At 34.7% G+C, this 57,671-nt stretch carries 58 protein-coding genes, 4 pseudogenes and 1 other annotated feature (2 of these 63 running past the window's edge); of the genes and pseudogenes, 53 read left to right on the plus strand and 9 right to left on the minus strand.

The window, feature by feature from the left end; genetic code table 11:
• Both AB3H93_RS01185 and AB3H93_RS01190 read right to left on the minus strand, forming a co-directional pair.
• On the minus strand, window positions 1–16 hold the beginning of the coding sequence (locus AB3H93_RS01185; RefSeq protein ID WP_034699623.1) for a YeiH family protein. 1,025 nt of this gene lie to the left of the window's left edge; 16 of the gene's 1,041 nt are visible here — the first part of the coding sequence; its start codon is at window positions 14–16; its stop codon lies beyond the left edge, outside the window.
• A 200-nt stretch (window positions 17–216) separates the two neighbouring features.
• Window positions 217–1,179: a TDT family transporter gene (locus AB3H93_RS01190; protein ID WP_034699625.1), complete on the minus strand. Its 963-nt coding sequence runs from the start codon at window positions 1,177–1,179 to the stop codon at window positions 217–219.
• Window positions 1,180–1,497: 318 nt separating this feature from the next.
• Between AB3H93_RS01190 and AB3H93_RS01195 the strand changes: the two genes are divergently transcribed.
• The 12 genes from AB3H93_RS01195 (at window position 1,498) to sufB (ending at window position 13,027) form a co-directional block, all read left to right on the plus strand.
• Window positions 1,498–2,316 carry a LysR family transcriptional regulator gene (locus AB3H93_RS01195; protein WP_368019990.1) on the plus strand — a complete coding sequence of 273 codons (819 nt, stop codon included), beginning with the start codon at window positions 1,498–1,500 and terminating at the stop codon, window positions 2,314–2,316.
• A 174-nt stretch (window positions 2,317–2,490) separates the two neighbouring features.
• A complete protein-coding gene (locus tag AB3H93_RS01200; RefSeq protein WP_010719984.1) occupies window positions 2,491–3,687 on the plus strand; it encodes an FtsW/RodA/SpoVE family cell cycle protein in 1,197 nt (398 codons plus the stop codon).
• A 5-nt stretch (window positions 3,688–3,692) separates the two neighbouring features.
• Window positions 3,693–4,049, plus strand: coding sequence for an arsenate reductase family protein (locus tag AB3H93_RS01205; protein ID WP_010719983.1), 357 nt, complete (start codon window positions 3,693–3,695; stop codon window positions 4,047–4,049).
• Window position 4,050: 1 nt separating this feature from the next.
• Window positions 4,051–4,389: a glycine cleavage system protein H gene (locus tag AB3H93_RS01210; RefSeq protein ID WP_034699629.1), complete on the plus strand. Its 339-nt coding sequence runs from the start codon at window positions 4,051–4,053 to the stop codon at window positions 4,387–4,389.
• 88 nt (window positions 4,390–4,477) lie between these two features.
• Window positions 4,478–4,747 (plus strand) — a binding site (T-box leader).
• Between the two features lie 76 nt (window positions 4,748–4,823).
• Window positions 4,824–5,858: a methionine ABC transporter ATP-binding protein gene (locus AB3H93_RS01215; protein ID WP_368019991.1), complete on the plus strand. Its 1,035-nt coding sequence runs from the start codon at window positions 4,824–4,826 to the stop codon at window positions 5,856–5,858.
• A complete protein-coding gene (locus AB3H93_RS01220) occupies window positions 5,851–6,537 on the plus strand; it encodes a methionine ABC transporter permease (protein ID WP_010719980.1) in 687 nt (228 codons plus the stop codon). The genes AB3H93_RS01215 and AB3H93_RS01220 overlap by 8 nt, the downstream gene beginning before the upstream one ends.
• A 23-nt stretch (window positions 6,538–6,560) precedes the next feature.
• The gene (locus AB3H93_RS01225) at window positions 6,561–7,409 is read left to right on the plus strand and encodes a MetQ/NlpA family ABC transporter substrate-binding protein (protein WP_010738388.1); all 849 of its coding nucleotides are present in this window, start codon (window positions 6,561–6,563) and stop codon (window positions 7,407–7,409) included.
• A gap of 456 nt (window positions 7,410–7,865) precedes the next feature.
• Complete coding sequence (gene sufC / locus AB3H93_RS01230; protein ID WP_010738387.1) at window positions 7,866–8,639, plus strand: Fe-S cluster assembly ATPase SufC; 774 nt, start codon at window positions 7,866–7,868, stop codon at window positions 8,637–8,639.
• A gap of 13 nt (window positions 8,640–8,652) precedes the next feature.
• The gene (gene sufD, locus AB3H93_RS01235) at window positions 8,653–9,942 is read left to right on the plus strand and encodes a Fe-S cluster assembly protein SufD (RefSeq protein ID WP_161652270.1); all 1,290 of its coding nucleotides are present in this window, start codon (window positions 8,653–8,655) and stop codon (window positions 9,940–9,942) included.
• On the plus strand, window positions 9,939–11,174 hold the full coding sequence (locus tag AB3H93_RS01240; protein WP_088745003.1) for a cysteine desulfurase: 1,236 nt from the start codon (window positions 9,939–9,941) through the stop codon (window positions 11,172–11,174). Before sufD ends, AB3H93_RS01240 begins: the two co-directional genes overlap by 4 nt.
• Window positions 11,161–11,631 carry a Fe-S cluster assembly sulfur transfer protein SufU gene (gene sufU, locus AB3H93_RS01245; protein WP_368019992.1) on the plus strand — a complete coding sequence of 157 codons (471 nt, stop codon included), beginning with the start codon at window positions 11,161–11,163 and terminating at the stop codon, window positions 11,629–11,631. Before AB3H93_RS01240 ends, sufU begins: the two co-directional genes overlap by 14 nt.
• Before the next feature lie 4 nt (window positions 11,632–11,635).
• Entirely contained in the window at window positions 11,636–13,027 is a 1,392-nt protein-coding gene (gene sufB, locus AB3H93_RS01250; protein WP_010719974.1) for a Fe-S cluster assembly protein SufB, read from the plus strand.
• 97 nt (window positions 13,028–13,124) lie between these two features.
• On the opposite strand, the gene AB3H93_RS01255 is transcribed toward sufB, so the two are convergent.
• A complete protein-coding gene (locus tag AB3H93_RS01255) occupies window positions 13,125–14,267 on the minus strand; it encodes a tyrosine-type recombinase/integrase (RefSeq protein ID WP_368019993.1) in 1,143 nt (380 codons plus the stop codon).
• Window positions 14,268–14,344: 77 nt separating this feature from the next.
• Window positions 14,345–15,046: a helix-turn-helix transcriptional regulator gene (locus AB3H93_RS01260; protein ID WP_071856337.1), complete on the minus strand. Its 702-nt coding sequence runs from the start codon at window positions 15,044–15,046 to the stop codon at window positions 14,345–14,347.
• A gap of 165 nt (window positions 15,047–15,211) precedes the next feature.
• Here AB3H93_RS01260 and AB3H93_RS01265 point away from each other — a divergent pair, with 165 nt between their 5' ends.
• From AB3H93_RS01265 to AB3H93_RS01330, 14 genes and pseudogenes are all read left to right on the plus strand, one after another.
• Complete coding sequence (locus tag AB3H93_RS01265) at window positions 15,212–15,403, plus strand: hypothetical protein (RefSeq protein ID WP_257007684.1); 192 nt, start codon at window positions 15,212–15,214, stop codon at window positions 15,401–15,403.
• Between the two features lie 211 nt (window positions 15,404–15,614).
• Window positions 15,615–15,926 (plus strand): hypothetical protein, encoded by a 312-nt coding sequence (locus AB3H93_RS01270; protein WP_071856338.1) that lies wholly within the window; start codon window positions 15,615–15,617, stop codon window positions 15,924–15,926.
• A 94-nt stretch (window positions 15,927–16,020) separates the two neighbouring features.
• Window positions 16,021–16,641 (plus strand): Bro-N domain-containing protein, encoded by a 621-nt coding sequence (locus AB3H93_RS01275; RefSeq protein WP_368019994.1) that lies wholly within the window; start codon window positions 16,021–16,023, stop codon window positions 16,639–16,641.
• A gap of 227 nt (window positions 16,642–16,868) precedes the next feature.
• On the plus strand, window positions 16,869–17,051 hold the full coding sequence (locus AB3H93_RS01280; protein ID WP_240187876.1) for a ribbon-helix-helix domain-containing protein: 183 nt from the start codon (window positions 16,869–16,871) through the stop codon (window positions 17,049–17,051).
• A 203-nt stretch (window positions 17,052–17,254) separates the two neighbouring features.
• Window positions 17,255–17,524: a hypothetical protein gene (locus tag AB3H93_RS01285; RefSeq protein ID WP_113846653.1), complete on the plus strand. Its 270-nt coding sequence runs from the start codon at window positions 17,255–17,257 to the stop codon at window positions 17,522–17,524.
• A gap of 150 nt (window positions 17,525–17,674) precedes the next feature.
• On the plus strand, window positions 17,675–17,938 hold the full coding sequence (locus tag AB3H93_RS01290; RefSeq protein ID WP_368019995.1) for a hypothetical protein: 264 nt from the start codon (window positions 17,675–17,677) through the stop codon (window positions 17,936–17,938).
• Window positions 17,935–18,233 (plus strand): annotated as a pseudogene (locus AB3H93_RS01295) (Rha family transcriptional regulator); the annotation flags it as partial. The gene AB3H93_RS01290 and the pseudogene AB3H93_RS01295, both read left to right, overlap by 4 nt.
• Before the next feature lie 483 nt (window positions 18,234–18,716).
• Window positions 18,717–19,241 carry a phage replisome organizer N-terminal domain-containing protein gene (locus AB3H93_RS01300; RefSeq protein ID WP_368019996.1) on the plus strand — a complete coding sequence of 175 codons (525 nt, stop codon included), beginning with the start codon at window positions 18,717–18,719 and terminating at the stop codon, window positions 19,239–19,241.
• The gene (locus AB3H93_RS01305) at window positions 19,231–20,046 is read left to right on the plus strand and encodes a DnaD domain protein (RefSeq protein WP_368019997.1); all 816 of its coding nucleotides are present in this window, start codon (window positions 19,231–19,233) and stop codon (window positions 20,044–20,046) included. The genes AB3H93_RS01300 and AB3H93_RS01305 overlap by 11 nt, the downstream gene beginning before the upstream one ends.
• Before the next feature lie 1,560 nt (window positions 20,047–21,606).
• Entirely contained in the window at window positions 21,607–21,939 is a 333-nt protein-coding gene (locus AB3H93_RS01310) for an HTH domain-containing protein (RefSeq protein ID WP_368019998.1), read from the plus strand.
• Complete coding sequence (locus tag AB3H93_RS01315; RefSeq protein ID WP_368019999.1) at window positions 21,936–22,289, plus strand: hypothetical protein; 354 nt, start codon at window positions 21,936–21,938, stop codon at window positions 22,287–22,289. Before AB3H93_RS01310 ends, AB3H93_RS01315 begins: the two co-directional genes overlap by 4 nt.
• Before the next feature lie 143 nt (window positions 22,290–22,432).
• Window positions 22,433–22,636 (plus strand): cold-shock protein, encoded by a 204-nt coding sequence (locus AB3H93_RS01320; protein WP_105223775.1) that lies wholly within the window; start codon window positions 22,433–22,435, stop codon window positions 22,634–22,636.
• Between the two features lie 317 nt (window positions 22,637–22,953).
• Complete coding sequence (locus AB3H93_RS01325; RefSeq protein ID WP_219336905.1) at window positions 22,954–23,037, plus strand: putative holin-like toxin; 84 nt, start codon at window positions 22,954–22,956, stop codon at window positions 23,035–23,037.
• A gap of 634 nt (window positions 23,038–23,671) precedes the next feature.
• On the plus strand, window positions 23,672–24,073 hold the full coding sequence (locus AB3H93_RS01330; RefSeq protein WP_368020000.1) for an ArpU family phage packaging/lysis transcriptional regulator: 402 nt from the start codon (window positions 23,672–23,674) through the stop codon (window positions 24,071–24,073).
• Window positions 24,074–24,230: 157 nt separating this feature from the next.
• Here the strand turns inward: AB3H93_RS01330 and AB3H93_RS01335 are convergent, their stop codons facing one another.
• Window positions 24,231–24,389 carry a hypothetical protein gene (locus tag AB3H93_RS01335; protein ID WP_368020001.1) on the minus strand — a complete coding sequence of 53 codons (159 nt, stop codon included), beginning with the start codon at window positions 24,387–24,389 and terminating at the stop codon, window positions 24,231–24,233.
• Between the two features lie 148 nt (window positions 24,390–24,537).
• On the opposite strand from AB3H93_RS01335, the gene AB3H93_RS01340 reads away from it, so the two are divergent.
• On the plus strand, window positions 24,538–25,233 hold the full coding sequence (locus AB3H93_RS01340) for a DUF3800 domain-containing protein (protein ID WP_368020002.1): 696 nt from the start codon (window positions 24,538–24,540) through the stop codon (window positions 25,231–25,233).
• 495 nt (window positions 25,234–25,728) lie between these two features.
• Here the strand turns inward: AB3H93_RS01340 and AB3H93_RS01345 are convergent.
• Window positions 25,729–25,986: pseudogene (locus AB3H93_RS01345) on the minus strand (tyrosine-type recombinase/integrase); the annotation flags it as partial.
• A gap of 42 nt (window positions 25,987–26,028) precedes the next feature.
• Between AB3H93_RS01345 and AB3H93_RS01350 the strand changes: the two are divergent.
• The 9 genes and pseudogenes from AB3H93_RS01350 to AB3H93_RS01390 all read left to right on the plus strand — a co-directional run bounded on the left by AB3H93_RS01350 (window position 26,029) and on the right by AB3H93_RS01390 (window position 35,165).
• Window positions 26,029–26,298: pseudogene (locus tag AB3H93_RS01350) on the plus strand (helix-turn-helix domain-containing protein).
• On the plus strand, window positions 26,291–27,181 hold the full coding sequence (locus AB3H93_RS01355) for a dsDNA nuclease domain-containing protein (protein ID WP_368020003.1): 891 nt from the start codon (window positions 26,291–26,293) through the stop codon (window positions 27,179–27,181). The pseudogene AB3H93_RS01350 and the gene AB3H93_RS01355 overlap by 8 nt, the downstream one beginning before the upstream one ends.
• A gap of 33 nt (window positions 27,182–27,214) precedes the next feature.
• Window positions 27,215–27,964 (plus strand): hypothetical protein, encoded by a 750-nt coding sequence (locus tag AB3H93_RS01360; RefSeq protein ID WP_368020004.1) that lies wholly within the window; start codon window positions 27,215–27,217, stop codon window positions 27,962–27,964.
• A complete protein-coding gene (locus AB3H93_RS01365) occupies window positions 27,961–28,524 on the plus strand; it encodes an ABC-three component system middle component 1 (RefSeq protein ID WP_368020005.1) in 564 nt (187 codons plus the stop codon). The genes AB3H93_RS01360 and AB3H93_RS01365 overlap by 4 nt, the downstream gene beginning before the upstream one ends.
• The gene (locus AB3H93_RS01370) at window positions 28,521–31,202 is read left to right on the plus strand and encodes an AAA family ATPase (protein WP_368020006.1); all 2,682 of its coding nucleotides are present in this window, start codon (window positions 28,521–28,523) and stop codon (window positions 31,200–31,202) included. The genes AB3H93_RS01365 and AB3H93_RS01370 overlap by 4 nt, the downstream gene beginning before the upstream one ends.
• A gap of 597 nt (window positions 31,203–31,799) precedes the next feature.
• Window positions 31,800–32,039 (plus strand): hypothetical protein, encoded by a 240-nt coding sequence (locus AB3H93_RS01375; protein WP_284613393.1) that lies wholly within the window; start codon window positions 31,800–31,802, stop codon window positions 32,037–32,039.
• Between the two features lie 100 nt (window positions 32,040–32,139).
• Window positions 32,140–32,559, plus strand: a complete 420-nt coding sequence (locus tag AB3H93_RS01380; protein WP_368020007.1) for a hypothetical protein — start codon at window positions 32,140–32,142, stop codon at window positions 32,557–32,559.
• Entirely contained in the window at window positions 32,560–34,815 is a 2,256-nt protein-coding gene (locus AB3H93_RS01385) for an AAA domain-containing protein (protein WP_368020008.1), read from the plus strand. It abuts the gene before it with no gap.
• Window positions 34,816–34,850: 35 nt separating this feature from the next.
• Window positions 34,851–35,165: a hypothetical protein gene (locus AB3H93_RS01390; protein ID WP_161652277.1), complete on the plus strand. Its 315-nt coding sequence runs from the start codon at window positions 34,851–34,853 to the stop codon at window positions 35,163–35,165.
• Between the two features lie 316 nt (window positions 35,166–35,481).
• On the opposite strand, the gene AB3H93_RS01395 is transcribed toward AB3H93_RS01390, so the two are convergent.
• Window positions 35,482–36,171: a hypothetical protein gene (locus tag AB3H93_RS01395; protein WP_228011830.1), complete on the minus strand. Its 690-nt coding sequence runs from the start codon at window positions 36,169–36,171 to the stop codon at window positions 35,482–35,484.
• 408 nt (window positions 36,172–36,579) lie between these two features.
• Window positions 36,580–37,275, minus strand: a complete 696-nt coding sequence (locus AB3H93_RS01400) for a hypothetical protein (protein ID WP_010719970.1) — start codon at window positions 37,273–37,275, stop codon at window positions 36,580–36,582.
• Window positions 37,276–37,798: 523 nt separating this feature from the next.
• On the opposite strand from AB3H93_RS01400, the gene arsC reads away from it, so the two are divergent.
• From arsC to AB3H93_RS01475, 15 genes and pseudogenes are all read left to right on the plus strand, one after another.
• A complete protein-coding gene (gene arsC / locus AB3H93_RS01405; protein ID WP_010719969.1) occupies window positions 37,799–38,209 on the plus strand; it encodes an arsenate reductase (thioredoxin) in 411 nt (136 codons plus the stop codon).
• Window positions 38,210–38,657: 448 nt separating this feature from the next.
• The gene (locus AB3H93_RS01410; RefSeq protein WP_096708409.1) at window positions 38,658–39,722 is read left to right on the plus strand and encodes a ComEC/Rec2 family competence protein; all 1,065 of its coding nucleotides are present in this window, start codon (window positions 38,658–38,660) and stop codon (window positions 39,720–39,722) included.
• 20 nt (window positions 39,723–39,742) lie between these two features.
• Window positions 39,743–41,014, plus strand: coding sequence for an ABC-three component system protein (locus AB3H93_RS01415; RefSeq protein ID WP_231105534.1), 1,272 nt, complete (start codon window positions 39,743–39,745; stop codon window positions 41,012–41,014).
• 15 nt (window positions 41,015–41,029) lie between these two features.
• Window positions 41,030–41,620, plus strand: a complete 591-nt coding sequence (locus tag AB3H93_RS01420) for an ABC-three component system middle component 1 (RefSeq protein WP_096708408.1) — start codon at window positions 41,030–41,032, stop codon at window positions 41,618–41,620.
• Window positions 41,610–44,723 (plus strand): AAA family ATPase, encoded by a 3,114-nt coding sequence (locus tag AB3H93_RS01425; protein ID WP_368020009.1) that lies wholly within the window; start codon window positions 41,610–41,612, stop codon window positions 44,721–44,723. The genes AB3H93_RS01420 and AB3H93_RS01425 overlap by 11 nt, the downstream gene beginning before the upstream one ends.
• 353 nt (window positions 44,724–45,076) lie before the next feature.
• A pseudogene (locus AB3H93_RS01430) lies at window positions 45,077–45,265 on the plus strand (transposase); the annotation flags it as partial.
• A gap of 254 nt (window positions 45,266–45,519) precedes the next feature.
• Window positions 45,520–46,251 carry a GntR family transcriptional regulator gene (locus tag AB3H93_RS01435; RefSeq protein ID WP_010719963.1) on the plus strand — a complete coding sequence of 244 codons (732 nt, stop codon included), beginning with the start codon at window positions 45,520–45,522 and terminating at the stop codon, window positions 46,249–46,251.
• A 12-nt stretch (window positions 46,252–46,263) separates the two neighbouring features.
• Window positions 46,264–47,436, plus strand: coding sequence for an SIS domain-containing protein (locus AB3H93_RS01440; RefSeq protein ID WP_010738369.1), 1,173 nt, complete (start codon window positions 46,264–46,266; stop codon window positions 47,434–47,436).
• A 22-nt stretch (window positions 47,437–47,458) separates the two neighbouring features.
• Window positions 47,459–48,466 (plus strand): tagatose-bisphosphate aldolase, encoded by a 1,008-nt coding sequence (gene lacD / locus AB3H93_RS01445; RefSeq protein ID WP_368020010.1) that lies wholly within the window; start codon window positions 47,459–47,461, stop codon window positions 48,464–48,466.
• 11 nt (window positions 48,467–48,477) lie between these two features.
• Window positions 48,478–49,416 (plus strand): hexose kinase, encoded by a 939-nt coding sequence (locus AB3H93_RS01450; RefSeq protein WP_368020011.1) that lies wholly within the window; start codon window positions 48,478–48,480, stop codon window positions 49,414–49,416.
• A gap of 834 nt (window positions 49,417–50,250) precedes the next feature.
• Window positions 50,251–52,029: a beta-galactosidase family protein gene (locus AB3H93_RS01455; RefSeq protein ID WP_368020012.1), complete on the plus strand. Its 1,779-nt coding sequence runs from the start codon at window positions 50,251–50,253 to the stop codon at window positions 52,027–52,029.
• Between the two features lie 3 nt (window positions 52,030–52,032).
• The gene (locus AB3H93_RS01460; RefSeq protein WP_010719958.1) at window positions 52,033–52,512 is read left to right on the plus strand and encodes a PTS system mannose/fructose/N-acetylgalactosamine-transporter subunit IIB; all 480 of its coding nucleotides are present in this window, start codon (window positions 52,033–52,035) and stop codon (window positions 52,510–52,512) included.
• A 12-nt stretch (window positions 52,513–52,524) separates the two neighbouring features.
• Window positions 52,525–53,421, plus strand: coding sequence for a PTS sugar transporter subunit IIC (locus tag AB3H93_RS01465; protein ID WP_010719957.1), 897 nt, complete (start codon window positions 52,525–52,527; stop codon window positions 53,419–53,421).
• Window positions 53,408–54,217 (plus strand): PTS system mannose/fructose/sorbose family transporter subunit IID, encoded by an 810-nt coding sequence (locus AB3H93_RS01470; RefSeq protein WP_010719956.1) that lies wholly within the window; start codon window positions 53,408–53,410, stop codon window positions 54,215–54,217. The genes AB3H93_RS01465 and AB3H93_RS01470 overlap by 14 nt, the downstream gene beginning before the upstream one ends.
• 37 nt (window positions 54,218–54,254) lie before the next feature.
• Window positions 54,255–54,659 carry a PTS sugar transporter subunit IIA gene (locus AB3H93_RS01475; protein WP_010719955.1) on the plus strand — a complete coding sequence of 135 codons (405 nt, stop codon included), beginning with the start codon at window positions 54,255–54,257 and terminating at the stop codon, window positions 54,657–54,659.
• A gap of 368 nt (window positions 54,660–55,027) precedes the next feature.
• Here AB3H93_RS01475 and AB3H93_RS01480 read toward each other — a convergent pair whose 3' ends face one another.
• Window positions 55,028–55,963, minus strand: a complete 936-nt coding sequence (locus tag AB3H93_RS01480) for a response regulator transcription factor (protein ID WP_368020013.1) — start codon at window positions 55,961–55,963, stop codon at window positions 55,028–55,030.
• A gap of 271 nt (window positions 55,964–56,234) precedes the next feature.
• Between AB3H93_RS01480 and ptcA the strand changes: the two genes are divergently transcribed.
• Both ptcA and AB3H93_RS01490 read left to right on the plus strand, forming a co-directional pair.
• Complete coding sequence (gene ptcA / locus AB3H93_RS01485; protein ID WP_034866258.1) at window positions 56,235–57,254, plus strand: putrescine carbamoyltransferase; 1,020 nt, start codon at window positions 56,235–56,237, stop codon at window positions 57,252–57,254.
• A gap of 236 nt (window positions 57,255–57,490) precedes the next feature.
• Window positions 57,491–57,671, plus strand: partial view of an APC family permease gene (locus AB3H93_RS01490; RefSeq protein ID WP_034866259.1) — the 5' end (the start) only. 1,238 nt of this gene lie beyond the right edge of the window; 181 of the gene's 1,419 nt are visible here — the first part of the coding sequence; its start codon is at window positions 57,491–57,493; its stop codon lies off the right edge, out of view.

A 57,671-nucleotide genomic window follows, 5' to 3' on the forward strand; every position in this document is an offset into this window, starting at 1 on the left:
TTACTTGTAGATTCATGTTCTAAAAATTCCTTTCATTATCTGTGCGCATGTTTCAGAGTTGAAAAACGGGTACTCGTATTTAGAGGACGACGACTCTGAACTCAAGAATATCCTTGATAATAGTAGCACTATTCGTTTTGATTGACAAAGTTTAAAAACGCAAAAAATCTTCTGCCTTTTTCTAAATTTGAAAAAGACAGAAGAATAACATCTTAATTAAATTTCTTTAGGGACATATTTATTTGTGTTTCCATGTTCTTTGAACAAGAAGCGGATATAATGACCTAATACATAAAGCACCATTCCAGTAGCGATTACTAATTCAACCAGTTTCAAGACCGTTAAAAAGCCAGTAGCGATCCCTAATGAATGAAAGTAATTTACAGCACAAAACATAGCAGTTGCAGAAATAACTAGTGGAAAGGTAAAAGCAGCGTAGCTTGGATAAAAATGTAGTTTAAGTAATCGTGGTAAAAGAGATAGCACGATAAAATATAAAGTTTGCGAAAGGATAAATAAGGCAACGACTAAATAAAAGGAAGGTTGCGCAAAATTTTTCAAATAGCCAGTTAAACAAAGCGATCCCGGAGCTGCAACAATCGTGATCAATGGTAGTGTAGGATGTGCCATGTTTTTCACGAAAAATACCCGATGGATGATGATTGGCAATAAGAAAACGTAACAAGCTAGAGATAGCCAAAAGAATAGTTGGCCAATGAATGGGAAAAAGTTTCCAGCAGTTACTGTAATTACCCCGAAACCAACATAAATAATGAACCAACTTGGATAAATGACTTCCAGTGATAAGTCCGCTTTGATTACATGATGGTAAGTAAAGTAAACAACTAAAATCACTTGTAGCAGGACAGCACCAAGCCAGATGATCCGAACGATTGGTAAGAGGTGCGTAAATGGTACAAAGTAAGTACAAATAACCATTAATGACATCGTAAAAGTCGGTGAAACCGAGGCAATGATTGGATCATGTAATGTTTGTCTCGTATGTTCAAATAATAGGAACAATTTGCTAAACATTAGGATCATGAGAATCATACTAATCCCACCAATGATATTCCCTAGATGAATCCAATGATATTCTTTAAACAGATTACCTAGCGAAGCTAAACCTAGAATGAGCCCACAAATCGGGACAGGAATAAGTTTTAAAAAATTCTTCATTAATTGAATTCTCCTTTTCATAAGATGAATGTGTTGTCTAAAGCTCAGAACAAAATGATCAGTCAGGTGGAAAGGTTGATAGTAGGTTGCATAAATAATTATGAATGACTATTTATTGGGAAATAAACAAATCGGTAGCCCTGACTGATCATTAAGAATACAAGTAACGATCTTTTTATGTCTGAGCGAGATCGAAACATTCGTTGCTTTTCAATCTCATATATTGTGCGTTACATTTACTATTATAGTCATTTCATGATATATTTAAATCAAATAGTTGATATAGTTACTATAATAAATAATTATGGAAGTGATCGCATGCTGAAATTGTTAACAACTTTTCGTGTCGTATATGAAACAAGAAATTTTTCTCGAACAGCCGAATTACTTTTCTTATCTCAACCTGCTGTCTCCAATCAAATCAAACAGCTGGAAAGAGAATTAGGAGTGATTCTCTTTGAGCGAAATGGTCGGAAAGAAATGAAGCCGACAAAACAAGCAGATTTACTCTACGAACGAGCGTTAGTTTTATTAGAGGAGTGGCAAGAAACACAACAACAATTACTAGATGAACAAAATGAAGAAGAAGTTTGCCGAATCGTTGCTTCTCACACTTTTGCCGTCTATCTGTTACCAAAATTGTTGAAAGATTTGCTTTTGAAATATCCTAAAATTAATTTTGTGATTGCCTATGCCAATTCTCATGATGCGTTGGAACAAGTAGCAAAACACGAGGCTGACTTTGGTTTTATCGAAAAACCTTTAGAAACTTCTGGTGTTCAAAGGTTTTCATTGATGGAGGATGAACTAGTGATTGCGGGGGATCCTGACAGTCAGTTATGGTTAGTTCGAGAAACAACTTCTGGAGTTTTTCATTATACGCAACGGTATTTTGAAGAAAAAAATATCCATGGGAAAAAATTGTTAGTAAAAAGCAACGAAGTCATTGCCGCTCTTTTAAAGGAAGGAGTGGGACGTTCGATTTTATCAAAACGTGCGGTGCCACCAGAAGTACCAACCGAGAAATTAGCGTATCATCGAAATTTTTATTTGATCCAGCGAACAAATTTAGTTTCAGAGAATTTACAAGCGATTGGTAAAGAGATCTTGAAATATAATGAACGCTATCAAAAATGATTCGTCAGAACTTTATCTGTTATCTCGATGATGGGTCTAACTGAAGAGCAGCAAGGCAGATGATTAGATAAGAATAATTTTAAGTTTTCCCAAATGTATTTGCTTTGGCTTTCAATTATGCCGTTAGACCGCTATAATATAGGACAGTATGGTTTTTAAGAAAAGGGATGAAACATGGAAAAAAAAATAAAAGCTTCTAATAATAATCGTGATAATCGCATTGATTATGGCGTCATATTACCAGTCTTCTTATTATGTTTGATTGGATTGCTTTCTTTATATGTCGCGCTGAGTCATGATCCTAACCACCCTTCAGTAGTAAGAGGTGTTGGGATGCAAGCGATTTGGTATATCGTGGGCTCAATTGCTATTGTCGTGATTATGCATTTGAATTCCAAATGGATCTGGAAATTAACACCTTATCTCTATGGTTTTGGTCTAATTGTAATGGGACTCTTGTTAAAGTTTTATGACCGCAACCTCGCCCAGTCGACCGGTTCCAAAAACTGGTTTAGTTTTGGTTCCTTGACGTTTCAGCCAGCAGAGTTAATGAAAATTGCTTATATTTTAATGATGGCGCTGATCGTGACAAAACATAATACTCAGATGAAGGAACGAACGCTCAAATCAGATTTTTGGTTGATCGCCAAGATGTTGATTGTGACGCTCCCGGTTTTAGCCTTGATTATGGCACAAGATGATTTTGGGACCATGCTGGTATTCTTAGCAATTTTTGGTGGAGTTTTCTTAATGTCTGGTATCTCTTGGCGCATTATCGTGCCCGTAATTGCTTTGGCAGTGATTGTCGGTGCTGGGACGATCTTTTTAGTTACCACAGAAGGCGGAAGAGATTTATTATATAAAATCGGGTTTAAATCTTACCAGTTTGCTCGTATCGATTCTTGGCTTGATCCATTCCATGACACGACTGGGATGAGCTATCAGCCAGCACAAGGGTTGCTTGCAATAGGAACTGGTGGATTATTAGGTAAAGGATTTAATGTAAGTAATATCTATGTACCTGTTCGTGAATCAGATATGATTTTCACCGTGATTGGTGAGAATTTTGGGTTTATCGGTGGCGCATTCGTCATCTTCTTGTATTTTATTTTGATTTATCGTATGATTCGTGTCTGCTTTGATACGAACAATGAATTTTATGCTTATATCGCCAGTGGCTTGATCATGATGCTCTTGTTCCATGTATTTGAAAATATTGGGGCTAATATTGGACTCTTACCATTAACAGGGATTCCCCTGCCATTCATTAGTCAAGGTGGGTCATCGATCCTTGGAAATATGATCGGTATCGGTTTGATATTATCCATGAGGTATCAAAATGAGGCGCCTGCGAAAACTTCTAGGAGGTAACACTGTTGTATCGTTTTTATTGGTATCCGAAATGTTCCACTTGCAAAAAAGCGAAAGCTTGGTTGGATGCGCATCATGTTGATTATCAAGTAATTGATATGATTGCTAGTCCACCATCGGAAGAAATGATCACAGACTGGTTGGAACATAATGAGATTCCATTACGTCGTCTGTTCAATACTAGTGGCATGAAGTATCGGGAAATGGGGCTAAAAGACCAAGTGGCTGATTTTTCGATCAATGAGGCTAGTCGCATTCTTTCAAGTGATGGGATGTTGATCAAACGTCCCCTGATCGTCAAAGGCAAACAACTCGTCGCAATCGGTTTTAATGAAAAAATATACGAAGGAGTATTGATATAAAATGGCTGGGAAACACTTGAAGAAAAAAGATAACCTTTGGATCTTATTTAATGGGAAAGAATATTGTGTCGGTTTAACTAATGAAGCACAAAAAGAATTAGGTGATATCACATTTGCCAATTTGCCAAAAGCTGGTCAGTCTTATCAAAGCGGGGAGCCTTTGATCGAAGTGGAAGCTGAAAAAGCGGTCAGTGAATTTGCTAGCCCATTAAGCGGTACGGTTTCTTCCGTGAATGAAAAAATCAATGAAGATATCAATGTCTTAAATGATCAAGATGAAATGAATGCTTGGCTTTTAAGCTTTAAAGAAGTCGATCCAACAGAATTTGAGAAATTATAAGAGTTAGCAATTTTCAGAAAATTTTAAAGAAGTAACCGGTAAAATGTTGACACGTTATTTTCCAACTGCTATAATCAGAACAATCATAAATAAAGCTTTGAAAAGAAGAGTACATGTCACAGACGTTCAAAGAGAGCCCTGATTGCTGAAAAAGGGTAACGGAAATGAGATGGAAGATGGTCTTAGAGCAGAGTAGGTGAGCCTTGCAAACTTACTACGGGGGTGCCCGTTACAGCACAACGGTATACGGGCATGATTATGATGAAAGAACGATGACCCAAGTACTGGTAAAGGTTGTTATTGTGAGATAGCAGCAAATCAAGGTGGTAACACGGAAGTTTCAGCTTTCGTCCTTTTGCTAAAGCAAGGGGGCGGAAGCTTTTTTGTTTCCCACTTGATCTCCATGTAAAAAATAAAAGAAAGATGTGAGCGATATGTCATTGATCCAATTAACCAATGTTGAGAAAACATTTGGTGGTAAAAATGGAACGATCCAAGCGGTAAATGATGTTTCATTAACTGTTGAAAAGGGTGATATTTACGGCATCGTTGGCTATTCTGGAGCAGGTAAAAGTACACTTGTCCGTTTATTGAACGGATTAGAGCTACCTACTAGCGGAACGGTTGTTGTGAATGACCAAGAGATTACCAAACTAAAAAATAAAGAACTGAGAACATTTCGTAAAAAAATCGGTATGATTTTCCAACATTTCAATTTGTTATGGTCACGGACGGTTTTAGAAAATATCCAACTACCATTAGAATTAGCAGGCGTACCTAAAGCCCAACGTAAAGAACGGGCAGAAGAATTGCTTGGATTAGTCGGATTAGAGGGTAGAGGAAATGCCTATCCTTCACAACTTTCAGGAGGACAAAAACAAAGAGTTGGGATAGCTCGAGCGTTGGCAAATGAACCTGAGATCTTACTTTGTGACGAAGCAACAAGTGCGCTAGATCCACAAACCACTGAAGAAGTATTGGATCTTTTATTAGCTATCAATAAGAAATTACATTTAACGATCGTATTGATCACGCACGAAATGAACGTGATTCGTAAAATCTGTAACAAGGTAGCTGTGATGGAACGAGGAAAAGTTGTGGAAGAAGGCGATGTTTTGACAGTCTTCAAAAATCCAAAACAAGAAGTAACAAAACGTTTCGTGCAACAAGATATCGAACCAGAAGCAGACTCAAAAGAATTATTAGCTGAATTGATCAAAGAAAATCCAAAAGGTCGATTAGTGACATTAGTGTTCAACGAAAAAAATGCTAACGAGCCAGTCATCTCTCAAGCCATTCGTCAGTATAACGTCGACATCAATGTCGTTTACGGTAAAATTAAACAAACAGCAGAAGGTTCTTTTGGTTCCTTAACGACACTGATGACTGGGTCAGAGAACGAATTGGATCAAGCAGAGCGGTTTATTAAAGAACAAGGTGTTGGAGTGGAGGTGATCCACCATGGATAAAAGCTTTGCAGAAACGTATTTAGATTTTAGTCAAATCAACATGGAGACGATGAAACAAGCATTCATCGATACGCTTTATATGACGTTGGTGTCCATGGTATTAGTGACCATCATTGGTTTAGTCCTAGGTTTGATCCTGTATTCGATTGGACGAAAAAATAAACCTTATGCACGAATCATTTATGGCATTGTTTCGATTATTAGTAATATCTTTCGATCTACACCATTTATGATCTTGATGGTCTTGATCATTCCTTTCACGAAAGCAATCGTCGGAACCATGTTGGGTGCGCAAGCTGCTATTCCTGCCTTGGTACTTTCAGCTGCCCCATTTTATGCTCGTCTAGTTGAAATTGCTTTTCGTGAAGTTAGTCCTGGAGTTTTAGAAGCGGCGGATGCGATGGGTGCCAGCTACTGGGAAATCATTTGGAAAGTCTTGATACCAGAAAGCGTGCCTGCACTGATCTCCGGATTGACAGTTACTACCATTTCAATGATCGGCTTTACTGCGATGGCGGGTGCGATCGGAGCTGGTGGTTTGGGAGGTCTTGCTTGGCAAGAAGGTTACCAACGTGGTAATCTGACCGTGACATTTGTGGCAACGTTAGTGATACTAGTCATTGTATTTATTGTTCAAGGAATCGGGGACTTTTTAACAAAGAAAACAGATAAAAGATAAGGAGAAATAGGAGGATAAAGGATATGAAAAAGAAAATTTTTGGATTTGCAGCAGCGGTCTTGCTGACTGTAGGGTTAGCAGCTTGTGGCAATAATAGCGATAGTAAAGGTGCTTCATCAAAAAGTGACGATACAACTTTAAAAGTAGGCGCATCACCAACACCTCATGCAGAAATCTTGGAACACGTCCAACCGCTATTGAAAGACGAAGGCATTAATTTAGAGATCGTGAAATTCGATGACTACATTTTACCAAATCAATCTTTAGCAGAAGGCGATATCGATGCCAATTATTTTCAACATATTCCTTATCTAAATAAAGAAATCAAAGAAAAAGGCTATGATTTTGTCAATGCGGGTGCTGTCCATATTGAACCAATGGGCTTGTACTCAAAGAAAATCAAAGACATTGCTGATTTAAAAGACGGCGCAACAGTGATTACTTCAAATTCAGAATCTGACTGGGGACGAATCATCACTATTTTACAAAATGCTGGCTTAGTTAAGGTAAAAGATGGCGTAGATCTAGAAACAGCTACGTTTGATGACATCGCTGAAAACCCTAAAAACTTAAAATTCAATCATTCGATTGATCCTTCTTTATTAGCTTCTACTTATCAAAATGATGAAGGTGACTTAGTAGCGATCAATGCAAACTTTGCTTATGGTGCTGGTTTGAATCCATTGAAAGATTCTGTCTTATTAGAAGAAGACAACTCACCATATGTGAATATCATTGCCACACGTAAAGGTGATGAAAATAGCGAAAAAATCAAAAAATTACTTGAAGTCTTACACCGTGAAGACGTTCAAAAATGGATCGAAGACAAATGGGGCGGTTCAGTCAAACCTGTCGCAGCTGATGCCAAATAAGCACTTCAAAAAATAGAGTTGAACAAAATCAAATGTTCATCTAAAAAATAATCAAGTCGTCAGAAACATCAAAGTTAGTTGATTTTACTAGCTTTGATGTTTTTTTGTAGAGTGAATAGTGAATAAATTAGCTATGTAACCAATAGAGAACTCTCTTTATTATGGCATTTTTCAAGAAGCATTTATTAAGAACAGGTAAGCGGTAATCAAGAGATGCGTACTGACATCATTCTGCAAGCCAACGTTTACCTATCGTTTTAGATAAAACAAATCAACATAACCAGTGATCTATGAATGCTAAAAACAGAAGTTTCTTTATAAATATTATTATCTAGTAATATTGATTTAATGATAACTCGTGAAAAAAGTTTTGATTTTAGTGGGTTATAACATTGCGCTCTATTCTCAATTAGTCTAAAATAAGTGAGAACGAAACAGAATCTGGAGGGAATTTGCATGTCTGTCTTAGAAATAAAAAATTTACACGTCTCAATTGAAGAGAAAGAAATTCTTAAAGGCGTAAACTTAACGATGAAAACAGGCGAGATCCATGCCATTATGGGACCAAATGGAACAGGGAAATCGACGCTGTCAGCCGCTATTATGGGGAATCCAAACTATGAAGTCACTGAAGGCGAGATCTTATTTGACGGAAAAAATATCTTAGATTTAGAGGTCGATGAACGGGCACGTCTAGGATTATTTTTAGCGATGCAATACCCAAGCGAAATTCCTGGGATCACGAATGCAGAATTTATGCGTGCAGCGATCAATGCCAAACGTGATGAAGACGATAAAATGTCTGTTTTGACTTTCTTAAAAAAATTAGATGAAAAAATGGCGCTGTTAAATATGCCAGAAGAAATGGCCGAACGTTACTTGAATGAAGGCTTTTCTGGTGGCGAAAAGAAACGAAATGAAATCTTACAATTATTGATGTTAGAACCAACTTTTGCCATTTTAGATGAAATTGATTCTGGATTAGATATCGATGCATTGAAAGTCGTAGCAAAAGGGGTCAATGAAATGCGTAGCGAAAACTTTGGCGCATTGATCATTACCCACTACCAACGATTATTGAATTATATCACTCCGGATGTCGTCCACATCATGATGGAAGGACGTGTCGTGATGACTGGGAATGCAGATCTAGCGAAACGACTTGAAGCAGAAGGGTATGCTGGTATCAGCAAAGAACTAGGAATCGACTATAAAGAAGAAGAAGCGTAAGGAGGAGCGGAAAATGAAAGAAACGAACTGGCTCGACCAACTTGACGCAGTTACCAATTTTTCTTTAAGCAAAGGGGAACCTGAATGGATGACCCAATTACGTCAAGCAGCGTTAGAAAAAGCCAATCAATTACCACTTCCTCAGATCGATCGTGTAAAATTCCATCGCTGGCCATTATTCGATATCCATGAGTTCACAGACCACTTTAGTGAGACAGGAAATGTAGCTGGGTTTGACGTAATGAAAGATAACCCCGTGTTGGTGCAAGAAGGAACAAGTACGATCTTTGAACAATTACCAGTGGAACTCATGGAAAAAGGCGTGATCTTTACAGATATCTTCACAGCGCTCCAAGAGCATCCAGATTTAATCAAACCATACTATATGGAAAAAGCAGTGAAAATGGATGAAGATCAATTGACCGCTTTACATGCTGCTTTCATGAACAGCGGAGTGTTTTTATATGTTCCTAAAAATGTTGTCATCAATGAGCCAATTGAGAGCTTATTCATCCAAGATGGCAAATTAGCACAGCATTTCTTTAAACATGTCTTGATCGTCGCAGAGGAACATAGTGAGTTCTCTTACTTGGAACGATTCCAAACGACTAAAGAGAAAATCCAAAAAGCTTCTGGTAATATCATTGTCGAAGTAATCGCTAAAGCTGGAGCAAAAATCAAATATTCAGCTGTCGATCAATTAGGAGAAAATATCACTTCTTATATCAACCGCCGAGGTCATATTTTACGTGATGCTTCTGTAGATTGGGCAATCGGCGTGATGAATGATGGACATGTAATTGCTGATTTTGATTCTGATTTAGTTGGCGAAGGTGCCCATGCAGAAGTGAAAATCGTTGCCATTAGCTCAGGAAAACAAATCCAAGGAATTGATACGCGTGTCACGAACAAAGCGCCTCATACGATCGGACATATCTTACAACATGGTGTGATCCGAGAAAAAGGGACGTTGACTTTCAACGGGATCGGACATATCTTAAAAGGCGCAAAAGGAGCCGATGCCCAACAAGAAAGTCGAGTATTGATGCTTTCAGATAAAGCAAGAGGAGATGCCAATCCGATCTTACTCATTGATGAAAATGAAGTCACTGCAGGACATGCTGCCAGTGTTGGTCGGGTCGATCCTGAAGAAATGTATTATTTGATGAGCCGTGGTCTTCATAAAGAAGAAGCAGAACGATTGGTTATTCGAGGATTCCTTGGCTCTGTGTTAACAGCAATTCCAGTAGAAGCAGTCCGAAAAGAGTTAGTGGAGGTTATTGAAGGGAAGTTGAATGTATGATTCTGAAAGAAACCATTCGCGAAGATTTTCCAATATTATTTCAAGAAGTCAATGATGAACCGCTCGTTTATTTAGACAATGCAGCCACTACGCAAAAGCCAACAGCAGTAATTGAAGCAATAAAAAAATACTACGAACAAGATAATGCCAATGTGCATCGAGGAGTCCACACCTTAGCCGAACGAGCAACATTTGCCTATGAAGGCGCTCGGGAAAAGGTCAGAAAGTTTATCCATGCAGCTGAAACTGCTGAAGTCCTATTTACTCGTGGCACCACCACGAGTTTGAACTGGGTCGCTCGCAGCTTTGGTGAACAGTTTCTGCAAGCAGGGGATGAAATCTTAATTTCTTACATGGAACACCATTCCAATGTCATTCCTTGGCAACAATTAGCCAAAAAGACAGGAGCAACATTAAAATATATTGACTTGACTACCGACGGATTTTTAGACATGGCACAAGCAAAACAACTGATCACTAACAAAACAAAAATTGTATCGATTGCTCATGTTTCAAATGTCTTAGGTGTGATCAATCCCGTCAAAGAACTAGGAAAACTTGTCCATGAGCAAGGTGGGGTACTAGTTGTAGATGGCGCACAATCCGCTCCCCATATGCCAATCAACGTCCAAGAATTAGACTGTGATTTCTTTGCGTTTAGCGGACACAAAATGTGTGGACCGACTGGGATCGGAGTCTTATATGGCAAACGAAAATGGTTAGAACAAATGGAACCAGTCGAATTTGGCGGCGAAATGATCGACTTTGTCGACTTGTACGATAGTACTTGGAAAGAACTTCCATGGAAATTCGAAGCCGGCACACCTAATATCGCTGGAGCCATCGCACTAGGTCAAGCGATTGACTATCTCGAAAACGTTGGGTTGGACAATATCCATGATCATGAAAAAGAATTAATTGCCTATGTCTTACCTAAACTACAACAAATTGATGGGTTGACCATTTATGGACCACAAGATCCCGCTACTCGTACAGGGGTCATCGCCTTTAATCTAGATGGCTTGCATCCTCATGATGTAGCCACTGCTTTAGATATGGAAGGTGTCGCTGTTCGTGCAGGTCATCATTGTGCCCAACCTTTATTGAACTATTTAGAAGTCTCAGCGACCGCACGAGCAAGCTTTTATTTTTATAATACGAAACAAGATGCAGATCGTTTAGTCGAAGCAATTCTTGCAACGAAGGAGTTTTTCCAACATGGCACTCTCTAAACTAGATAATCTCTATCGCCAGGTCATACTTGATCATTCTTCGCATCCTCATCATCGAGGTACATTGACTGAATCAACCAGTCGAATCGAATTGAATAATCCGACCTGTGGCGATGTCATCGAATTACAAGTCGAAGTCAAAGAAGGAATCATCAAGAATATCGCATTCAACGGTAACGGTTGTTCCATCAGTACAGCCAGTGCATCCATGATGACCGATGCTGTCATGGGAAAATCTGTTGAAGAAGCAAAACAATTGATCACTGATTTCTCGCAATTAGTCCAAGGAAAAGATGTCAAAGCCATCGACCAATTAGGCGATGCAGCAATGCTCAGTGGCGTAGCTAAATTTCCCGCAAGAATCAAATGTGCCACATTAGGCTGGAAAGCCTTAGAAAAAGCAATGGAAGAAAACGGCACTGCAACCTTCCATCATGTGCATCAGGAAGAGGAGTGAGAACATGGGTGTACCAGAATTAGAAGAATATAAATTTGGTTTTCACGATGATGTGGAACCAGTTTTCAGTACAGGAGAAGGCTTAACTGAAGAAGTCGTTCGAGAAATGTCTCGAATCAAAGGTGAACCTGAATGGATGTTAGAATTTCGTTTGAAATCCTTGGAAACATTCAATAAAATGCCCATGCAAAAGTGGGGACCAGACCTGTCAGACATCGACTTCAATGCCATAAAATATTACCAAAAACCAAGTGATAAACCCGCCCGAGATTGGGAAGATGTACCTGATAAAATCAAAGAAACCTTTGAAAAGATCGGGATTCCTGAAGCAGAACGTGCATACCTCGCAGGTGCTTCTGCTCAATATGAATCAGAAGTCGTTTACCACAACATGAAAGATGAATTTGAAAAATTAGGGATCGTCTTCACCGATACTGATTCTGCATTGAAAGAATATCCTGAATTATTCAAAGAATACTTTTCCAAATTAGTACCACCAACTGACAACAAACTTGCTGCATTAAATTCAGCTGTTTGGTCAGGAGGAACATTTATTTATGTACCTAAAGGAGTAAAAGTCGACGTTCCATTACAAACATACTTTAGGATCAATGCCGAAAATACCGGACAATTTGAACGAACATTGATCATCGTTGACGAAGGAGCCAGCATCCATTATGTCGAAGGCTGTACAGCACCAACGTATTCAAGTAACAGTCTTCATGCAGCGATCGTTGAAATCTTCACCCGAAAAGACGCCTATTGTCGCTATACCACGATCCAAAACTGGTCAGACAATGTCTATAACTTAGTAACCAAAAGAGCCAAAGCTTACGAAGGTGCCACAGTCGAATGGATCGACGGTAACCTAGGAGCCAAAACAACGATGAAATATCCAAGTGTTTACCTAGACGGCAAAGGTGCGCGTGGCACAATGCTTTCTATCGCATTTGCTGGCGCAAACCAAATCCAAGATACTGGGGCGAAAATGATCCATAATGCGCCAAACACTTCAAGCTCCATCGTCTCCAAATCCATCTCAAAAGACGGTGGCGAAGTCAACTATCGAGGACAAGTAACCTTCGCTAAAAACAGCGCCGGTTCTATCTCTCACATTGAATGCGACACGATCATCATGGACGAATACTCAAAATCCGATACGATCCCATTCAACGAGATCCACAACAGCCAAGTCTCTTTGGAACACGAAGCCAAAGTCTCAAAAATCTCAGAAGAACAACTCTATTATCTTATGAGCCGAGGCCTAACCGAATCCGAAGCCACCGAAATGATCGTCATGGGCTTCGTCGAACCATTCACCAAAGAACTCCCAATGGAATACGCAGTCGAACTCAACCGTTTGATCAGTTATGAGATGGAAGGCAGTGTTGGATAAGCCTATTATATGAGCTATAACCCTTGATATATAAGGGTTATAGCTTTTTTGTTTTAGTAAAAATATTAAAGATCTGTGCTTTTGTCAGTGCCTTGTTTTAAATTCCTATAAAGTTAGCAAACTTATTCGCTGTTTTTTCTGCTTCTTCGGGCATTACATGAGAATAAATTTCTAAGGTAATTTTTATATCCTTATGTCCTAGTCGTTCGCTGACCTCTTTGACAGGTACGCCAGCTTGTAATAATAGACTAGCGTGTGTATGCCTAAAGTGATGAGGTGTGATCTGTGGCAAATCATATTTTTTTATTAGGTATTTTAGCCAGTCATTCACAACTTGCGGATAATATAATTCATTGCGTTCGTTAGTAAAAAGATATTGTTCATCGCTCGAAGTGTTGAAACCAAGTGCTAAATAGTCTGTACGTTGCATTGTACGCCATTTAGATAATGTTTTGAGTGTTTCATCATCTAAACTGATTGTACGTTTACTAGTGGCTGTCTTGGGCGTCTGAATGAGTATCTGATTATTTTCATCGAGTGCTAGAGTTTTACCAATCATCACGCTTTTATTTGCAAAATCAATATCTTTCCACTGCAATGAAAGCAATTCGGATTTTCTAGCCCCACTGAAAGCTAGTAAGCGAAAAAAAGTCATTTGCTTATAATTTCCGAATTGCTTTAAACATTCAAAAAAATGAATGAGTTGTTCTTTCGTGTAGTACTGTAACTTTTTTTCTTCTTGTTGCGCTCTTGGTAAAATTGTCTTTGCCATAGGGTTGTTATTCATCAATTCCATTGCCTCGCCATATCGCATAATTTGAGCTGTTACTTTCCTAAAATATGGATATTGTTTGTAGCCTTGCTTAAACCACTTGTTAACGAGGGTTTGGCAGTAAACAACGGTAATATCATGCAATAGATAATTGCCTAAATAAGGCAAGACATGTTTTTCTACAAAACGTCTATTTAAAGCGATCGTAGAAGGTTTTACATTTAAGCGATGCTGAGCTAACCACATCTCATATAAGTCTTTAAATGTCTTTACTGATTCATCTCTCTCAACGCCGTTTTCCTCAACGTCTTTTAACAGGTTCGCTAGCGCTATTTGTGCTTGCTTCTTCGTTTTAAAGCCTTGCCGCTTGCGATAAACGTTTTTCCCTTTGCTATTCTTTCCTACGTAAACATTAAACATATAGGCGGTTGTACCGTCTTTTTTTGTATATTTTTTAATCTGTGCCATGTTTTTCTCCTATCTACCACCATGCCAATAGTGTAGATATGTATGAGGAGTGTTAGCCTCAATGATTAATTTGTTTATTATTTAATTGGTTTAATAGTTAGTTCTTTATCACCGAAAGGTGTTTCGAGAAATATTTTTAAAGGTTTATTTTTGCGATTTGCGCAATTTTGTAAATCTTCATTCACTATATTTTGTTCAATTAATTCAAAGCATGTGTTTTTTATTTGAGTTTGAAAAATTATAGACACATTTTCGTAAACGTCAGCTATGAAACTTTTTCCATTATAGTTATCCTCTAAAATAATTTCTATATCAAATCCTTCAGGCGCATTGCTTTCATCGATAGGTGAAATTTTATAGATATTTATACACATGGAATATTTAATTTGTTTCATTTTTTTATTTACGAAGATTTCAATGATATAACGAGCTTCTCCAAAGATGTCCAAATACTCATTTATCAGAAAATTAGCTCGCTCTTCGGTATTTCCTGAAGAGAGTATTTTCTCTTTCTCGCTATCTACATTCTTTATAACTCTTTTTCTGTATTCTGGAATATCAAAATTATATTTTAGAATAAATGGAGCATAATCAAAGAATTCACTTGGAGTAATTCCAAAATAATTACATAACTTATCGAGTGTTTTATATTGAACTCCGTCTCCTGTGTTGTTGACTAATGATGACAAAGTTGAACGAGCTATTCCAGTTTCTTCTGAAACTTTGGCTGCCGTTAACTCTCTCTCTGCTATTAATACAGCTAATTTATTTCTAAGCATTATCTTGTCTCCTTTTTTTGATAATTGTAGCATACTCGCATCAATAATATCAATAAGCACTAATTTTATTGTTGACAATCAAAAAAAACAGTTATAACATATAGCTACAAAATGTTTCGTTTTGGCTTCATTTTGTAGCTATATCGATTATTGGGGGGTAGGAATATGAAAATAAAAGCAAATACAAAAATCAGAGAAAGAATTGAAAAAAATCGTATTTTATATTGGGAGGTAGCGGATAAAGTAGGTATTGCGCAAAGTAATTTATCTGTATGGTTACGAACAGAAATGCGTGATGAACGCAAAGCACGAGTAGAGAAAGCGATTGATGAGTTGCTAGCTGAACGAAAAGCGTAGCAACCAACCATCACGACAGAATAACAAAGCGTAACAACACCGAAAATATCGGGGCTGTTAAAAGGGGTCGATTTGGTCGACACCTTAAGGTCAATTTGATTGACTTTACTTTTTAGGTCGCTAATATCCAGCCTAACAGGGAAGTTGTTAATTGTCCCCATAAGTGGGGATGATTATTTCCCAAAAAGTTGGGAAGAAAGGAGGTGTAGAGATGACTGTAGCCGAACCGCAGAAATTGCAACTAGAAGTAAGCCACACGCTGGCAAAAGAGCAATTGAATGGTATTTATCAGGGTATCTATCAAACGATGTTACAAGCGATTGAGGACGCTCGTAGAGATAGCGAGCTGGATCGTGACTTGATGATGAGTAAAGCGGAATGTCAGAGGTTTCTCAATGTTTCCAGTGATTATTTCGAGGAATTGCTGGCGATGGGATTGCCACAAGGCAGGACACTATCATCTCGTAAGGTTGTTTATAGTAAACGTCAAATACGAGCTTGGTTACTAGAAAATGATTTATAAAACCACCATGCCAGAGTGTAGCAGTAATCAGGCAAGCACATAGTTTCGGAAAACAAATAGTCGTGAGATGACATCTCACAGAAAGGATAATTTTATGAGTATGAAGATAGAGATATGGAACGGGCATAAAATTCGCTTTGTCTATGTAAATAATGAATGGTATGCAGTGGCAAAAGATGTAGCAGAGGCGCTGGGATATGCAGAAACAAGAAATATGATGAAATTAGTTCCTAGCCAGTATACCGTATCGTGCAAATTGGACGATTCGATAAATACAAGGATTCTCGTATCTGAGTTTGGAATTTATAAAGCAGTATTTGGCAGTCATAAGCCAGAAGCAGAAGTATTTCAAGAATGGGTTTTTGAGGTCATTAAAGAATTACGTCAATCATCAGGGCTTGAAGGTTTCCAAGTTTTTCGCATGTTAGATAAGGAACATCAAAAAGAAGAGATGAGACGGTTATCACAAGCGTTTATTGATGATGTACCTGTTAATCATATTGTAGCTAACACAATCGCCAATAAAGCTATAGCAAACAAATACGGACTTTCTAAGATGATTAGTAAAAGTGAGATGTCTTCGGAGATGTTAGCAGATCGTCAAGCGATTTTATCAGAGATTATCGATTTAATGATTATTAGAGAGAGGTATGGCTTGAAGTTTTCAGTGAGTGAAAAAATTTATAATCGCTTGTCTGGAATGCAAACCGCATAGGAGAAAACAAACATGTACAAGAGAAAAGAAAAAGCCTTTACTCGATTAGTCTTGGCGGACAGAGTAAAAGGCAAGAAAAGTAGGGAACATCCCTATAAACTTTTCTCTAGTATAGCACATTGACAATAGAATAAAAGCATGCAGTTTATATTTTTTTGAAAGTGCTTGACTTATGTAGCTACATACAATAATATGATTGTAGCAACATAGAAAGGGGTGAGTACTTTTTGATTGCTAAAAAGGAACGTTTGCCTGATAAACCAAAAGACTACATGTTGCGTGTACGATTAGATGATGAGTTAATGAAAAAACTTGATGAAATTGTACAAGCAGATAAGAGTAGTCGGTCTCACGTTGTCCGAAAAGGAATTGAGAAATTATATCAGGAAATGAACAAAAAAACTCTATAATCGTTCGCCCCTACCAAAGTTTGAACAATTATAGAGCAGTGTACCGTATAAACGGCATGCAAATATAATATCACTGTATGCCTTTATACGTCAATGGCATGGCTTGTTTGCTGTGCGTGAAAGTATAAGGGTATTTTTCTATACCCTTATTCAAACAAACGAATAAGGGCTTTTTTGCGCCCTCAAAACTGGAGGAAATGCAAATGAAAAAATTAAATGAAATTGCTTATGAAGTGGTAGATTTACAAGCTCCCATGAAAGTGATTGTCAATTATTTAGATTGTATCAAGTTCCAAACTACTAAAGCTAAAAATAGTGAGGATGTAGCGTTAATCTTTCACAGTTTGGTTAATAATCGTGGTTTAGAAAATGTAATAGGAACCCTAGAAATGCTTAGTGATCGAGCGGAAGAATTATCTGAACTCATCTTAGATTATTCTGATGAGGAGGGAGCAATCAATGAACAAGCGTAGAAATCTATTTTTGCTAGCCTTTCTTATTGGATCCCTTACAAAATGGTTACCGTTTGTTTTGTGGCTAGTATGTGTTGTTCCTGTAGGTGTTTGTTTATATATAGGCTATGACTTTTATGTGGTGGAGCATGAGAACGGAGGGCGTAAGCAATGGAACTAAGTGAAAAATTAATGGCTATTACACAAAAAAATGACGATGTATTAGAACGTTTAGAAGTTATTAACAAATATTTAGAGATGCTTCATTTTACAACGGTACTAGACAAAGAAGGCGTTGAAAGTTTATATGTTTCTTTCATGAACGAAGGTGGAGCAGATATTCTAATGGACAATATAAAAAGAGCAATCAATGCTTTAAGCGATAATTCTTTTGATTTAGTTGAAATTGCCGAATCAATGGAGGTAACAGAATGAATTTAGTCAAAGTAAAAAATAATCAAGTTGTAACAATTAGTTTGCATATTGCTGAAGTATTTGGAAAACAACATAAGCATGTTCTTAAAGCAATAGACGCTAAAATTCAATCGGTCGAAAATTCCGCCGATTACAAAAACATGTACGCTGAGGGCGAATCCAAAGATTCTCGAGGCAGAAAACAAAGATTGTACTACATGAATCGTGACGGTTTGCTTTTATCGCTTTCGGATTTACAGGCAAGAAAGCAGATGATTTCAAATTGAAGTATATCCAAGCATTCAACGAGATGGAAAACAGGCTAAGACAACGACAAATACAGCAACCAGCTAACAATTTCCCAAAGTCATACGCAGAAGCTTTACGAGTTATCGCGAATTTAACCGAGAGAATAAAAAAATCAGATGATGAGTACATTCAGTTAAGCATAATGTACAGCGAGCTGAAGCGTGAGAAAGAAGAACAAGCGATCAAACAAGAGATAAAAAAGCATCTTGAAGAGCATAAACAGACATATAGTTTACAAGAAATCATCTCGCCGTATGGTTTCAAAGGGGTTAAGGGAGCTAATCTAGTCAATCAAATACTAGAGAATGAAAATCTCTTGCGAAAAAAAACAATTAGCTAACGGTAAATATAAATGGTGTCTGAATGGTTGGGCTAAAAATAGGGGTTTTAAGGTCTATGTTAATGGTTTTCCTAAGTGGACAGAAAAGGGTAAGGAATACATCGAAAATAAGCTTGAGGAATTAGGATATACAAGAAAAGAGGTAGCAGAATGATAGAAGAAACAAAATATTTAAAATTAGTGGAAAATATCTCTTTCAATGATGAAAGAGTAGATAAGCTAGATAGTTTAAGCGAGAAACGTGTTTATACCGATATATGGTTGAAATTGCAAATCATAAGTATTTTATATTATGAATGTGAACCAATACCGCTACATTGGATTGAATTATCAGAAAAGATACGTCAGTCAATCAACGACATAAAAAGAACGGTAAGATTATTAGAAGAATTAGGAATGGCAGAAGTTCTAGTATCTAATAGAAAGGGCTATGCTTTTGATCCTGAGATAGCAGATACAAAAGAGTTTTTAAATATGCCATCTCAAGCACAGAGTTTATATTTTCAATTAGGTATCCATGCTGACGAGAATGGCTATAATAATAAGCCAAAAGCTGTTGCTAGAATGGCGAATATTTCAGAAGAGTATTTGCAAACGTTAGAGGAAAACAATTTTATTGTTTCAATAAGTAATGGTATCAAGATGAATGATAGAGGTGAGCGAAATGGCAAATAGACGGATGTTTTCCAATGATATTGCTGATACTGATAAATTTCTTGAAATGCCACCGACATCTCAAAGTTTGTATTTCCATCTAGGGTTGAAAGCAGATGATGATGGATTCGTAGCAAGTCCTAAGAAAATAGCTCGTGCTTGTTCATCGAGCGAAGAAGATTTAAAAATACTAGAAGATGCAAAATTCATCATCACGTTTCCTAGTGGAGTTATTGTGATAACTGACTGGCAATTAAACAATTATATACGTCAAGATAGATATAAACCGACTATATATGTTGAAGAGAAGAAGCATTTAATAACAACTGAGACAAAAGCATACCAATATCAAGAAAATGTTGGTATGTCATCTGGTATACCAATGGTCAACCAAATGGCAACCCAGTATAGCATAGAGCAGGATAGCAAAGAGCAGAATAGCATAGGGCAGGAGAGGTTAGGTCAGCATAGGCTAGCAAAGCATAGCAAAGAGCAGGTTAGCCTAGTGTCTGCTGATTGCACCACCAGCAACGAACCAACGTTTGATGTTTGCTGTGATCTTTACTGCGAAAAACATCTGCTAGGAAACATTGACCGTAGCACACTAGAAAGGCTGTATAAAGAGCATGGAGGTGCTAAGCTACACGAAGCAATATTTAAAACAATCAGCAATGACGAAGTACAATCGCCGTTAGCCTATATCACAGGCATTCTAAACGATTGGAAAGCGAAAGGATTAGAAACGCTTGAGGACATCAGGGACGAAGAAGAGGAACGTCAAGAAGAGATGTCTGAGTGGGAATTTGGAGATGATATGCCGTTTTAAGGGGGGGGGGTTAGCGATAAGAGTTTGTTTATCCTAGCCCTGTTTATTTATCTTTGGCATTGAATAAAGCTTTGCTAAGAGCCTTACAGGCGGTCAGGGAAGCCCTAACGACCCTTAGAGGTGTTTTGGAGGTTGATTTTATATTTTTACCTCGTTTTGAGATGTGTACGTTTATCTAAAATTAATTTTAAGGTGTCTAAAATCACTATGAAGATGTTTTAAAATATTTTGAGTATATTTATATACCTAGATGTTCAAAATGTCTTAAAACGAAATTTAGAGGGTTTAAAATTAAATCGGGTAAATTTGAGTAAATCATCTCTAGATTGGAAAGCAATGCTAATGGCAAAAAATAGCTAGCTATAAAATGCTAATGGCAATGCTATTTGTACTGGAGAAATTACTGGGAAATCTACTGGAGAATTTACAACAAACAGGAAAGTGAACATCAAGAATGGTTGATATACTGCCATCAAATAGCGGATTTCAACGGTGATTTGAACATCAACTGCACATCAAATAAACAGCAAATAGTTTACAAGAAAGTTTACAAGAAAGTGGCGCAGTAGTTTACAAGAGAGTTTATAACGTGAATGGCGCTGTATCAAGGGCTGATATTAGTGGATTAATTCCGTCAATTTCCATCGTTGACGGGGTTAATGTTTGCATTAATTCTGGTAGTCATTTGGTAGACCGTTGGTTGTCGTTTGGTATACCAAGTGACATACCAACTCTTAATAAATTCTTAATAAAATGAGAGACGTTTCGTGTATACCAATTTGTTTTTTGCTAGGTTTAAAATAACGTATACTTATGATTGCTAAGGTAAGCTGACGCATCGTGCATCAGGTTCTGATGGTGAACGATTCACTCTGTCAGGTCAAACTAGGGAAGTGCGAATATGTCATTTATAGGTTTATTACAAAAAAGCGAAAAAACTCAAAGCGGAAGACAGCAAACAGTTTATCGGGTTTTTCCGATAAAACGGATAAACCTGTTGGAGATGAAAAACATTGATTTTACCGTGTTGGGCAAAAATGCTCATGACGATACAGCATTCGGTAGGAATTTAAGAGCCATCTTACAATTTGTAATATAGCTTTCGGTAAGAATTTAACCAAAAACGCCAAAATGGTTAAATAGAAATGCAATTTTGTTTTATATTAAGCCAAGTCGAAATTTTCGACCTATTTGAAAGATAGAAAAGAGATGAAACATTAGTTAGGTGGGACAGCTAATTTCATTTGGTGGGACACCTAACGGAGGCAACACTCTAAAAAAGAAATTTTATTCCGTCATTAAAAAAGGAAAAAGAGAAAATCACTCACCACACTTTTGTGGGCGTTGCTTTCTATATAACAGATGAAAGCTAGGTCGCTATTTGCTACTCTGCTATGTAAGAAGAAAACAAGGTTACTATTTGTAACTCTGTTTTGAAATCAATAATCAAGTTGAAAATTTCGTCTTTGTTGAGGTTTTGCTAAATGCTAGTGGAGTGGTAGTTCGCCACAAGTGGCGAAAGGCGTTTTTATTTATCGAAATATAAGGAGTGATGATCGAATGGAACAATTAAATATATTAGAGAGTGATGTTCTTGATCTTATCCCGATTGGGCAAGAAAGAAAAATTTCAATCAAAGAAATCGGGCAATTGTTAAATGTAGATGAGCGAATCATTTATGAAGCTGTGAATAGCTTACGTAAAAAAGGCGTGCCAGTGTGTGCAAAGCGGAATGGGGATAATCGAGGTTATTTCATCGCTACAACGGAAAAAGAGCGTATAGAAGGTTTGTCAGCCTATAAAGCACAAGTAAAGGATATGACAAAGCTAATCGATCAAATTGAGGGAGCAGACTTGGAACATTGGCAAGAGAATATAGAAAGGGCAAAATGATCCATCAAAAAGAAGAGTCAAGAAGAATCAGTTGCTTGTTATACGCTCTATTCACTGGCGATTATCGTTTAGATCGTTCTAAGGGAGTTTTCTATATTCATATACCTAAGAAGAAAGGTGCGCCATATGGGAACAAGAATGCAATAGGAAATAAAGGTGGTGGCGCTCCTTTAGGCAATTTAAATGCTGAAAAGACAGGGCTATATACTGATTTGATGTATCGGTGGCAAATGGCAGAAATAGAGAAACGATTGATCGAAGCTGATTGCTGGAGCAAAGAAGCAGTAACCTATTATGCAAAAAAAGTAAAAAATGGAGAGATGAGAGTAAATATCTCAAAACAAACTTAATGAAAAATGTAGTATAATAAAGTTATTAGTTTGTTTTGGTTGCAACTATTGCAACCTTTTAAAGGTAACGTTGTGACCATCTGTTACCAAAAAATACTACAAAATACTACATCTAATGAATAATGAAAGCGAGATGTTCTAATATGAAAACAGGTACAGTGAAATGGTTTGATAATAAAAAAGGCTATGGCTTTATTGCTGGAGAAGATGGAAAAGACATCTTTGTTCATTATACTGCGATCTTAACTGAGGGTTTTAAAACCTTAGAAGAAGGTCAACCTGTACAATATGACGTAGTGGAAGGTAAACGAGGGTTACAAGCTTCAAATGTAACAGCATTTAAATAGATGATTATGCAGGCGTACAATGTACGTCTGTTTTTTTGTTTGAAATATCATTGAACAAATCGGTGGCGTGAAAAATCACGAGTCCTATTTTTCGTCAGATGTGTCGAATCAAAACAAAAGTAAACGCCTAAGAATACTCTCGGACGTTTACATTAGCAATATAGACCGCATTGAAAAAAATTCTGTGGATATTATAGCATATGAGCTTTGTTATCTGTATAATGATTGCTGTAGAAAAGTGAAAAGATGGTGGCTAATCTCTTAATAAAGGGGTGATGCCTATGGTTCATAGCTTTATCCCTAGAAGGGAGTAGCGCGTGTCAACGTTTGAAGCAATTCAACTGATGATCGCTTTTGCGACGTTAGTTTTGCTGATAATTGACCATAAGGACAAAAAATAACCATCTAACACTTTGACAGGTCAGTAGATGGTTAAAACACTATTGATGGTCACCGTCTTTTTAACGGTTCTACAGTGGAGGCGTGTTCCAGCACGTCTCTTTTCGTTTATTATAGCATGTATTAGAATAAAAACAATAATAAAAGACATCTCATGTAAAAATGTCTTATTGCAATCGACCACTGACTGCAGTACATAGAATATGGAATTGTAATCAAAGCTTCTTCTGGCGAGAGTATATCATATCCCCCATTAAGTAAAAGTAGCTGAAAGAGCATTTTTTGACCGGTGCGCCCCTTCCTTTACACAAATACCGCTTTTTGAGTTTTTTATGTCCCCCCTCCCTAACTATCAAGTAATGCTCTTTTGGGAAACGGATATGGGAACTTTTTCCAATAGCGAGGATTTTTTGAAAAAATTTTTTCCTTGAGATGAAATACCATAATAGCAATGAACAGAGCTATTTTTATCGTTCAAAACCGTGCAGAAAAAAGCCCTTTTTTTCGCAGTAATAAGAATACATAAAAAAAGACCAGCTAGACATCTAACTGGTCAATGTTTAAGAGTGCTTATATCACACCAACGAAAAAATCGAAAACTTTGATACATCAATTATAACATAAAAAGGTGATTTGATGATATCAGATAAAGAAATCAGAAAACGAGCGAAGAGCGTTTTAAGGACTTGCCCAAGGTTGCAACGATTATGCGGAGATGTTCATACGTTGAAGTCTGTTACGTTGTCAGATATGCCTAAAAATGTTTCTAAGACTAATCATACTGAAAACCTCACCGTTCGGCAGATTGATAGACTGATTGAAGCACAGAACCAATTACAAGCCATTAGAGAAGCGCTGGATAGGTTAAGCACAGATCACAGGGAAATACTTACAAGAATATATATCACTCAACATGATAAAACACAGCAATACATCGCTGATGAAATGGCAATGGCGCTAAAAACACTACAAAGCCATCTAAGAATAGCTTTAGTAGAATTTGCAGAGGCGTATCATTATGAAAATCTATTTATCTAATGACCATTTCATTTGGTTTGGTTAAATAGCAGAATATGAGACCTTTGAAAAGCAATATGGCAGCTAGGCGAAAAATTGCGCTGAGTAATGAAAGTAAAACCTAAGGTCACTCAGATTGACCTTAGGTAGATGAAGATATAATAAAGGGTATCCCTTTTTAGAGATACCCTTTATTTATTATTGTTACTTTACCACTGAGCTTATGTGCAATGAGCATAGCTTTTTCTTTTGATTCAAAATGCCACGCTTCTTTTTTGGAGTATGTGTATTTATAGTCAGGGGTGATGTAACCATGTAAAACAGTAACTGCATACATTGTGCATCGCTCCTTTTTAGCGTGTATTTTAATCTCTTTAGTAAGCGTTGTCAATATAATTGTATTATGTTAACATAAATCATAGTAAAACTTGTTTTTATCTTAAAAAAGATATAAAATTATTTATTATAATTAAGTGGAGTACAATATGCAAAAAGTATATTTTTATTTTGATGATTCGGGAGTATTACATAAGAATGATCCTAATCGATATTTTGTTTATGCAGGTTTATTTTTTTTAGATAACAATTCAAAAAACGACTTTAAAAGAAAATATTTTAGTATCAATAAGAAAATTAAAGAACATCTAGGATTTAAAGGAGAATTAAAAGCATGTTTTATTAAAGATCCTAAGTATAAAGCATCTCTGTTTAGAACTATGAAATATGAAAATACTATGGGCTTAACAGTTGATATAGAAAGAGTTTATTCTAATATTCTAAGTAGCAAAAAGTCTATTCATAGATATAAAGATTATGTATTAAAGAGATTGGTTAAAGAAGAATTAAAACACCATATTAATCTAGGAAATTTGGACTCATCAGAAGATATACAAATTAATATTTGTGTAGATGAACAGGCTACTGCAACAGATGGTTTTTATAGCTTAAAAGATTCTATTTTTGAAGAACTTAAAAAAGGAATTGTTAACTTTGATTATGGGACATTTCACGAACCACTTTTTAATAGTGAAGTTATAGTAAATGTAACTTACTGTAATTCTGCGAATAATTATCTGATTCAAGCTAGCGATATTTTAGCTAATAGATTGTGGACTTCATTTATCAAAGGAAATAAAGAATTAAGGAAAATCCCCAATCATAGATGTTTAAGATTGCCGTAAGAAAATAGAATAGTCAATTTTATTATTGACACTAGAGAAATAAAACAATATACTTGAGTTACAGATAGGTGTTACACCTAGACTGATTACATGGTGAAACTGATACTAAGTATTAAGCGTAGTCTAAATACGCCAGCCATCATGGGACCTATTATAGGTCTTTTTTTATTTTTTAATATAGAAATAAAAGGACCTCTCTCCTTTTAGAGATGTCCTTTTTATGTATTTTGGCATGGTGGACTTTTGAAAAAGGTCTGTGCTTTTGTCTGTATCTGTAGTAAAAATTAATGGTTTTTAGTAGTAATGTAAAATAGATAAAACCTTGATATAGCAAGCCTAAACATTACTAATCTAATTTGATTGTAACCCTAGAATTGAATGGAAGGGTCTGTGGGGTAATAAATTTAAAGAGTACCAAAACATTGAATTAACAATGTTTTGGGCTCTTTTTTTGTTGTGTAGTTTAAGAGTAAATGCCAAATTAAATACCATTTGTTAAAAATTAACATATTTTGCAAATCGTTCTCCTGTTTCTCTAACTTTTTCAGGGGTAACGTGAGTGTAAATATTCATCGTAGTTTTGACATCTTTATGTCCTAATCGTTCTTGAACGTCTTTGATACTTGCCTTAGATTCAAAAAGTAAACTAGCATGAGTATGTCTAAAACCATGCAGAGTAATTTTAGGTAAGTTATACTTTTCAAAAATATTATATAACTAATCATTTAATGCTTGAGAATAATATAATTCATTGAATTTATTTGTAAAAAAAGGACTAATTTTAGTCCAGAAAGTGTGTTAATCTTGAGGGAAGGGAAAATAATAGATAATGATAATATAATTGGAAGTAATATAAGACGAATTCGCATTGAAAAAGGCATAGGGCAGACTGAGTTGGTTAAACAATTACAATTGATGGATGTTGATATTACAAGGGGAACACTTGTTAAGATAGAGAGTGGAAAATAACATATAAAGTTAGAACAACGTATAAGGATCGAAAACGTTTTATTTATAAACTTAGAAAAAATAATATTAAATAATAGGAGATCATTTTATGACTAAAAAAGAAGGTAAAATAAATCAGATAGAGCAACTTATCTCAAAAAAAGTCGATCCGAAAGGAAAACCAGAAACTTTTTTAACCCAAGTTGTAGAGAAGTACAATACTGAAAAAGGAAAGACAATAGAAGAATTGATAGATGAGTGTGGAAAAGAAGACAGAATAGAAAAAATTCTTATAGAAACTGAAACAGATGATGATGGTGGAATTATTGCAATGTCAGGTTTTTATTATCAATTATTACTTACTGTAGATTATATTATTCAAATGTTGGAAGGGAAGTGGAGTAAAGTAATAATAGATCATCATCAAGATATTATTGTTTATAATAGTGATACAGTTAGAATTATTCAAGTAAAAACTAAAAATGATACATTTTGTAATGTAACCGATTCAAAAGCACATTCTGAATGGATCCCTAAACTAATTTCAAGCCAAAAAATTTTAAATGATCCTTTATTAGATATTAAGATAGAGTTTGAATTAATTTCAAATTGTACATTTACAAAAGGAATAAAAAAATGTCTAGATTTTGAAAATTACTATAAAAATACTTATTTTGACAGTTTATTTAATGATAAAGATAAAAGTTTGTATAAACATATTAGTGAAAATAGTAGCAAGTATAATCTAACTGATGACGAGATAAAAAAAGGATTAAGAACATTTAGAATGACCGGCCGTACTCCTGATGATTTGAAAAATGATTTATATAAACGAATTGCCAAACAGTTCAATGATTATTCAATAGCCAATGATAAAATTATTAATATGATAATATCTTTTCTTTTTGAAAAGTGTTTTAATCCATCTGATGTAAGTTTTCAAATTGTGAATGATGATAGCTTAATCGATTTAAAAGCAGATATATCCGCTGAATTTTAAAAAAATGGAGAAAAAAATATACAACAGGATAATATGGTAGAGATATTAGGAGATTTTATTGAAGTATTGAGAAATGATTTTAGTGGCAAGGCGTACTCAGAAGAATTTAATAAGATTATTGACAGCCTTGAAGGTGAAGTTATATGTTTTATTAATGAGTCAACCAATGAAAATCTAATAACTATTCTGAGTAGATATTTAAAGAGAATCAGATTTAGTTCACATTTTAGAATGAATAATAGTATTGCAAGAGAAACAGAATTTAAAAGGATTTTAAATATTCTATTACTTATAAAAATTTTTCTAAATGGAAATATTCAAATTGATAATGAACATAGAGGTCTATTATTAGTAAATTGTGATAATGATGTTGATCAGAAATGTACTTCATTTAACTTATTTGGTGTAGAAGGATATTTTGATTTTCTTTTCGAAGATGTAATAATCCAATTTCAAAACGCTTTTAAGAATTTTAGCATCGAAGATCAATTTTCGTTTATAAACAATCCTAATTTCAGAGTAATATTATCAGGAGCGTACGATAATTTAGATACTCATGATTTAGAATATATAGAAGTGGAGTACAAAGAAAAACCTAAAGTAAACTTTGATGTATCTGATGATGAATCAAATGAATCTGATACTTCGATAGCAATTACTAATAAAAAAATATTTTATATTGAGGGTCATGATGAAAAGGTAACTAATATACGTAAAATGAGAAATAGATATAAAGATATCGATGAAATAAAAGAAAACATTAAAAGGGAGTTTAAGTTATGAAAAAGCAAAAGCTTATTGAATTCTTTATTGATAACGATTTCAATGTTAGTGAAAGTGATAAGTTTAAGCCGGATAATTCTGAATTTAGCTTTATGTATAACAAGGAGATTCATAAAGGGGTAATTATAAAAGGATATGAATTATTTGAAGGAACTTTAAATACTAAAGATGTTTTAGAAGATGTTAGGTTTACAAAATCTATTCTAAGTAATAAAAACTATAATATTTGGAATATTTATTATTTGATACTAATAGAGGAAGATATAGATTTTGATAATAGGAATTATTCAATTGAGCGTAATTACAAAAATTTAAGAAAATATATTATCCATTCTGAAAGCGATCTAAAAAGAATTCCTTTTTTAGAATCGGCTTTTAGCGATAGTGCAAGTTTCTCTATTGGATCTGATTTATATGATTTAATTATTAATACTGAAGAAGATGAATCAGATTTAATCATAAAAGAAATAATAAATAATGATGGTGAGTATTTTGAAATTAGTAAGAAAAAAATAGAAAATATAATTAAAACAAATCTTGATGGAGGAAATCGGGTATGAGATTGAAAAAACTAATTATAAAAAACTTTCGAAATTATTCTGGAGAAACAATCTTTGATTTATCAAAAGATATAACGATCTTGTATGGAGAGAATGGTAATGGTAAAAGTTCTTTTTTTGATGCAGTAGAATGGTGTGTAACTGGAGAAATTAAAAGATTTGCACCAATTAATAAAAATAAAGAGATTATTTCAAATTCATCTTTAAGAAATGGTGAAGAATGTATGGTTTCTTTGTACTTTAAAGAATTTATCCTAAAAAGATCTTTTACGAAGGTGGATACTAATAGTTTTAATAATATTAAAGTATCAATTGAAAATTGTACTACAAATGAAGTGTTGCAAGGAGAATCAAATGTAATAAAAAAAATAGAAGAAATTGTTTCAAAGGACTCTATGTTTAAGTGGGATAAGAAAACGATGAGTCAGGCATATATTTTATCTCAAAGTCAGATAAATAGTTTTATTACCAAAGATAGTTCAAAGGATAGATATGATTCCTTAGCATCCATAATGGGATTTGAAAAAGTAAATAATTTAAAAAAAAATATTGAAAAATCTAAAAATGAAATAAAGAATCAAATTGCTTTTAACGATTTAGAAATTAAAAAAATAGATGAGAAAGAAGAATTACTGCAAAAAAAGTTTAATGATAAGTTAGAAAAGTATGAACTTAATTTAAATGATATTGAATTATATTCAAATGTTAAGAGTACTGCTCAGGAATTAAGTGAAATTAAGTCTTTAATTTCAAAATTTTTAATAGATAAAGAAGAATTATTAAAGAAAAATTATAAGTATACGAGTAATCCTGAAAAATTAAAAGAATTCATATTTAAAAAAGAAAAAGAGATAGAAAAAAATACAAAAGAATTAGAAGAGAAAATCTTAGAAGAAACTTGTGAATTAGCTGAGCTTCAAAAATTAAAAAAAGAATATAATCAGTTAAATGAAGAAATAGAGCTATCTAAAAATAAGCAAAGTAAAATAGAAAAGCTAAAAAAATTGTCTGAAAATGTATTAATAATCCTTGAAAAAAATAAAGTTGCGGAAATTGATCTTGTTAGTTTTGAACTACAAAAATGTGTGTCAGAAAAGAAAAAGTTAGATTATAGAATTGAAAAGAGTAAAGAGTTTTTCAATTCTAAGTCAGGAACGCTAAAAGTAACTAATGAAATAAAAGAATTAATTGAGAAACGAAAAATATTAGAATTAGAGATTAAAGAATTAGATGATAATTACAATGTATTACAAAAAGATTTTTCGTCTGGAGAAGTATCAAGTGATATCCAAAATCTTTTATCATTAGTTGAACATGCTAGTAACTTTACCAAAGATAATAGTGAATATACTAATGCGTGTCCTGTTTGTGATAGTGAAGTAGAAAAGCTTGAAGAACAATTAAATCTAAAAGTAAAAAAACTTATATATGAGAGTGGGAAATATCAAGAAAAGATCAGAAAAAATATTTCTAAACGTGAAGATTTAAGTGAAAAGATTGATGGTTTGAAAAAAGAAAAGGAAAATATAGTTAAAAAGATTATTAGTTTAGAAACTCAAAAAAATAATTATGATAGTATTTCAAAAGAAATAATCAATAATGTATTATTTGATGATAATTTATTTAATAATAGTAATGTAAAAATAGAATTATTTATAAGTGAGATAGAGACAACAATAAAAGAGTTAGAAAATGTTTTACAAATTCAAAAAGAAATAGAAGAGTTAAAATTAGAGTTGTCACTCCCATTAAAAAGTTCAATGCTAGAAAAAAATCTTTCTCCAGATGAATTAAAAAAAGAACTAGAGAAAAAAGTCTATAAGATAAATAATAAAAAAATAGAAATTAAAACTCAAAAAAATATAATTGGACAACTGAAAATGGAAGTAGAGAGTTTATCTGATAATAAAGATTTACTGAATAAGTTATATGAAAAATATCAAATTAGTACAGATATAGAATTAACAACTTATTTAAATAAGAAACTTGAAGAATCTATTTTAAAAGAAAAGAGTTTAGAGAATTCTTTAAAAAAATCAAATGAAATGAATGAACTGAAAAATATCAACGAGGAAAAAGACCTGTTAATAAAGAAAAAGAAAGAATTTAAAATAATAAAAAAATACTATAAGGACATTGAGAAAAAACTTTGTATAAAAGAAAATACAATAACAGAAAAATTTGGCAATAAGACAGTTGAATTTTTAAATAATCCTAATTCATCAATAGTAAAATACTATCAATACCTAAATCCTAATCCTGTTGAATTTCAAGAATTGTTTTTTGATGTTACAAATGATAGAGAATTAGATATAAAAGTAAAAAGTGAAAATAATTCTACTATTGCTAATTATATGCTTAGCTCAGGACAATTAAATGTGTTAGCAATTTCGATTTTTATTGCAACCAATACTTCTCAAACTTTTAGTTTCTTTGATTTCATTGCAATAGATGACCCTGTTCAGAATATGGATGATGTTAATAGATTTTCTATTACAGATGTACTGAGCGGTTTAAAGAGACAACTTATTTTTTCAACTCATGACATAGAGTATTTAAATTTATTTGTCAAAAAGAATGATTATCGTCTTAAGGATATCTCAGTTTATAATTTGGATTCAGACAATAATAATTATAAAAATATTTTGATTTCTGAAATAGCACCTCAAAAATTTTAATGCCAAAGTAAATGCTATTTACTTTATCTTAGTTGGATATCATACATTCTGATTCATAAAAATGAAATGAATAGATGTTAATTTAATGCTTATTACTATCCATTGGTGATATAAAAATCTAATTGGAAGGGTCTGTGAGGTAAATGAATACCATAAGCTAGAAATACCTTTTTAGGGTGTTTCTAGCTTTTTTGTTTGTTCAGTCATCTTTGCAAATAAGATAGCTTTAAAAGTTAAATGCTATAGAAAAAATGAAATATTTTATCAAATATTTGCAAGATAAAATAAAAAATTAAATGAAATAAGCTGAAAAAAGAGGAAAATAATTGAGGGGAATATGCTAACATGAACAAAAAGTATCCATATAACTTAATATTTCTGAATTCTACGAGAAAGTCACTTAATACGAACTAGTATCAACTTACGTTAATCATTTATATAAACGTAAGTTGATAGCATATACAGTTATTTAATAGTAAAGATTTAATTCAATAGTTTTAATACCGAATTAGTTAATTAAGATAAGCAACAGCTCTAATATAAATTTATAATGATGTTTCGTTCCTTAACTAGATAAAAGAAGGGAGAGTATTTCTCATGGAAAAAAATGTAGATCTCGATAAATTAGTAGCTGATTCATATAGTTTAAGTAGCTGTCTTTCAGCGTTAAGCCAGATGTCCTATGAACGATTGACATTAGATTCAATCAGTTTAGAAGATATTAATGAAATAAATGCAATTATTATTAGTATAAAATGTCTAGCAGAACAACATGCACAAGAGATGGAAGCATTTGAACTTGAAAAAATGAAATATAGTTCAAGTTCCATAGAATAGGTTATCAGAAAAGTTGAGTGGCTCTGAATTCCAGTTAAATCTTTTATTTCCAATAATCTAGAATAAGCATATAGTCTAAAATTGAGGTGGTATGATCTAAATGTTTTCCATATCTATGAATGGACAAGACAAAACGAATCAAATAATTGATTGGAAGCTCTGGGAAAAAGACAATAAACTAATGGTAACTGTTTATTTCCCGTCAGGTAAATCGTTTTGGAAGCCATTAGATTTATGTAAAATTACACCACAAAAAGAGATACATGCAGGTCTTTTATCTAAAGAAGAGAATGTTTATCAACAAATAGATAAAGCCACTGAATACGGGAATAAGTATATTGTTGTAAACTATCCAAATGACCAAAAAAAGTATGTCATGAAGTCAGAGAAAGTAAGGATTATTGCGAGTTCTGATTTGAAAAATGAGGATATATTTTCTTATTTTACTGAAATTGTAAAAGAGCGTGTTCGTAATGCTAGTCCAGCAAATAAAACTATAACCAAAAATATAGAAAGGTAATTGGAAAAAATTACTCCTTACCAAGGAACAGCGTTGCATTCGTATTGCTATGGTAAAAATGAAGCTAGAAACGCTTTGAAACATTTCATATTTCCATTTGGATTGAATGAGAGTCAATTAAAAGCTGTTGAAAATGCTTTTTCCTCTCAAATTAGTATTATTGAAGGTCCTCCTGGTACAGGAAAGACACAAACTATTTTAAATATCATTGCAAATATTTTAATAAATAAAAAATCTGTTGCAATTGTTTCAAATAACAACCCAGCAGTTGAAAATGTGTATGAGAAGATGGCTAAAAAAGAACTAGACTACCTTATTGCGAAATTAGGGTGTTCAACTAATAGGACAGAATTCTTTGCAGGGGTAAAAGAAGTTCCTCGTTATAATTCAAATTCTGCAGCTACTCCTATAAAGGAAATTGATGATATTTTAGCGAAGGTGAAAGCAAGTCTGGCTACACAAAATAAAATAGCGCAATTGACCGCAGAAATCAGCGAGCTGCTTGTTGAGAAAAAGTACTTAGAAGAATGGCATGAAGAAAATACACTTGTAGAGTTAATGGATGTCGAAAGATACAAATTAAGTCCAGAGAAAACTTCTGATTTACTTGCATATATGAATTATCTTTCTCAAATAAAATTTTCTTTTAAAGAGAGATTCCGCTTATTGCTAGGGTTTAGAATATTTAGAACTAAGTTTTTAAATACTTATACTGAACGAATAAATTTTATTTATTCTCTACAATTTCATTATTATAAAAAAACGTTACAACAAAAAGAGCAGCAATTACAAAAATATAAGAACGATTTGAATAGGGATAATTTCGAAAAATTATTAGAAGAGTTAACGAATAAATCAATGCAATTTCTCAAGCAACAATTATCAAAATCAATTCCATCTAATTCAAATTTTACCGCAGATAGCTATAAAAAGGAGTTCAGTAATTTTATTAAACGTTTTCCAGTGATTGGCAGTAGTACACATTCGATTATTAATTCTATAGCAGAGGGAGCGATATTAGACTATATTATTATCGACGAAGCATCACAGCAAGATATCGTTCCGGGGATTTTGAGTCTGGGCTGTGCAAAGAATATTATTGTGGTGGGTGATCGCAAACAACTTCCCCACATACCTGAAAAGACAGAAATTAGGGCGCCTTCTAATAATTACGACTGTATAAAATATAGTTTACTGGATTCTTTTATCAATGTATTTAAAGAGAAAGTGCCGATTACTTTGCTGAAAGAGCACTATAGATGCCATCCTAAAATTATCCAATTTTGCAATCAGCAATTTTACAATAATCAATTAATCCCTATGACTATCGATGAAGGAGAAGCATCCATTGAACTAATTACCACATCTAAAGGAAACCATACAAGAAAACGAACTAATTTGCGGGAAATTGAGTCTTTAGTAGAAGTTGGCTGGTCTGATGAGAAAGACATCGGATTTATTGCTCCTTATAACAATCAAGTGAATTTAGCTGGGAAGTATCTACCAGAAGAGTTTGCTAGAGCAACCATTCATAAATTTCAAGGAAGAGAATGTAAAGAAATTATTTTTTCAACAGTTTTGGATAAGAAAAAAAGCAGTCAAGCATCGATTGATTTTGTTGATAATCCGCATTTGGTGAATGTAGCTGTTTCTAGAGCCATCAATAAATTCATTTTAGTAACTGGTAATCAAGTGTTTACAAAGAATAATAAAAGTTTGGCAGCTTTAGTTAGATATATTAAGTACTATGCCTCTGATCAATACATCTATGATAGTCCAGTAATTTCTGCATTCGATTTATTATATAAGGAATATGATCGTTCTCTGGAAAAATTAAATACTCAATTAAATTTAAAGGACTCATATTTCAAATCTGAGCGGATTATGGCTGCCTTGTTGAGGGATATTTTAAGGACAGATGAATTTGCTTCTTTGACGTTTCATATGCAGATCAAGTTAATCCAACTTGTCTCCATTAAAAATAATTCATTTACTGATAGAGAGATAGAATTCATGAAGCAAAAGTCGAGCTGTGATTTTGTCATTTATTATAAGATCGGCAAGATTCCGATTGGAGTGATTGAAGTGGATGGAAGTAGTCATGATGATAAGGTGCAGCAAGAACGTGACAGGCTTAAAAATATTATTTTAGAAAAAGCTGAAATTCCTTTGCTTAGGTTGAAGACAACTGAAGGAAACATCGAGAGAAAAACAAAAAAATTTTTAAACGAGTGTATGAATAAGAGTGGTGTCTAGGGGGAAAGTAAGTTGGTTAATTTAGGAGGAAACAAATGAAATATAGCGATGAATTATTTTTAGTTGAACATTTGAGTTCAAATTTAGATACAGAATTATACGTTATTAAACGAAAAGAAGATGGAATACAATTAGAGTTACATATTAGTGGTTCCGCTTATAGAGTTGTAGATTTAAATGGTAATATTCAGTTGTTTATTGAAAAACAGCTTGAGTATGGAAAAAAATTAGTTGGATTTTTGAATGAAAATACAAAAGTTTTTATTAAAGCATCTGATGTTGAAAATAATATGTATAAACCCTTAAATGAAGCACAATTAATAACAATAGTTGATGAGGATCACAGCTAAAAAAGTTATTTAAAAATTATGAATGATACAAAATCAAATCTGGATCAAAAGGACCATCATTCTAGCTCAGTTCTTATTTGAATTTTGTTAAATTTTTATCTATTAATTTTAGCATTTTTTTGGTGAAATCATTCATAGAGCATATCATCCTCTCAGTTGTTTATCTTATGGTGATTTAATCATACTAGAGAACGATATGTTTTTTTATAGCAAAAATGAAAATGGGGCTGAAGAATCAATTTTGATTTTTCAGTCCCATAAATTATAGAGCCGTCAATTTTTTGGCCCAGTCTCTTTTGGTTTATTTGCTTATAAATTAATATTTAATAACATTTACAAGTTTTAATGGAGTTCTTTCATCCCAATCAAGGATTGCTTGGTTTTTAATAGTTAAATAATTTCCACCGATATATTCAATGCTAGGTAAATAATATATGTATTCATTCATTTCACTTTTGGCTTTCATTGAAACTAAAAAGCCTCTTGGATCATTGTTTCTGCTCCAGCTCTCTACAGCTGGACGAGCAAGTTCAAAGTAATCTGCATATCCGCCAGTTTTCCATTTGCTTAATGCAACCTGAACAGTTCCATCAGAGAGATTGACCATATTTACAATTTTAGTTCCTTTTGTATCAGAGTAGACTACTTTTTTCAGTGGTGTGATTTCAGTTGAGCTGTTTCGTTGATAAAGGCTACCATCTTTATAAGAGTAAGAAGCACTTGTTGGCGTATAATAGGTTCTAAGCATTCCGTTATGGACAATCGCCAAGATAAATCCACTACGAGAAAGTCTACTCCAAGAGTCTGATTGACCAGGTGTGATATTGAAGTAGTCGGTGTTACCCTTTCCTGTAGAATTTGCACTAACTGAAACCTGAATACTTGAAAAGTCCGTACAATCGTTTGTTACAGTGATGTCAGCATGTGCTGCTTTGGTCGGGATTAAAAAGATGGCTAAAGCGACCATTCCTATTAATAAACTGACCAGTGATGATTTTTTTTTCATGATATTCCTCCTGTTAATATAATATAGTCGTAAACGTTTTCGCTTACAATTTAAGTCTAAAGGATGCAGACTATTTTTCAATGATTCTAATTTACTATTTTATTCATTTTTTTTATTTTAGAGTCAAGTATAGTGGAATTTTCTTTGGGATATCGATCAGTTCTTGAATAGCGGAGGAGCTGGCTGAAATTTAGCAAGAGGTTGGAAAAAGTACTGTAAGATGAGTGAATAAGCGGATAGCCTTTATAAACGTTTTTTATACTTTATACGACGGTATTTCTATTGTGTGAAGCTTAACTTCAAAAACACTGGTTATTTATTTTTGTACTTAATGAAAAAGCCTAGGGCATATTTTCTCCCTAGGCTCATCATTAGTTATTATTTGATCGCTTTAATGGTTCTTCATGCTTAGTAGTCAATCACATTAACTACTTTTAATTTCTGTGTTTCATCCCAATCATAGATAGCATCTTTTCTGATTGTCAGAAAATTTTTGTAGCCTAGGTATTGTATGCTAGGTAAATAATATATGTATTCTTTTGAGAATCCGCTATTATATAGGACTGAAACTAAAAAGCCTCTTGGATCATCATTTCTGCTCCAAGTTTCACTATCAAGGTGGTTTAGCGTAAAGTAGTCTGTCGATCCGCCACTTTTCCATTTACTTAACGATACTGTTGTAAGACTTGTGGAAAGATTAATCATGTTAACGTTCATACTTCGCGTAACAAGCGAATTTGTTTCAACTTTTAACGGAGTGATTTCTGTTGTGCTACCTTGGGAATAAAGTTTTCCATCTTTAAAAGAGTAGGCGGCGTTAGTTGGAGTATAGTAGGTCCTAAGTTGTTCTAAATAAACAATGGCTAAAATATGGCCTCTAGGATCATTTCTGCGCCAAGATTCTGTTTGTCCAACTGTTACTTTGTAGTAGTCTGACGAGACATCTTTTCCATTATCTGCGTTAATGGAAGCTGTAAATGAATGTGACGGATCTGTACAATCGTTTGTTACGGTGACATCAGCGTGTGTTTTGGTTAGTGGTAAGAAAAACATTAAAGCAATGAAACCAAACAATAGGCTGACCAATGGTAATTTTTTTTTCATGGTATTCCTCCCTTTAATATAATTTATGTAAACGATCTTCGCTTACAATTTAAGTTTAAAGGAACAAGTTTAGGTTTCAATGTGTCCAATCAATCAATTTATTTCATTTTTTTAGTATAAAACCAAATGTAGTGAAATTATGGGTGGGGTGCTAATAGCTACGGTTATTCTAGCTTCTTTCAATAGAATAAGGTTCGTCAAACTGCCGTTTAAAACAAAGCGTTCATTTAGCATTCGTTAGTAAAAAAATTCTTTTAGGAAATGATTCATGACATCGAATATGATGAATTTTCTTCCATTTTAGGTGATCCATGGATAATGACATTTATTAATTGTCAGGTAAAAAGAAGTTCAGAACTGATGGCCAAAACATACCAAACTGATAATTGATGACGTAACTTTTCAATCATTTCACTCTTTTTTGATGCTTTCCTACAAAAATTCCTGTATGCTTGCTTTTAGTTAGAGAATAAAATAATGACCGAGCTATATCGAATGCTCATATCCAGGAGGAGAAATAAAAATGAAAAAAATTTATTTTTTATGTACAGGAAATTCTTGTCGTAGCCAAATGGCAGAAGGGTATGCACGTCAATTATTATCTGCCTCGGATGTGGAAATTAAAAGCGCAGGTATTGAAACTCATGGACTGAATCCACGAGCGGTTCAGGTAATGGCTGAGGATGGAATTGATATTTCAAACCAAACGTCTGATTTGATCGATCAGGATTATTTTACACAAGCAGACTTGATTATTACGCTTTGTGGAGATGCAAAAGATAAATGTCCGACGATTCCTGTAGGTGTTCAGCACATTCATTGGGATTTAACAGACCCCGCACAAGCAGTTGGAACCGAAGCAGAAATAGCATCAGCTTTTAGAAAAACAAGAGATAGAATTAAAGCAATGGTAATTGAACTCAAGAACCAGTGAGAGTTAGTATTTTTTGGGAATTGAGTGATCATTTAAGCTTCATTTGTCTGTATAGTGCTAAATTTCAACAATCAAGAATTGAAGTCAGCAAGCCTTAAAACGGTCTTGCTGGCTTTTTTTGCTTGCGATATTTTTTTGTCGCCTTCTCAATTATTTGGCGAGTTATGAATCAAGCAATTATTTCTGGTTATGAGAATGATTGGCATTTAAAAATCAAAATTTATTTACAATAACAATGTTATGGGGAGTAAGATAAGAAAGAAGAGAGCGTATTTCGCGCAATTAACTAATGGACTGAAAGCTCTTCTTGTCAGTTAAATTCTAGCGCCAATGACAAATGAATAGAAGTTTATTGTGTGTGATTTTGGTTAGTAAAGAATAACAAGATCAGCGAAAAGAAAGCAGAAGAAGGAGGAGATTGCAGGGACAGGACTGCAATGAAAGAGAAATGATTACAGTGAAAGCTTTACCTGCTTATGATGGCGATTGTTTGATCGTTCAGTATGGAGAAGAAGATCAACGGACGAATCTGTTTGTCGATGGTGGTCAAGGACAACAAGTTGTTAGGCAGTTGAAAGAGGAAATTGCAACAATTAGCCAGAAAGGCGAGTGCATTGACTTACTGGTTTTGACACATATTGATGCCGATCATATTCGGGGATTTTTGAGTTTGTTTTCTCAGTCGAGTTTTGACAAGTCATGTATTAAACGAGTGTTTTTTAATTCTAGAAAGCTGTTATCGCAAAAGTTTGATACAAAGGTTGTTTATGATGATCAACTGGAGATCGTTCAAGAAAAGTCAGAGATTAGTTTTAAACAAGGGGAGTCTTTCGATCGGTATTTGGAGGATTTGAAGATTGAAAAGATGACAGTTATTGACAATTCTTGTCAGCCCAAATTACTCAATGGGGCAAAAATGACGATTTTGACACCTGATGAAGCAAGTCTAAGGAAATTATATACAGATTGGGAAAAGGCAATTCAAAAAGAAACCAGGGATCAACTGATCAGCGGTCGAAATGTCAATCATCAGGGAAGCGTAGAAGAACTGATCAAAAAAGCTTTCCAAGAAGATCGCGCTGTCGCAAATGGGAGTAGTATTAGCTTTATATTGGAGTATGAAGGCAAACGACTGTTGATGTTAGCAGATGCTCATCCAAGTACTGTCACTGCGAAGTTAAAAGAACTATATGGGGAAAAAGAGCTGCATTTTGACTTGGTAAAAGTGGCTCATCATGGGAGTAAAGCGAATACTAGTGACGATTTATTAAAACAGATTGAATGTGAAAATTATTTGATTAGTTCAAATAAGGGGAATCGTCATGGTTTTCCGCACAAAGAAGCCTTATCAAGGATTGTTTACCACAACTACACAAAAAAACGACCAACGAATTTTTATTTTAATTATTCTGATGCGAGTGAGGGGTTATTTACAAATGAAGAAATAAAAAAATACGGGATTCAATTGATCAAGAAAAAAATGAATGAGAGGGTACTAACGATTGACATATGAATGATTTTGAAGAGTTATCAGTGAATATTAGAGGAACCAATACTTATGGTTCAGGTTTATTGTATCAGCAGGATTGTGAAACGGGTTTTGTGATCACCGCAAAACATTGTGTGGTTGGGGAAACAATTAATGACTTCAAACTATTTGATTATACCCAATCTGAACTAGAAATCTTAGAACCACCAAGATGCTCAGATAGTCTAGATTTATCGATTATCAAAGTGAAGGTAAAAAAAGGTTATCCTGAACTGCTTATAATGGAACCAGAAAATAAGCAAGAAATCGTATTTTATGGTTATCCAGAGTGTATGAAAGAAGACGGTGGAACTCCTTATCGAGGAAAGGCAACTCAAATCAGTAAGCCAGATATTTTTAAATTGGTACTGGACAATGAAATAGGATCGTCTAACAACACGGAGTATGAGAACATGCGAGGTTGCTCAGGATCAGGAGTGTACGTCGAAAGAGAAGGTAAGTGTTATTTGACTGGGATTATTACGAAACTTCAGTCAGCGGGGCAACAAGGAATTGTTGAAGGGATTCATATCGCACATATTGTTGCTTTCTTTTTAGAAGAGTTTGATATCATGCTGGTACCTCGTTGTTTGAATGATTTTAGTGAATATTTGACATCTATCATAAATGAATTACGAGAAGTAGGTGGACAAGAAAATAAGCTGATTTTTCTGATTGAAAAATGTTATCGTGAATGTTTTTCCGACATAACGCCTAAATTGATCCATAATCGGTTAAGTGATTACCTGTTTCTTCCTTCTCAGAAAAATGAGGATTATACCAATAAATTCTTGTGGATCGCTTGGCTGGAGATCTTGCTTTACAAGTTATTACAAACAAATATTGCTTTTGAGATCGATGATTGTTTCAAATTACTCACTCAGGAAAAGGAAAGAGCTGGTATCCATGTATTATTTACAAATCATCTAACACTTGACCGTTTCATTGGGAGTTTATTTAGAAGTACACTTTATGACAAGCTAGATAAACAAGATGTTTTGTTTGTAACTAATCAAAGGAGAAAATTTCGGGGTGGGAGTATTGCCAAGCGAGAACAAATTGAGGGAATCGTCGTGAACATCGATCATCCAGAAGTTTCTGATCGGTTAACGATTGATAATCCCAATGAAAAAAAATTATTTCCTATTGTTCATGTCGATTATATCGAAAATGAAATTGATCAGATTTTACACGACACAAAAGGGTTAACAGCCGTTGAGTTTTCTCAGAGGTTTCCAGAGGAGTTAACTCGTTTGTTTGAAGAAATTGCAAACTAATGGAGGTAGATGACAATGGTAGAGATATTAAAAGAAATCACTACGTATGAAATAATAGAAAAAACGACGGGATTGACCTGTTACACGTACCAACAAGCAAACGAAAAGTATCGAATCCATTTTTTTTGTTATGTATTTGATAATCAAGATGAGTTATTAGCCAACTATGAAGAAATCAACGATCAGATTGCCTACAGTTTTCAAAGTCAATTAAAAAGGAAGATTGAACGATGGAATATTTATTTTTTTCTTTTTGTCAAAGCCAAAGTAGCGAAGCCAATCAAAGCCAGTATTGAACAAGACAAGTATGCAACCAGAAAGGTGATCGTGGATAATTTTCGAGAATTTGCTACTAATGATGCGCAAAAAGAAGCACAAAAAGAAGCACAAAAAAATAAAATTCAAAAAAGATTATTATTGAATCTGGAACAGACAAAACCAGTAAAGAAACTGGCTAAGGATGAGCGGCAAAATGATGAGAAAATCATCCATTTGTTAGCAGAATTAAAAACGATGGCTAAAAAAGAGAAAAAAGCACGAATACAAGAGTATATAAAACATGAGCTGTCAAATCTTAACGTAAAGGAAGGAACCGATGAGTCTTAAATTGAAAGGGATAAAAATTGATTCGTTTCGAGCATTTGAAAGGCAAAAATATTTTGATTGTGTGAATCCTGTTTTTAATGAAATATCAAATTTGATTGTTTTGTATGCGCCAAATGGAACCGGAAAAACCTCTTTTTTTGATGCCATCGAATGGAGCTTGACTGGCGAAATCAGTCGACTGAATGAAAATAAAAATGTCCGTGATATCGCCTCCCAAGAGCGAAAGTATATTTTAAAGAACAAATATTCCTCGTCCGAAGTGGGCAGTGTGGAACTAGCATTTGATGATGGCAGTTTTTATGCATTAACAACGAAAAAGTTAAATGGAAAGCAAACAACGGATTACGTTGAAGGGAATGAGACCAAAAAAACGGTTGATTTAACAGCGAAAGAATTAAAGATTTTACGACAAAAAAATTTATTGACACACAATCAAATCGATGCTTTTTTGCGATCACAAAGTGCCGAAGGAAGATATGATGCTTTAAGTAATTTTTGGGACAAAGAAAATGTATCTGAGGATTATAAAAATCTAGTCTTATTCGTCAACGAAATGAATAAAGTATTAGGACAACAAGAAACTAAAATGAATCAGCTAACAAATGAGATTGAAAAACTCGAAAGTAATGCAAAAATATGGCAAACAATCAACCAGCTGAAAGAAAATTATGCCAAGTTAAACGGAAAGAATAGTAAAAAAGATCCATTGTTAAAGAATCAATTAGGTTTACAAGAATTGTATATCGAATCGAACAAATTAAAAAGCAATAATCAAATAAAATTGAACCAGTTAGAAGAGGAGCGACAGCAGCTAGAAAATTTAATCACAATGATCCAAGAGTATCGACAAATACCGCAGCAGATCGAATGGTCTGAAAAGCAGGTTGCTGATGTCAACGAAAAGTTAGCCCATTTGACAGAAATTGAGACAATCGAAGAAAAAAAGAAAGCACTGTTTGACGAAAAAATAGACTTGAGCAACCATCTCAAGCGTTGTAACTTTCTTATCAATCATGAAGCAGATTTTCAGGCACAAGAAATGGCTGAACAAAACAGTAATAGAGAAATCAATGAATGGATCAATCAACGAAAAAAATGTGAACAAGCATTGATTACTTTACAAAAGGAGCATCAAGAGCAAGAAGTAACATTAAGTGAGTGTCAAAATAAACGAGCGTTGCGGACGAATCAATTAACAGAAATCAAAGAATTAAACAGTTATTCCGATGTTAAAGCGAAAAGACAATTACTTGATCATGAAATCAAACAACAGAAAAAGAAAAAAATAGAGTTGGAAGCCAAGTTAGGTAAGATAAAGCTAACGTTGACAAAATTGTTTTCATTAGTAAACTTAGACGATCATCAGTTAAGCCAAAAAGACTATTCAAAAGAACCTGATTATTCATTTTTGTTGGAACAGATAAGCCAACTTGATGACATTTGGCAAGAAAGAAAAAAATTGGAAGTTGATTTAGCACAAAAGAAGAAGGAACGTTCCTCTTTAGAAGTTCTGGGCAGTCAGTTAGAACAGTTGAAAAAATTAGGTTATTCTATCGTAACGGATACGTCTTCGTCTGTCTGTCCATTATGTCTCCATGATCATCAAGAATTTCAACATATCATCCAAAAAATTGAAGCTAGTACGGCAGATCTTTTACCGATTGAGCAACTGACGAAGGAAATTAGCCACTTAGAAGGAATGATCGATGAATCAACTAGGCGGTTAACTGATGTAGTTTCTGGAGTAAAACAACAGATTCAGATACAAATAACGATTAAGGAAACTGAAATCAACCAACTTGACCACGACCTGTTACAAGTAACCTTAAAATTAAAACAACAAGAAGAAGCGTATTTAACCAATGAGAAACACTGGCACAAGTTAAATGAATACAGCCAAAAATATGGGATTGAATGTGAAAAAATTGCTGAAGAAACCCAGAAAAGAGTAAAGTCACTACAGGAGGAATTGGTAAAATTAACGAATGAATACCAAAATATCAAAGAAAAAATCAATCAAAATGAACAGCTGAATGTCAAGAATACTCATACACTCAAAACGATCGAATTACATTATCAACAAGCAAAAAAAAGCTTAAATGATCTAAAAGGAAACGAACAGTATCAATATTATCAGCAAGAACAGGCGTTTTATGAAGCACTTGGTATTTCTGTTATCTCTGATTTTAAAAGGCAATGTAAACGCGAGTTAGAAAAAATCAATGAACAAGAAACCAAGCTTATTGCTGAAAAAGAACAACGACTAGAACAAGTAAATGGGAAAAGTAAAACAGAATTAGTAGAAGAACAACGAATCCAAGCAGAGCAGATTCGGCAGCTCGTTGTACGGAGGAAATATATCGAAAAGATATCTTATCAACTGTTTGACCAAGTAATCATTGCACCAGAAGAATTGGAAAAAAATAAGCAAAAGTTGACTACAGCTATTTACAAATTAAATGAAAAAAATCAACTGTTGGGTCAACTATCTGGGCTTACCAGTGATTTTATCTCTGAAACAGGTATCGAAGAGAAAAGAAGCGAACAAGCAAAAGTAAAAAAAATCTATGACCACTTAAGTAGCAAAGTACAAGAACTAAAAGAATTAAAAGACAGTAAATTAACCGAGATCAAAAAGCAAATCAAAAGTACATTTAACTTAGATACCGTCAATCAGATTTTTCAAATGATCGAACCTCACCCTGATTTTCGTAAGATTAGTTTTAAAATCAATGAAGCAAATCCCGATAAATTAGGACTGGATATTATGTGCAAACGAACAGAGGATGAAGAGGATGCCCCGATTTTATATCTAAGTTCTGCCCAAGTAAATATATTGTCTTTAAGTATTTTTCTAGGAACCGCTCTAGAGAATACAGACAAAGTGAATACGATTTTCATGGATGATCCAATCCAACACTTAGATAGTCTTAATGAATTATCCTTTATTGATCTATTAAGAATCCTTGCATTTAAGCTAGGAACACAGATCATCTTTTCCACCCATAACCGCCAGTTTTTTGACTTATGTCAGAGAAAATTAGATGCCAATTACCATAATGCCAGTTTTATCGAAATGAATTATACAGAGAATCAGTTGTAACAAATTTAGTTAGTCAGAAAAAGTGAAAAAGTGAAAAAGGGAGCTCTTTGATGAGAGCTGAGGTTAGCTGAAAGATTCAGAGTATAAAACAAAAATTGCCGACAGAAGTTAAAAAAGAGACGGATAGAGAATCAATCCCAACGAATAAGGGATTGATTCTTTTTTTCTAGATTAAATACAGATAGAAAGAATATATAGATTGGATGGAGAGTTGTACTACCTATACGAAAGCAGAAACTTTTTTAGATTCTACACTTTTTGATATTGGCGAAATTCGCCAATATTTTTTTATGATTTAAACGGTATAGAAAAGACATCATTCACTATTTGGGGGCTATTTAACCAGAGAAACCGAAACCTATACGACAACTTTGCGAACATTTAGAAAGTTTCTGACACAGATCCGAAATGCCCTCTGCTACAATTACTCAAACGGATTACTAGAATGTTTAAACAAGCCTATCAAAGTATTTAAACGAAATTTTTATCATTTCAAACGGCGAATTTTGATTCGTCACGATAAAACTTTTTTAAGCAAATAAACATACTAAGATTAGTAGGTTTCTATTTCCTATTTTTTTCAACTGGTATCAGATTTCAGCACTTATGACTGTTATTTTCGCTAGGAACAATTTCTTAAAAATGGATAGTTTTATTATTTCAATAAAATAATTATTGCTAAATCAACGATTTAAGACGGTTGTAGAATTTTTTTCAGATTGTTTGTTGACAAAAATAAAAAAACCATCTTACCATTAGTTTGTGGTTATAACCAGTTTAAAAGAAGGAGAAACCTATGGGAAATTCTTTTAAAAACAAAGCTTTGTATCATCAGTTGGTAGATTTACTTAAAAATCAGATGGAAAGTAACATGATACCCCATGATAAATTACCCTCTGAACGAGAATTAACTGCTCAATACGGAGTTAGTCGGACAACGGTTCGATTAGCTTTGAAAGAGTTGGAAAATACAGGTTATATTTATCGGAGACATGGAAAAGGAACATTTGTATCCGATATCAAAAAGAACGTAGCAGATTTAGCAGGAACTTATAGCTTTACTGAACAAATGAAAAGTTTAGGTAGAACTGCTGAGACGCGGATCTTAGCTTTTGAAAAAATTGAAGCGGACAAATTTATTGCAAAACAATTGAATCTTTCATTAGGAGAAGTAGTCTTCAAATTAAGTCGATTGCGGATAGCTGATCGGGAACCGCTTATGATCGAAGATACCTATTTGCCAGTCAAATTTTTCTTATCATTAAATGATCAGCTTTTAAGAAGCAAACCTCTATATGATCTTTTTTCCGAGGATTTTAATCAGACCGTTCGATTGGCAGATGAAGAGCTATATGCAAGTGTTGCCTCAAAGGAAGATGCGAAACAGCTGATAATCTCAGAAGGGGCACCTGTCCTTCATTTAGCACGTCAAACCTATAATATGAAAAATGAAATTATCGAATTTACTTTAAGTGTCGCCCGTGCGGATCAATTTCATTATCAGATCCGCCATATTCGAAATAGTTAGGAGAATCGAAACATGTTTACAGTAGGAAAAGAAAAACTGGATCAGCTGGGTGCTGAGATCACGACTCGCGAAATACGCCAACAGCCTGAACTTTGGGAAGAAACCCTTGATCACTATCAAACAGTTCAAAAGGAATTAGATAATTTTCTTGCAATAGTTAAAGAAAAGGCAAATGGTCAGCGAACACGTGTAATCTTCACTGGTGCAGGAACATCTCAATATGTAGGAGACACATTAGTTCCTTATTTGCGCAAGAACGGTGATCGCCAAGCATTTAGCTTTGAAAGTATTGGAACGACTGATATTGTCGCAGAACCTGAAGAGTATTTAATTAAAGAAGAACCAACTTTACTTGTATCATTTGCGAGGAGTGGAAACAGTCCTGAAAGCTTGGCAGCAGTTGAAATTGCAAATCAGGTGGTTGATACGATCTATCATTTATCAATTACGTGTGCTGTAGAAGGAAAACTAGCTCAAATTAGTCAATCCGATTCCAATAGTTTTTTATTCTTGATGCCAGCACGTTCCAATGATAGTGGCTTTGCTATGACTGGTAGCTTTTCCTGCATGACTTTAGGAGCTTTGTTGACATTCGATCAAACAGTATTAGTGAAGAAACAACAATACCTGAAGGTTTTAAATAATTTAGGAAATGAAGTAATTACCCGAGTAAATGAAATTGAAAAAATCGTTCAGCTTGATTTTGAACGCATTGTTTATGTTGGTTCAGGAAGTCTAGCTGGATTAACAAGGGAAGCGCAATTGAAGATTCTGGAATTGACAGCCGGAAAAATTGCTACCATCTTTGATTCATCAATGGGCTTTCGCCATGGTCCAAAGTCGTTTATTAATCAAAAAACAATCATGTTCGGTTTTGTTAATAATAATCCTTACACGCGTGATTACGACTTGGATGTCTTAGAAGAAGTGCGTGGAGATGAAATCGCTTCCGGAGTGTTCGCCATTACTCAACCAGGGCAACGGAATTTCACTGGCGATAAATTCGAGTTTACAACTGAGGCCGAATTACTGCCAGATGGCTATTTAGCACTAAGCTATATCATGGTTGCCCAAATAGTCGCTTTGTTATCATCGATTAAAGTGAATAATAAACCAGATACACCGTCACCAACAGGAACAGTTAACCGAGTTGTAAAAGGTGTAACGATTCACAAATATAAGTAAAAATAAACTGGGAGGAAGAACCATGATTACATTAACCAGAGGAAAAAAAGCAGCAATGGATCGTTTATCGACAAAAGATGGTATTATCAGTGCCTTAGCGATTGATCAACGCGGAGCATTAAAAAAAATGATCAAAGCCTTAAATGTAGAATTAAACGATGAACAGATTGAGCGTTTCAAGGAGTTAGTTTCTAGTGAATTAACCCCTTATGCATCTTCTATTTTATTGGACCCAGAATATGGTCTTCCTGCTGCAAGTGCACGACATGAAGATGCTGGTTTGTTGTTGGCCTATGAAAAAACCGGCTATGATGTAACAACACCAGGACGCTTGCCTGATTTATTAGCAGATTGGTCAGTTTTACGATTAAAAGAGCAAGGAGCCGATTCGATTAAGTTTCTACTTTATTATGACGTAGATGAAGATCCGGAAATCAATCATCAGAAGCATGTCTTCGTAGAACGTTTAGGTAGCGAGTGTGCCGAAGAAGATTTGCCATTCTATTTAGAATTGCTATCATATGATACCCAAATTTCAGATGTTCATTCACTTGAATATGCCAAAGTAAAACCGCATAAAGTCAATAGCATGATGAAGGAATTTTCGAAACCACAGTACAAAGTAGATGTTTTAAAGGTAGAAGTTCCTGTCAATATGAATTTTGTAGAGGGTTTCAGTACAGATGAAGTAGCGTATACCAAAGAGGAGGCGGCAAAGTACTTCTTTGAACAAAGTCAAGCGACAGATTTGCCTTTTATTTTCTTGAGTGCCGGTGTTTCTACGAAGTTATTCCAACAAACATTGTTTTTTGCTAAAAATTCAGGTTCGACCTTTAATGGTGTGCTTTGTGGTAGAGCTACTTGGAAAAATGGTGTGAAGCCGTTTATCAAATCTGGTGAAGAATCTGCTCGTGCCTGGCTGAAAAGTGAAGGTCGTGAAAATATCGAAAGCTTGAACAACGTTTTGGCACAAACAGCCAGTTCTTGGTATGACAAAGTCCAAGTTGAAAAAGAAGCAGCTGTGAACTAGGAGGAGAGCTCGTGATAGTAACTGTAACGATGAACCCGTCAATTGATATTTCCTATCCGCTTGCTTCCTTGAATGTGGATACTGTCAATCGAACAGATCAAGTTAGTAAAACAGCAGGTGGAAAAGGACTTAATGTAACCCGAGTAATCCATGATCTAAAGGGGGATGTACTCGCTACAGGAGTTCTCGGTGGGTTTCATGGGACGTTTATTGCAGATGAATTAAAGCATGCCGGTATTAAGCAGAAATTTACAGAGATCAAAGAAGAAAGCCGAGATTCAATCGCTATTTTGCATGAAGGAAATCAAACTGAGATTTTGGAAGCGGGACCAACATTTTCCTATGAAGAACAGCAGAATTTCCTAGAAAACTTCAAGGAGCTAATAAAAAAAGCAAAGATTGTCACAATCTCAGGTAGTCTTGCAAAAGGATTCCCATCAAATTTTTACCAAACGTTGGTCCAATTGACAGAAGAGCAGTCTGCAAAGGTTCTTGTCGACACCTCTGGAGAAAGCTTGCATCAGGTTTTAGCTGGCAAACAGAAGCCATTTTTAATCAAACCAAATCTTGAGGAATTATCGACACTACTGGGACATTCATTTTCGATTGATCGATTAGAAGAAGTCCAGGAAGAATTGATTCAACCTATCTTCGCAGGTATTGAATGGATCATTGTTTCTCTAGGAAAAGCTGGAGCTCTCGCAAAACATAAAGATTGTTTTTATCGAGTTACGCTCCCTACGATAAAAGCAGTCAACCCAGTTGGTTCAGGAGATGCTACAGTCGCTGGATTTGCCTACGGCCTATCACAAGAAATGGATGAAATAGAACTTTTGAAGTTTTGTATGGCTACTGGTATGGCTAATGCACAAGAAGGACAAACAGGTCATGTTTCACCGATGAATATTCAATCGCATATTGAAAAAATAACTGCAAAAAAGATTGAGTGAGAAAATCGATCTAGATAAAATCAATGATTTTTTGAGACCAACTCAATTTGGTAGAAGTTCCATTTTTTGTAGGATTCAACGTACTCCAGTAGTTGTTGTGAACCTCTACGTTTCATCACTCGGACTTGCAGAACGGTCGGTTCATCGGTAAGAATCTTTAATAATTTCGCAACATTTAAAGGAGTTGGAAATATAATTTTATTTGTTTCCGTAAAATCTTCCTCATTCATGTGGATATTGTAGTCTTGTTTAAAGCGCTGATAGCTGGAATTGTAATAACACAATTCTTGACAATTAGGATCCACATATTGTTCGGGCAAATAAGTTTGCTGATAGATATATGCAGTTTTTTAGTTTTTCGTAAATGTCTGATGCAATCATAAAATGCTAAGGCTGGCAGTTCAAGCTTGTTTAAATAGTGTGGATCATTCCCTCGAGTGATTGATAAAACTTGGACTTGATCATTACTGATAGTGAATAATTCAATGTCAGAAAACTAGACCAGTTTTTCTTTACGTGAAACAAATGAGTCACGACCTTGATGACGAATTATGAATCCATCCTTTATTCATTCAGGGAGCGAATGACTGTAATAGAGCTTACGTTAAAAATTTATATTAATTCTGCTTCTGTATAAAGTTTATTGCCATTTTGGGATGTCTAAATTAACCCTTCAAACAACATCAAAGAATTAAACTTTTCGTTAGAGTCTTTGGTTTTGTATGTATAATTTGATTTTAACACGTTCTGTTATGTTGGATAGGGTTGACTTTCTATTTCAAATTATTTGATATATCAATATATTGAAAACGCTTTTATTTAAGGAGGGAGCTTTTGAACACATTTGAGATTAAAGAAGATTTTCTTCTAAACGGTAAGCCCTTTAAGATACTCTCAGGAGCTATCCACTATTTTAGAGTGGATTCAGCCGATTGGTATCACTCGTTATATAATCTGAAAGCATTGGGATTTAATACAGTTGAAACTTATGTACCATGGAATCTACATGAACCTAAAAAAGGAGATTTCCATTTTGAGGGAATTTTGGACTTAGAACATTTTTTGTCCATTGCTGAGGAATTAGGACTATACGCGATTGTTAGACCATCTCCATATATTTGTGCAGAATGGGAGTTTGGTGGTTTTCCTGCTTGGTTACTTAATGACGGAACTCGGATCCGAACAAATGAAACCGTTTATTTGAACCATGTGGCAGATTATTATGATGTTTTAATAAAAAAAATCGTGCCACATCAGCTGACAAATGGTGGAAATATTTTAATGATTCAAATTGAGAATGAATACGGTTCTTATGGAGAAGAAAAAGACTATTTACGTTCGATACGTGATTTAATGTTGGACAGAGGAATAACAGTGCCATTTTTCACTTCGGATGGACCATGGCGAGCGACACTCAGAGCAGGCAGCATGATTGATGAAGATATTTTAGTTACTGGAAATTTTGGTTCAAAGGCTGAAGAAAATTTTTCTTCAATGGAAGCTTTCTTCAATGAGCATGGGAAAAACTGGCCTTTAATGTGTATGGAATTTTGGGATGGTTGGTTTAATCGTTGGAAGGAACCGATTGTACAACGTGATGCAAAAGAATTAGCTGAGGCAATCAAAGAGGTCGTGCTGAGAGGAAGTATTAACCTGTATATGTTCCATGGAGGAACAAATTTTGGATTTATGAATGGTTGCTCAGCTAGAGGAGTGATTGATTTGCCACAGATTACTTCTTATGATTACGGAGCACCCTTAGACGAGCAAGGAAATCCAACCGAAAAATATTATACAATCCAGACAATGATTCATGAAACGTTCCCTGATATCCAACAAATGGAACCTTTGACAAAAGACACAATGGAAATGAAAGATATTCCATTAATTGATAAAGTCAGTTTATTTTCAACATTAGATACAATTAGTCAATCAGTAAAAATGAAATATCCAGAAACGATGGAAATGTTAGGACAAAATACAGGTTATATTCTGTATCGCACCTCAATAAAAAAAGATGCAGAACATGAAAGACTGAGAGTAATCGATGGAAGAGACCGTAGCCAACTATTTTTAAATCAAAAACTGCAAGCTACACAATATCAGACAGAAATTGGTGAAGATATCATTGTTCCAATGCCTCAGGAAGACAATCAATTAGATATTCTAATTGAAAATATGGGGCGTGTTAATTATGGTCATAAATTATTAGCCGATACACAAAAAAAGGGAATTCGTACAGGGGTCATGGCTGATCTACATTTTATCACTGATTGGAATCAGTATTGTTTACCACTAGAGTCATGTGAGAAAGTTGATTTTTCAAAGGAATGGCATCCTAACCAGCCAAGTTTTTATCGCTATGAAGTAACACTTGATGAAGTGGAGGATAGCTTCATTGATCTGTCAAAATTTGGGAAAGGTGTTGTATTTGTTAATCAGACCAATATTGGACGTTTTTGGGAAGTTGGGCCAACACTTTCGCTATATATTCCGAAAAGCTTATTTAAAAAAGGAAACAATGAAATAGTGATTTTTGAAACAGAAGGAACTTTCCAACCAGAGATCCAATTAGTAAAAGCACCACTATATAAAGAAATGAAAGAAGGATAAACAATGAGTATTATCGGAGTAAGAATTGATGGACGTTTAATTCATGGACAAGTAGCCAACTTATGGACAACCAAGTTGAACATCACACGGATTATGGTTGTAGATGATGAAGTTGCAAAAAATGATATTGAAAAAAGTGGATTAAAGCTGGCAACTCCACCAGGAGTTAAATTAAGTGTATTGCCGATTGAAAAAGCTGCTAATAATATTTTAGCAGGAAAATATGATTCTCAACGATTATTGATTATTGCTCGGGAGCCGGATCGTTTATTGAAGTTGGTAGAATTAGGAGTCCCAATTGAAGAAATTAATGTTGGGAATATGTCACAGACAAATGAAACACGGTCCATTACTAAATCAATCAATGTGGTTGATCAAGATGTAGAAGTATTTAACAAATTACAGGCTAAAGGTGTTCGCTTAGTAGCGCAGATGGTTCCAAGTGATAAAGCAGAAAATTTTATGGCTTTATTAGCGAAATAGGAGGATAAATAAATGGATATCTTATGGTGGCAGATCTTATTATTAACATTATACGCAGGGTATCAAATTTTAGATGAGTTACAAATTTATTCATCGCTGAGTGCACCCGTTTTTGCCGGATTATTTGCTGGTCTAGTGATGGGGGATCTAAAAGCAGGACTTATTATTGGTGGTAGTATGCAATTGACTGTACTTGGTGTTGGTACCTTTGGGGGTGCATCAAAAATTGATGCCAACTCTGGAACGATTTTAGCGACAGCTTTCTCAGTAGCGCTAGGAATGAACCCAGAGCAAGCAATTGCCGTAATTGCGGTACCAGTAGCTAGCTTGATGATTCAATTAGATATATTAGCCCGTTTTGCGAATACGTATTTTGCACATCGCATTGATAAATTAGTTGAAGATATGAACTATAAAGGGATCGAACGTAATTTCTTAATGGGAGCCCTCTCTTGGTCACTTTCTCGTATGATTCCCGTTTTTCTAGCATTAGCATTTGGAGGAGGACTAGTAGAACAAGTGGTAGCCGTGCTAAATGGTGATTTGAAGTGGTTAGGCGATGGATTATCAGTAGCTGGAGCAGTTTTACCAGCTGTCGGTTTTGCTATTCTACTACGTTACTTGCCAGTTAAAAAGCATTTCCCTTACCTAATTTTAGGATTTACATTAACGGCATTACTAGGAACCGTCTTTACTAACATGCAGGTTTTAGGAACGGGTGTTGCAGGAGTTGTGAAGAATTTCGAAGGAATATTTAATTCACTTCCAATGTTAGCAATTGCACTAGTTGGATTTTCTTTAGCAGCCATCAGTTACAAAAATGGACAGCTGATACCACATTCGCCAGCCCCTAAAGATGTTACATCGAATGATTCAGATGAAGGAGAGATTGAAGATGACGAAATCTAATTATAAGTTAACGAAGGAAGACTTTAAGCAGATCAATCGCAGAAGCTTGTTTACTTTCCAATTAGGCTGGAACTATGAACGGATGCAAGGATCAGGCTATCTTTATACAATTCTGCCGCAATTACGCAAGCTTTATGGTGATAATTCTCCTGAATTAAAAGAAATGATGAAAACTCATACACAATTCTTTAATACATCAAACTTCTTCAATACTATCGTTACCGGGATTGACTTGGCTATTGAGGAAAAGGAAGGTATTGATGGTAAAGACACTGTCTCAGGTTTAAAAGCTGGGTTGATGGGGCCTTTTGCAGCAATTGGTGATTCGATTTTCGCAGCGTTAATTCCAACAATTTTTGGAGCCTTAGCAGCCAATATGGCAATTAATGGCAACCCAACTGGAATTTTTATTTGGATTATCGCACAAATCGCTGTTATGATTTTCCGTTGGAAACAATTAGAATTTGCTTATCGTGAAGGAATCTCTTTAGTTACCACGATGCAACATCGCTTAACTGCCTTGACAGATGCTGCAACTTTGTTAGGGGTCTTCATGGTTGGAGCGTTGGTCGCTACCATGATTAATGTAAAATTGTCTTGGGCACCAAGTATTGGTGATGTGACGTTAAACATGCAAAACAACCTGGATATGATTTTACCACGATTATTACCAGCCGGTATCGTTGCAGCAATTTATTGGATGCTTGGCAAAAAGAATATGACTTCTACTAAGGCAATTTTCATAGTATTAGTGGTTTGTGTAGCATTATCAGCTTTAGGCGTGATTTCAAAATAAGTCAGGCTGATTCCAATTAGTAATGAGGAGTGGTTCAATGGGAAAACAATTAGTTTTAATTAGTCATGGACTTTTCTGTGAAGAATTGAAAAAAAGTACAGAAATGATAATGGGGCCTCAGGAAAGTATTCACACAGTAAGCCTTCTTCCTTCTGAATCAGCGGAAGATTTTCGTGAAAAGTTTGAAACAGTAATTGCCAATTTAGATGATTTCGTAGTATTAGCAGATTTAATGGGTGGCACTCCGTGTAATGTAGTTTCAAAAATAATTCTCGAGGGTCAAGTAATTGACTTATACGCAGGCATGAACATGCCAATGGTGATTGACTTCATTAACAGTCAATTAATTGGAACAGAACTTTCATTAATCGAATCTGCTACAAGTAACATTTGTTATGTGAATGGACGGATTTTCAGTGATGACGATGATGAAGATGAGTAAGATAAAATATATGAGTGATGAAGCCAAAGAAATATTTCGCTGATCAGACTATAGATAAAAGACATTTCAAACTTGTAATTTGAGTTTGGAATGTCTTTTTATCTAGTTTTGTTCAAAATTTTGGACAAAAAAGAGACCCTTTGTCAAATGATGTTGGTAAAGAGAAATTCTAGAATGATTGGTGAAAGATTGAGAAAAAAGTGTTCAGCATCAAAATTTTTTGAAGATGCCGCTTTTGTCTCATTCTCCATTTTTTTATTTTATGATTAACCGCATAAAAAAGTGGGACATTAATTAGATTTTTTCTGATTAATGTCCCAGACTCGTCTACAGACTGAGAACTTGGAAGGGATACTTTCAGGACTTTTTTAAACGGTTGACTCAATGGCTTCTTTATACTTTTCAAAAAGGGGGATAATTTGCGTGCGCTTTTTAATGTCAAGTTTAATAAAAATATTGTGGACATGAGTTTTAACCGTTCCTAATGAGAGAAAGAGCTGGTCAGCAATTTCCTGATTGGTTCGATGTGACAGTAGCAATATAAAAATTTCCGTTTCTCGTTGAGTAAACTGGTGATCCTGACAAAAGTCTTGAATCAAGAGAGAGGTGTCTTGCTTTTGTGTTTTTTCTTTCTGAGGTTGATATTTTTTGATAAAGAAGTGCAGTAATAAAACACATATAACAATCGAAAAAATATCCTCTGAGACACTACGATTATAAATTTTTGTCACTAAGGAGCTATATTGATCGACATTGAAAATCACGAAACTATCTTCAATAATGATCAAAATACTAAAGAAGAGATTGATGAACATCAATTGCTTTAAATAGTGTTTGTTCAGCAAAGGTATATCCTTTTTTGTTCCTCGCCAACAATAAATTCCTAGGTAAAACAGGAAGAGTTGATTGCCCAGATAATAGAGCCAGACTTTAAAGGCTGAATTATCCATCAATGGGATGGTAATCATCCAAGCAGCCAAAGCAAGCAGTAAAGCATAATGGAGAGGGGAAAGTTTTTCTTTTTGTAGTTCGGCAAGAATAGAAATGGAAAAAAAGGCGTTTCCCATAAAAATAATCGTTTTAACTGCTGGCGCACTCATAAATGCTTGATCATAACTTTGTGCAAAGGAATTGAGGAACTCCGTCATATAAATAATCGTGTTATCAAAAATGAAGAATGCCAAATACAAACTGATCCAGAGAAATAAGTTGTTTTTTTCTTTTAAGTAAGCATAAATAGCAAAAGTCATCGTGATTGAATATAGAATGATCAATAGAATGTTGTAAACAAAAATAGCTATCATATTGAATCCCCTTTCATTTTTTTCCTTACCTCAAATTTCTTATTTTAATTATAACACCGATTTTTTTATCTTTACTTTTAATTCCTATAAACTTCCTTCTAAACTTTTGTAAACCCTTGGAAAATAACTGGTTTATATCCAAAAATAAACCAGCCTGTAGCACGTATAGATCGACAATGATAACGTTTACAACTAATAGCTTATCGTAAACTCTCACTTTTTTTCCTAAAGTGAAGATGCAAAGCAAACAAATTACTTAGGAGGTTTCATTATGGGAAAAAAAGATTTTATTACAACTGAAAATTACACGAAGGAAGAGATCCAACAAATTGTTGACCTGTCATTGAAAATCAAAGCGGCCATCAAGAATGGTTTTTATCCTCCTTTGCTAAAGAACAAAGTGTTAGGGATGATCTTCCAACAGTCTTCTACCAGAACGCGGGTTTCGTTTGAAACAGCAATGACACAATTAGGGGGGCACGCAGAATATCTAGCACCAGGGCAAATTCAATTGGGTGGTCATGAAACGATAGAAGACACGAGCCGAGTTCTTTCTCGTTTAGTTGATATTTTGATGGCTCGTGTGGAACGTCATCATAGTGTGTATGACTTAGCAACGAATGCCACGATCCCAGTTATTAACGGGATGTCTGACTTCAACCACCCAACGCAAGAAATTGGCGATCTTTGCACCATGATCGAACATCTTCCAGCAGGCAAAAAAATTGAAGACTGCAAGGTTTCCTTTATTGGAGATGCCACACAAGTCTGTTTCTCTTTAGGATTGATTGCAACAAAAATGGGAATGGAATTCGTTCAATTTGGACCAGAAGGGTTCCAGTTAAACGAAGACCATCGCGCACGACTAGACGCAATTTGCAAAGATTCTGGCGGCTCCTATACGATATCCGATCAAATCGATGTTATCGAAGGTTCGGATTTTGTTTATACAGATGTTTGGTATGGACTGTATGAAGCTGAACTATCAGAAGAGGAACGCATGCGTATTTTTTATCCTAAATACCAAGTGAATACGGACCTGATGAAACGTGCTGGGGAACAAGCGAAATTTATGCACTGCTTGCCTGCCACTCGTGGGGAAGAAGTCACAGATGAAGTCATGGATGGACCGAACTCGATCTGTTTTGATGAAGCAGAAAATCGGTTGACTTCGATTCGCGGTCTCTTAGTGTACTTGATGCGGGATTATGCGGAAAAAAATCCAATCGATGAGACCAAAAAAGCAGCGGCTAAAAAAGACTTGGAAGCTTTGCTAGGTGAAACATTTTAGACGCAAGAGATGAGGAAAGGAAATAATCTGCGTATCATGACGATGCGTGAGGATTGTCTCTGTTCTAGAGGAGGGGCTAACGATCTGAAAATCGATTCTTTCTAGCAGAAACTTGATCTCACATTAATGCAGCTTTTATGCCGCACCAGGATTCATGTGAGATGAGTCCGCAGGTTACAAGAATCGTTCAATCGCTGGTCCAACCTTATTCCCTTGTACCGGAAAGGAAGAAAACAATGGGAGAAAAGAAAAAATTTAGTTTGATGAGTGCTATATTATCTGTTATTTGTGTTGTATTTGTGGCAGAAGCGGCTGCACCGGTAGCAGCAATCGGAAATTCACAATTTTTTTGGTGGATCTTTTTATTGATTGCATTCCTTTTGCCGTATGGATTGATCTCGTCAGAGTTAGGAACAA

The organism is Enterococcus sp. C74, from assembly GCF_040887125.1.
Classification (GTDB): Bacteria; Bacillota; Bacilli; order Lactobacillales; family Enterococcaceae; genus Enterococcus_B; species Enterococcus_B hirae.

Excerpts from the sequence above, each read along its gene's own strand:
- AB3H93_RS01310 (WP_368019998.1), top strand. The coding sequence starts at position 21,607 with ATGGAACAATTAAATATATTAGAGAGTGATGTTCTTGATCTTATCCCG.
- AB3H93_RS01340 (WP_368020002.1), top strand. The coding sequence starts at position 24,538 with ATGCAAAAAGTATATTTTTATTTTGATGATTCGGGAGTATTACATAAG.
- AB3H93_RS01210 (WP_034699629.1), top strand. The coding sequence starts at position 4,051 with ATGGCTGGGAAACACTTGAAGAAAAAAGATAACCTTTGGATCTTATTT.
- AB3H93_RS01435 (WP_010719963.1), top strand. The coding sequence starts at position 45,520 with ATGGGAAATTCTTTTAAAAACAAAGCTTTGTATCATCAGTTGGTAGAT.
- AB3H93_RS01315 (WP_368019999.1), top strand. The coding sequence starts at position 21,936 with ATGATCCATCAAAAAGAAGAGTCAAGAAGAATCAGTTGCTTGTTATAC.
- AB3H93_RS01285 (WP_113846653.1), top strand. The coding sequence starts at position 17,255 with ATGAAAAAATTAAATGAAATTGCTTATGAAGTGGTAGATTTACAAGCT.
- AB3H93_RS01220 (WP_010719980.1), top strand. The coding sequence starts at position 5,851 with ATGGATAAAAGCTTTGCAGAAACGTATTTAGATTTTAGTCAAATCAAC.
- sufC (WP_010738387.1), top strand. The coding sequence starts at position 7,866 with ATGTCTGTCTTAGAAATAAAAAATTTACACGTCTCAATTGAAGAGAAA.
- sufU (WP_368019992.1), top strand. The coding sequence starts at position 11,161 with ATGGCACTCTCTAAACTAGATAATCTCTATCGCCAGGTCATACTTGAT.
- AB3H93_RS01390 (WP_161652277.1), top strand. The coding sequence starts at position 34,851 with ATGAAATATAGCGATGAATTATTTTTAGTTGAACATTTGAGTTCAAAT.
- AB3H93_RS01275 (WP_368019994.1), top strand. The coding sequence starts at position 16,021 with ATGAGTATGAAGATAGAGATATGGAACGGGCATAAAATTCGCTTTGTC.
- arsC (WP_010719969.1), top strand. The coding sequence starts at position 37,799 with ATGAAAAAAATTTATTTTTTATGTACAGGAAATTCTTGTCGTAGCCAA.
- ptcA (WP_034866258.1), top strand. The coding sequence starts at position 56,235 with ATGGGAAAAAAAGATTTTATTACAACTGAAAATTACACGAAGGAAGAG.
- AB3H93_RS01470 (WP_010719956.1), top strand. The coding sequence starts at position 53,408 with ATGACGAAATCTAATTATAAGTTAACGAAGGAAGACTTTAAGCAGATC.
- AB3H93_RS01475 (WP_010719955.1), top strand. The coding sequence starts at position 54,255 with ATGGGAAAACAATTAGTTTTAATTAGTCATGGACTTTTCTGTGAAGAA.
- sufD (WP_161652270.1), top strand. The coding sequence starts at position 8,653 with ATGAAAGAAACGAACTGGCTCGACCAACTTGACGCAGTTACCAATTTT.
- AB3H93_RS01395 (WP_228011830.1), bottom strand. The coding sequence starts at position 36,171 with ATGAAAAAAAAATCATCACTGGTCAGTTTATTAATAGGAATGGTCGCT.
- AB3H93_RS01330 (WP_368020000.1), top strand. The coding sequence starts at position 23,672 with ATGATATCAGATAAAGAAATCAGAAAACGAGCGAAGAGCGTTTTAAGG.
- AB3H93_RS01200 (WP_010719984.1), top strand. The coding sequence starts at position 2,491 with ATGGAAAAAAAAATAAAAGCTTCTAATAATAATCGTGATAATCGCATT.
- AB3H93_RS01400 (WP_010719970.1), bottom strand. The coding sequence starts at position 37,275 with ATGAAAAAAAAATTACCATTGGTCAGCCTATTGTTTGGTTTCATTGCT.
- AB3H93_RS01190 (WP_034699625.1), bottom strand. The coding sequence starts at position 1,179 with ATGAAGAATTTTTTAAAACTTATTCCTGTCCCGATTTGTGGGCTCATT.
- AB3H93_RS01240 (WP_088745003.1), top strand. The coding sequence starts at position 9,939 with ATGATTCTGAAAGAAACCATTCGCGAAGATTTTCCAATATTATTTCAA.
- AB3H93_RS01420 (WP_096708408.1), top strand. The coding sequence starts at position 41,030 with ATGGTAGAGATATTAAAAGAAATCACTACGTATGAAATAATAGAAAAA.
- AB3H93_RS01260 (WP_071856337.1), bottom strand. The coding sequence starts at position 15,046 with ATGCTTAGAAATAAATTAGCTGTATTAATAGCAGAGAGAGAGTTAACG.
- AB3H93_RS01380 (WP_368020007.1), top strand. The coding sequence starts at position 32,140 with ATGTTTTCCATATCTATGAATGGACAAGACAAAACGAATCAAATAATT.
- AB3H93_RS01320 (WP_105223775.1), top strand. The coding sequence starts at position 22,433 with ATGAAAACAGGTACAGTGAAATGGTTTGATAATAAAAAAGGCTATGGC.
- AB3H93_RS01375 (WP_284613393.1), top strand. The coding sequence starts at position 31,800 with ATGGAAAAAAATGTAGATCTCGATAAATTAGTAGCTGATTCATATAGT.
- AB3H93_RS01255 (WP_368019993.1), bottom strand. The coding sequence starts at position 14,267 with ATGGCACAGATTAAAAAATATACAAAAAAAGACGGTACAACCGCCTAT.
- AB3H93_RS01425 (WP_368020009.1), top strand. The coding sequence starts at position 41,610 with ATGAGTCTTAAATTGAAAGGGATAAAAATTGATTCGTTTCGAGCATTT.
- AB3H93_RS01460 (WP_010719958.1), top strand. The coding sequence starts at position 52,033 with ATGAGTATTATCGGAGTAAGAATTGATGGACGTTTAATTCATGGACAA.
- AB3H93_RS01465 (WP_010719957.1), top strand. The coding sequence starts at position 52,525 with ATGGATATCTTATGGTGGCAGATCTTATTATTAACATTATACGCAGGG.
- AB3H93_RS01305 (WP_368019997.1), top strand. The coding sequence starts at position 19,231 with ATGGCAAATAGACGGATGTTTTCCAATGATATTGCTGATACTGATAAA.
- AB3H93_RS01335 (WP_368020001.1), bottom strand. The coding sequence starts at position 24,389 with ATGTATGCAGTTACTGTTTTACATGGTTACATCACCCCTGACTATAAA.
- lacD (WP_368020010.1), top strand. The coding sequence starts at position 47,459 with ATGATTACATTAACCAGAGGAAAAAAAGCAGCAATGGATCGTTTATCG.
- AB3H93_RS01360 (WP_368020004.1), top strand. The coding sequence starts at position 27,215 with ATGGTAGAGATATTAGGAGATTTTATTGAAGTATTGAGAAATGATTTT.
- AB3H93_RS01480 (WP_368020013.1), bottom strand. The coding sequence starts at position 55,963 with ATGATAGCTATTTTTGTTTACAACATTCTATTGATCATTCTATATTCA.
- AB3H93_RS01290 (WP_368019995.1), top strand. The coding sequence starts at position 17,675 with ATGGAACTAAGTGAAAAATTAATGGCTATTACACAAAAAAATGACGAT.
- sufB (WP_010719974.1), top strand. The coding sequence starts at position 11,636 with ATGGGTGTACCAGAATTAGAAGAATATAAATTTGGTTTTCACGATGAT.
- AB3H93_RS01355 (WP_368020003.1), top strand. The coding sequence starts at position 26,291 with ATGACTAAAAAAGAAGGTAAAATAAATCAGATAGAGCAACTTATCTCA.
- AB3H93_RS01195 (WP_368019990.1), top strand. The coding sequence starts at position 1,498 with ATGCTGAAATTGTTAACAACTTTTCGTGTCGTATATGAAACAAGAAAT.
- AB3H93_RS01265 (WP_257007684.1), top strand. The coding sequence starts at position 15,212 with ATGAAAATAAAAGCAAATACAAAAATCAGAGAAAGAATTGAAAAAAAT.
- AB3H93_RS01270 (WP_071856338.1), top strand. The coding sequence starts at position 15,615 with ATGACTGTAGCCGAACCGCAGAAATTGCAACTAGAAGTAAGCCACACG.
- AB3H93_RS01215 (WP_368019991.1), top strand. The coding sequence starts at position 4,824 with ATGTCATTGATCCAATTAACCAATGTTGAGAAAACATTTGGTGGTAAA.
- AB3H93_RS01225 (WP_010738388.1), top strand. The coding sequence starts at position 6,561 with ATGAAAAAGAAAATTTTTGGATTTGCAGCAGCGGTCTTGCTGACTGTA.
- AB3H93_RS01365 (WP_368020005.1), top strand. The coding sequence starts at position 27,961 with ATGAAAAAGCAAAAGCTTATTGAATTCTTTATTGATAACGATTTCAAT.
- AB3H93_RS01370 (WP_368020006.1), top strand. The coding sequence starts at position 28,521 with ATGAGATTGAAAAAACTAATTATAAAAAACTTTCGAAATTATTCTGGA.
- AB3H93_RS01300 (WP_368019996.1), top strand. The coding sequence starts at position 18,717 with ATGATAGAAGAAACAAAATATTTAAAATTAGTGGAAAATATCTCTTTC.
- AB3H93_RS01410 (WP_096708409.1), top strand. The coding sequence starts at position 38,658 with ATGATTACAGTGAAAGCTTTACCTGCTTATGATGGCGATTGTTTGATC.
- AB3H93_RS01440 (WP_010738369.1), top strand. The coding sequence starts at position 46,264 with ATGTTTACAGTAGGAAAAGAAAAACTGGATCAGCTGGGTGCTGAGATC.